Genomic DNA, 57,671 nt, shown 5'->3' on the forward strand with positions numbered 1-57,671 from the left:
TGCAGGTAGAACTGGCCGGTCGCCTCGTCCCACTCCCACGCCGGGCCGCCGAACTCGGACGCCCAGTTGTTCGGAGGAATCGGGTTGCCGTCCTCGTCGAAGCCCTTCGGGTCCTTCCAAATGTAGTAGTCGCGGTAGGGGTTGTCCTTAGAGGAGCGGGACTCCTTGAACCAGGGGTGCTCATCGGAGGTGTGGTTTGCGACCAGGTCCATCAGGATCTTGATGCCGTGCTTGTGAGCGGTCTCAAGCATCTCGTCAAAGTCTTCCATGGTGCCGAAGTCACTCATGATGGCGAAGTAGTCAGAGATGTCGTAGCCGTTATCCACGTTCGGCGAGTCGAACACGGGGGAGAGCCAAATGACGTTGATGCCCAACTTAGCCAGGTAGGGCAGCTTCTCAGTGATGCCCTTCAGGTCACCGATACCGTCGCCGTTAGCGTCGTTGAAGGAGCGGGGGTACACCTGGTACACCACGGCTTCCTTCCACCACTGGCGGCCTTCGTAGGAGGGAACCTCGTATGCCTCGGAGTTGCTCATAATTGCCTTTCTATACCGGCCATCCAGCCGAAAAGAGGAACAAATTTTGTCTGTGATTGAAGTATAGGGCGAAGAGGGACCGGAATGTCTGTATCTGGTCCCCCTTCGCACAGTATGAGTGGGGTACGGCTACTTGGCGTTACCGAAGAGGTACACCTTCGCCTCGTAGGGGCGCAGCAGGGTGCCCTCGTCGGTGAACTCGCGGTTCTCATCGCGATAGTTCGAGCTAATCAGCTTCGGGGTGTTCTCGATTGCCTTCAGCTCAGTCGGAGAGAGTGCCTGCGAGTTGGTCAGCACCACCGAATCCAGGTTGCCGCCCGCGTAGTTCAGCTGAACGGTGTCATCGGTGAAGTTCGCAACGACCAGCAGGGCGCGCTCGCCGGTTGCGGCGGCGTCCTCATCGGAGTTCACGCGCAGGTAGGCGTAAACCTGGTCATCCTCTTCATCCAGCAGGCGGTACTCGCCGGTCAGGACAATCGGGTGCTCGCGGCGCAGGCTAATCAGGTCACGGTAGTGGTAGAACACCGAATCCTGGTCAGCGAGCTCTGCCTCCGCGTTGATTTCGGTGTAGCGCGGGTTCAGCTTCAGCCACGGGGTGCCGGAGGTGAAGCCTGCGTTCTCGCCAGCGGTCCACTGCATGGGGGTGCGGGCGTTATCGCGGCCGGAGGCGCTGATGTAGCGAAGCATGTCCTCCGCGGAGACGCGGCCCGACTCTTCAACGTACTTGCGCCAGGAGTCGTGAATCTCCAGGTCGTTGTAGTCCTTCACATCGTCGAAGAAGACGTTGGTCATGCCCAGCTCTTCACCCTGGTAGATGTAGGGGGTGCCCTGCATCAGGTGTAGCACGGTGCCGAGCATCTTGGCGCTGACGGTGCGGTACTCGGGGGAGTCGTTACCGAAGCGGGAGACGGTGCGCGGCTGGTCGTGGTTGTTCCAGTACAGGGAGTTCCAGCCGCGGCCGTGCAGGCCCTCCTGCCAGTGGGTGAGGACCTTCTTGAGGTCAACCAGGTTGAAGCGGCGGTCGGACCACTTGCCGGTCACGCCACCTTCGGAGGCGTCTACGTCCATGTGCTCGAACTGGAACACCATCTGCAGCTCGTTGCGGTCGAAACCGGTGTAGAGTGCGGCGTCGTCCACGGTCACGCAGGGGGTTTCGCCCACGGTCATGACCGGGTACTTGCTCAGGACCTCGCGGTTCATCTCCTGCAGGAATTCGTGCACGCGCGGGCCGTTCGCTGCGACAGCCAGGCAGTTGTCGAGGCCGCCAGCGAGGACTGCCGGGTCCTCGGGGAAGGAGAGGTCCTTAGAAATTAGGTTGATGACGTCCATGCGGAAGCCGTCCACGCCCTTGTCCAGCCAGAAGCGCATGATGTCGTAGACCTCTTCGCGGACCTTCGGGTTTTCCCAGTTCAGGTCGGGCTGCTTGACGGAGAAGTAGTGCAGGTAGAACTGGCCGGTCGCCTCGTCCCATTCCCACACGGAGGGGCTGAAGCAGGAAATCCAGTTGTTCGGCGGAATCGGCTTGCCGTCCTCATCGAAGCCCTTGGGGTCGCGCCAAATGTAGTAGTCGCGGTAGGGGTTGTCCTTGGAGGAGCGTGCCTGCTTGAACCATTCGTGCTCGTCGGAGGTGTGGTTGACGACCAGGTCCATCATGAGCTTGATGCCGTGCTCGTGCGCGGTTTCGAGCAGCTTGTCGAAGTCTTCCATGGTGCCGAACTCGGTCATGATGGCACGGTAGTCGGAGATGTCGTAGCCGTTATCGTCGTTCGGGGACGCGTAGATGGGGGAGAGCCACAGCACCTGAATGCCCAGGTCGGCGAGGTACGGAATCTTCTCGGTGATACCGGGCAGGTCGCCGATGCCGTCGCCGTTGGAGTCGTTGAAGGAGCGGGGGTAAATCTGGTAGACAACGGGTTCCTGCCACCACTGGGTCTGGGTCGTCATTGTTCTTCCTTCCCTTGGTATGGATGAGTGTTGTGTGGTGCCGCTCTGCGGGCGGCTAACGTCTGATGCCCCTTTAGGACTGGCTGGTGAGGGGCGTAAGGAGGCTCTCCGGCGCCCAGCTGGAGGGGTCAATCTCTAGCAGCAGGCCGCTGTGGTCGGAGATCGCCTCGGGGGAGTTGTCACGGAAGACAACCGCGTGGGATACCACGTCGACCAGGCGGTCAGCGAAGACAAAGTCGATGCGCTTGGCATCCGTGCTACCTTCCCAGCCGGCGATTTCGCGGTGGACGGTGTTCTCGCCGTCGGTGTGCTCCGCTAGGGATCGGGTATCCACCATGCCGCTGGAGGTGACCAGCGCGTAGCCTTCATTGCTCAGATGTGCTGCGGAGTTGAAGTCGCCGCCGAGCAGTACCGGTGCGGTGCGGGCGCACTCGGCAAGCTCCTGCGAGAGGTGTGCGTATTCCTGCGCGAAGAGGGGCTCGCCGTCGAAGTCCCACCAGGACATGTGGGTGGTAGCGCACCAGAAGGTGCCCGTCTCAGTTTCGATGAGCGTTGCCTGTGCTGCGCGGCGCTGCACCTGGTGGTAGCCGTAGCCGGGGGACATATTGATGGGCTTGATGCCGCGAATCGGCAGGCGTGAGAGGATAGCTACGCATTCGTCGTAACGGTCCCAGCCGATGTGGGTTTCGGTGAGGGTCCACTCGTAGGTGGCGCCCATTTCGTTGAGCGCCTGTACGAGCAGCAGGGCGTAGTTGTCTTCGCGGACCGGAATGCCCGCGCCGCCGCGGTAGTTGAGGGGCTCCTTCACCACGGGGGTGGAAGTGAGCTGGTTGACTTCCTGCAACGCAATGACGTCCACCTGCTGTTCAATGATGAACTTGGCGAGGGTACGGATCTTGGCAATCTGGTGGATTTCGCACCAGCTGTGCGTATTGAGGGTGAGGAAGCGCATGTATTAAGTCCGGGGTATGTGTGAGGTTGAAGAATGATATGCGCACCGCGTATTGAGGTGGTGAGTGTTTATGCACTCTGACCTCTATGGGTGCACTGTTTATGCTATCGATTCTGTGCGCTAGGTAATAGGGAAAAAGTCTCATCTGCAGCAAGTATTTTTAACCAGTGCCGGGATATGTTTCAGGTTCTGAAAAACTCTTTCAAAACTCACAGTTTTGGTACCTGTGGGCAGGTATGACCTGGCATTATTGTTTCTGTCTAAAACACATTCGGCATTTAGCGCACGCAGGATATGTGGCACCCGTCTCATATACTTTCGTTTGAGGGTATAAAGATACGGCGTTGCCACCGCAGACCGGCAACGATCGCCGGCACCTGCGTCCGCTCACTCGACAACCCGAAAGGGCGTATAGCCTCATGATGGAAAAAGTACAGAGGTTCGGCTCTGCCATGCTGGCACCCGTTCTTCTCTTCGCATTCGCTGGCCTCGCGGTCGGTATTGCGATCATTGCACAGAACGGCGACCTGATTCCCCTCGCTGCTGACAAGGAAAGCGCGTGGAACCACTTCTGGTCCGTTTGGGAGTCCGGCGCATGGACCGTCTTCAACCAGATGGAACTGCTCTTCGTGATCGGTCTGCCCATTGCACTGGCAAAGACCGCTAACGCACGTGCAGTGATGGAAGCTGCAATGGTCTACCTGACCTTCAACTACTTCGTCGGCGCCATGCTCAAGGTATGGGGCAAGGGCGGCACCGGTTTCTTCGACCTGGACTACACCACCGACATCTCTGAGAGTGCGGCAGGTACCGGTCTGAAGATGATCGCCGGTATCAAGACCATGGACACCGGTATCTTCGGTGCAATCATCATCTCCGCAATCGTGGTGTGGGTACACAACCGCTGGTTCGACAAGAAGCTGCCCGACTTCCTCGGTATCTTCCAGGGTTCCCAGTACGTCTACGGCGTCTGCTTCTTCCTGATGATGCCCGTGGCATTCCTGTTCTCCTGGCTGTGGCCCTACGCTCAGCACGGCATCTCCTCCCTGCAGGGCTTCTTCATCGCATCCGGCGCACTCGGCGTGTGGGTTTACACCTTCCTCGAGCGCTTCCTGATTCCGACCGGTCTGCACCACTTTATCTACTCCCCGTTCGTCTTCGGTAATGTTGTTACCCCGAACGGTATTGCTAAGGACTGGCCGACCCACCTGACCGAGTTCGCAAAGAGCGACAAGCCCCTGAAGGAACTGTTCCCCGGCGGCGGCTTCGCACTGCACGGTAACTCCAAGGTCTTTGCACCCATCGGTATCGCAGCGGCATTCTACACCACTGCTCGTCCCGAGAAGCGCAAGGAAGTTCTCGCTCTGATGATCCCCGTCTGCCTCACCGCGATCCTGATTGGTATCACCGAGCCCCTCGAGTTCACCTTCCTGTTCCTTGCACCCCCGCTGTTCCTGGTCCACGCAATCCTGGCAGCATCCATGGCAGCAATCATGTACCAGCTGGGTCTGGTTGGTTACATGGGTGGCGGTCTGCTCGACTTCCTGTTCCAGAACTGGATCCCGCTGTGGGCAAACCACTCCGGCACCTACCTCATGCAGATTGGTGTGGGCCTGTGCTTCACCGTCCTGTACTTCCTGATCTTCCGCTTCATGATTCTGAAGTTTGACTTCAAGACCCCCGGTCGTGAAGAAGACGGCGGCGAGACCAAGCTCTACAGCAAGGCAGAGTACAAGGCAGCTAAGGCTGCTGAGAAGAACGGCGGCGCAGCTGCTGAGTCCGCTGACGGCGACCTCTACGCACCCCGTGCAGCTGGCTTCCTCGAACTGCTCGGTGGCGCAGAGAACATCACCACCGTGAACAACTGCGCAACCCGCCTGCGTGTCTCCGTTGCTGATGAGTCCCTCGTCAGCCCCTCGGATGCAGACTTCAAGAATGCAGGTGCTCTGGGCCTCGTCCGCAAGGGCAAGGCATTCCAGGTCATCGTCGGCATGGACGTTCCCCAGGTTCGCGAGCGTTTCGAGACCATGGTGAACGAAGCTAAGACCCTCTCCTAAGAGGAATCAGCTTTCAACCGTCTGACGGCATAACGCCTCATAAGGTATAGACTTCGCCGGCGGTATCGGATAACACCGATGCCGCCGGCGAAGCTGTATCCAGGCTCGCACCCGGACTCAAATCTGCACGAGGCACCCACCCAAAGTGAGAGACGACCAACCTCGCCCACCCTGGCCGATGACCCTAGAGCGTGTACTATTTATATATTGCTCACCATCGGATTCAGGAGCTTTGAGTGGATTTACAAGACGTCGTGAATGCGAACCAGCACCGATTCAGTGAAACTGAACGGGAAATTTTGGCATTCATGCTAGAAAATGAAGAGTTCGTTGCGGAGTCAACGATCAACTCTTTGGCACATAAAACTTATACTTCGACCAGCTCAATTATCCGCCTGACGAAGAAGCTGAACTTCTCCGGATTTGCTGAGTTGAAGTACTTCATTAAGTCCTCTCTGAACCGCAGCGAACCCTTCAACCCGCGGTTCATTGAGAGCGGCCGCGAAGACATTCAGCGCACCTATGACTACCTCGAGCACATGGAGCTGAGCGGACTGCTCAAGCGCATCCATGAGGCTCGCACTGTGTACTGCTTCGGTACCGGCTACGCTCAGCGCAATGCTGTGCAGGAATTTACCAAGTCCATGCAGGTCTGCGGTAAGTTCTGCCAGGTCATCCCGGCACGTAATGAGTTCGAAAGCGCCATGAACAATATGACCCAGGACGACGTGGTCATCATTGTGTCCTTCTCCGGTCAGACCGAGAACATGCGCGAACACATTAAGATGCTGGCGCTACGCCGCATCCCCATGATTGCGGTGACCGCCATTGGTGTGAACTACATGTCCTCGCACGCCGAGTACTCCCTGCACTACCAGACGACCCCCACCCAGATCAGCACCCAGCGTAAGCCCTACTACTCTTTTGTTGCGCTGTCGGTGCTGCTGGACTACATCGTGCGCCGTTACATTGAACACGTTGAGAATGAGCGCCGCGAATCCCTACAGGACCAGGTGGATGACGCCCTCAACGCTGGGGATGAAACCGACGCCTGATAAGGCATTACTGTGCCCACCTGCTCCTTCACTCACTCCTCCTGAATCCGACCGAATCCGCCTGAGACCATCTGAAAGAGACACCCAGTGACCGCAATTTTCGCGCTCATCGAAAACACCGAGAAGATGCGTAAGTACCTGTTCTGGTACCTCATGATCATCCCCGCGCTGCTACTGCTGTGGATTGTGCTGGGTGCAGCGAACTCCCAGATGGACTTCCAAGCAGCCCTGAAGATTCCCTTCTTCACCGTGGCATTCCTGAACGCATGCCTCAGCCTGTTGCTGGGCGGCACCCTCAAGCTCGCGGGTGCAGAGAACGAACGCACCGAACGAGCCTACGCCCTGTACCTGACCATTCTGTTGGTCATCATCGGTAACCTGCCCGGCGCGATTCTGAGCTTCTTCCTCTTCCGCTCCCTGCGCTTCGGCAACCTGGAAGGCGAGCTGGCGCCCAAGTACCGCTGGGCGCTTCTGCCCGCCCTGGTCTTCTACGTACTGGTGACCGTAGTGCTGCTCGTCGCCAACATCGCAATGTGGTCGAAGTAAGCACCCGGCGTATTAAGCACATCGGCGCATTAAGCACGCAGGCGCGCACTGACACCCGCCCCGCTTGAAACACAGCATGAGGCACACCGGGCAGAGGACCCCGGAAGAACCACCATCTTCGGTGTGTACGCGCAAACGTACACCGCACTGACCCACAAGGACACTCACGACGTGAACCAGATTCCCGAGCCTACCGACGCGCAACACGCACCCGGCGCCCCGGCTGATACCGCTCAGCCCGCCGCAGCCGCCGCGACCTCAGCAGAGGAAACCCACGAAGTAGCCGACGAAATCAACATCGCCGAGCTGCCCGCACACCTGAACCCCGCCCACGAGGACTTTGACCCCTCGGCGGGGCTTGAGCGCTGGGCGGAACAGATGGACGTCTACACCGGTCCCGACGCGATGCTCGACTTCAACCAGGTCGACTACGTGCACATCGACCTGTCCGAGGCGAACCCCTCCGGCCTGGCACAGCTGCTCGCCGGACGTAAGACCCGCCTCTCCACGATTCTGCGCGACAAGTCGCAGCTGGAGGCGGGCATGCGTTCCGCACGCACCCTGCGCACCAAGATTTACGAACTCGCCACCGACCACGGCCTGGACTCCGGCTACTTCGTGGCGGGTACCGCCTCCTGGCTGTCGCACGACACCCGCGAGGATGCTGCCGCCTACGAGAAGCGCTTCATCGCGCCGATTCTCATGGCGCCGCTGAGCATCACCCCGCACCCGAAGGACGACGACTTCGAGCTGCGCCTCGCCGGTTCTGCACGCCTGAACCCGGCGATGGTCCGACAGATCAAGCAGGAATACGGCATCGACCTGGGCACCATGGATGTGGCGCAGCTGGCGAACTCCATGTCCCGTCTGGACCCCGAGCCGGTCATTGAACGTATGCGCGCCTCAGCAGGCCGTATTCCGGGCATGACCATCGAGTCGAAGTACTTTATCTCCACTTTTGCTGACCTGAAGGAAAGCCTGGGCGAGCTGCCGCACACCGCCATCACCCCGCTGGTTCGTGACCTGGCGGCGCTGAAGGTGCCCGGCGTGAAGCCGCGCGAGCTCAACGCCCACAACCTGCAGCCGCCCCTGGACCAGCGTGACCCGGCAGAGGAAATGCTCCTGCTGGACGCGGATGCGAACGCCCAGGAAATTGTCGACACCGCGGTCAGCGGATTCTCCTTCACCATCACTGCGGCGCCCGGCACCGAGCCGCTGCGTACCGCCGTGAATATTGCATCCGCCCTGATGGGTCGCGGTAAATCCGTGCTCGTGGTGGGCGAGAAGCGCTCCACCCTCGCTGAATTCTCGGCGTTGCTCAAGCGCACCGGTATTGAGAGCCTGCGCTACGACCTGCTTGCCGAGCACGATGCTGAGGCTCAGCGCGCCGAGTTCATTCGCGCAATCGTGCGTAATGAGGGCGCCGAAGAGCCTAACTCTGAGGACCTGAACGAAGAGCTTGTGGCGACCCGTGCCGCGCTGCTCGACCACACTCGTGCCCTGCTGAACAAGGACGCCAACTGGCAGATTTCTGTCTACTCGGCGCTGCAGCGTCTGGCTGAGCTGACCGCCTCCGAGGACGGCCCGGCAACCCGCGTGCGTTTTGACCGCCCTATGCTCGATTCGCTCTTGGAGCGTGAGCAGGTGCGTGCCGAGCTGGTGCGTCTGGGTGAGATTGATGGTTTTGCGGCGGCTTCGCGCACCTCCCCGTGGTACCGTGCCCGCCTGGTCAATGACGAGGAAGCCGCCGAGGCGTACGCCCTGGTCATTACCCTCAAGTCCTCCCTGCTGAACCTGCGTGAGGCGATGAACCAGACCAGCGCCATGCTGGGTCTGCGCCGCGGCCGCACCATCGCTGAGTGGGAGTCGCAGCTGGCGATTCTGATGCGTATCCGTGAGACGCTCAAGCGTTTCCGTGCGGATGTCTACGACCGCCCGGTGACCGACCTGATTGCGGCGACTGCCTCCGGTTCGTGGCGCCGTGAGAACGGCATCGAGATGAGCAGTATGCAGCGTTCCCGCCTGCGCCGTGCGGCGAAGGAATACATCCTGCCCGGCGTGAATATCGGTGACCTGCACGAGCAGCTGAAGGTGGTTCAGGCTGAGCGTGCCGAGTGGATTCGCCACATTGAGGCGCCCCGCACCCCGCAGATTCCGGAGAACCTGGACCAGCTGGCTGCAGCCCTGAACTCTCTGGTGTCTGAGCTGGCGGGTCTGGGTATTGTTCTTGCGGATACCATTGAGGGCACCGACTTCGTGCGCACCGACCTGGATGCTCTGGATGCGCGCCTGGATGCCCTCATGGCGGACCGCGTGCTGCTCATGACCCTGCCGGAGCGTGACGCCCTGACTCAGAAGCTGCGTGAGCGCGGCCTGTCGGAGTTGCTCGATGACCTGTACGCGCGTCAGGTTCCGACTGAGGTTGTTTCCGATGAGCTGGAGCTTGCCTGGTGGCAGTCTGCCCTGGAGTTCTTGCTGCAGCATCACGAGGGTAAGCTGCTGGATGGCGACCGCCTGCGCGATACGGAGTCCCGTTTCCGCCGTGCCGACTACGCCCACATGACCAGCGCCCCGGCGCGTCTGCTGGCGAAGGTTGCGCGCGTGTGGACCGAGCGTATTGAGTCTGAGCACGACCAGGCGGCGTACCTGAAGAGCCAGCTGCGCGGCTACGAGTTCGTGCTCGAAGAGCTGCTGACTCACGCCCCGGTCATGGCGCGTACCCTGTTTCCGCTGTGGACGGCGAGCCCGTTCGCCCTTGCGCGTAAGGTTCCCGCCTCCATGCGTTTTGATACGGTGCTGCTGCTGGACTCCGAGTCGACCCCGCTGGCGGCGAACCTGCCGGCGATTACCCGCGCCGACCAGGTGATTGCCCTGGGCGACCCGCACTCGGGTTACCCCTCGCCGTTCATCGTGTCTGCGCCGACTTTCGGCGCTCCCGAGCCGACCGACGAGCAACTGGACAGCACCTTCGACGTGCTCGCTACCGTACTGCCCAACCGCACCCTGGCGATGCTGCACCGCAGCATGGACCCGGTGATTCTCGACTACCTGAACCGTGAGTTCTACGGTTCGCAGCTGCATGCGACTCCGGTGAGCCGCGCCTCCGCCCAGCCTGCCGGTTCGCTGACCGTTGAGTACATTGATACTCGCGGTAAAGTGAGCGATAACGCGAACCTGGATTCGCCCGGTGTTGAGGTGGAGCGCGTGACAAACCTGGTACTGGAGCACGCCTACCGTACCCCGGACCGTTCGCTGGCGGTTGTGACGGCTAGCCCGAAGCACGCTCAGCGTGTGGCTGAGTCGGTGCGTCATGCCTTGAGCTTGTACCCGCAGCTGGGGCCGTTCTTCGCCGCTGGTGAAGAGTCTTTCCGCGTGGTCGACCTGACCCGCGCCGAGACCCTCGAACGCGATACCGTGATTTTCTCCCTGGGTGTGGGTCGTGCCCGCCTGGGTCAGGCGTCCTACGATTTGGGTCAGCTGTCTGCTGAGCACGGTCGCCAGGGCTTTGTGGTGGCGTTGACTCGTGCACGCCGTGCCCTGCGCATTGTCTCGTGCATTGACCCCTCCGAGCTGGACCCGCAGAAGCTGCATCATGGCGCGGTGGATTTCTACCACCTGCTGCGTGAACACGCGGAACGTCAGGCGCGTGAAGAGGTGGAAGCGAAGGCACAGCGCGTGCCGGAGACCCTGCCGCGTAACGCGTTCTTGGCCGTCGACGACGCGGACACCCCGGATTTGGGCGACTGGCTGCTGAACGATTTGGTGGCGCGTCTGCAGGCTCGCGGTGTGCGTGTGACCCGCGGTGAGGGCGATATCGCTCTGATTGCGCACGCCCCGGAGAAGCTGGCGGCTGAGCCGGTTCCCGCGCTGGGTGTGGCTCCCGTGGTCTCTTCGAACCCGAGTGTTCCGGCGGCTATGCCGCTGGTGGCGTGCTCCGATGGTGAGCCGAATTATGCGCGTGCTTCGGTGCGTGAGCGTACCCGCCTGGTGCCGGAGCGTCTGAGCCGCACGGGCTGGAACTACATTACGCTGGGCACCCTGGAAGTATTTGCTGATCCGGACGCCGTGGTGGCGCGCGTGCTGCACTACCTGGATATGGACGAGGATGCTGAGGTTCGTGGCTAGTTATTCGTCAACGCCGAAGCCTCGCCGTGGACACCGCCGCGTGAGCGGCGGCGGCTCGGTGAGCGGGGCTGAGCCTCTGCTGGTGGGTGTGACGACGCCTCCGGTGGTGGCTTCGGGTACCTCGTCTGCCGCGGGTGCTTCCGCGAAGAAAACCGGTGCTCAGCAACAGAACCCCCAGAAGGCCGGTACCAAGAAGGCGACCGCTTCCGCGCAGCCGCTGGCCCCGGAGGAGCGTGAGCGTCTGGAATGGATGCGTCAGCAGCGTCCTCCGCACTGGGGTAACAATATCGTGTAGCGCATCCGTACCGGGAGTGCTTCTTAAACGCCGAGGGGCGGGGCAACCTGTGTTGCCCCGCCCCTCTTTTGGCTGGTGTGGAACCCCGTTTAGGAGTTGCCCTTGTCGGTGCTGTAGAAGCCGGAACCCTTGAAGGTCACGCCGACGGTGTTGTAGCGCTTGCGCAGGGTTTCTTCGCCGCACTGCGGGCAGACGCGCAGTGCATCGTCGCTAAAGGACTGGCGCTGTTCAAAGACGTGATTGCAATTCTTGCACTGGTAAACGTAGACCGGCATATTGTCCTTCTGTATCGATTTTTCGTTGAGCGGGTTTAATAACAGTGGTTTGAGTGTACCGCTTTTGAAACGCTCTGGGCTATTTGCGGTTTCTTCTCAAAAAGCTATTTTTGGTTTCTTTTTGCCTTTTTCCTGAGCGATTTTGGTCGTGTGTTCCTGCATATCTTTGAGCTTTTGCATGAAGATTTGGGGTGTCAATCAGGAGGTGGGCGGTGCTGGTCAACCGGCTACATCGGTGACTGCTGAGAGGTGCGGAAAACGCCTTCTTCGGTGAGGATGACTGGCAGAATAGCGTCCCACTGGTCGTAGGGAATAGCTTCATAAATTTCATCGGCAAAGACCACGCCGATGCTCTGCTCCTTCAGCTGCTGTGCGCTGAGCAGGGGGATAATGCGGTCATAGTAGCCGCCTCCTTGACCGAGGCGGTGCCCGTCAGCATCAAAGGCGAGAGCGGGGACGAGGCGCACATCGGCGTTCACGAAGGCTCGCTCGTCCTGTTCTTCGCCTTCGGGTTCGGGGATTCCCATGGGGCTGAGCGGGTGCTCGACGGCGGGATCCCAGTGCACCCAGGCGAGTTTGCGGCCGGGACGCACGACGGGCACGAGGATGCGGTGTCCGTCCTTGTGCAGGCGGGTTAGTGCTTCGATGATGGGCGGTTCGGACTTGGTGGGCAGGTATGCCGCAATGGTGCCGGGGGAGTGGAGGCGCTGCGCGACCGCTTCAAGAATGTGGTGGGTGAAAAGGTCAGCTATCTGCTGCTGGTCGTGTTCGCCGCGGTGGCTGCGTGCGGTGAGGCGGCGGGGGCGAATCTGAGAGCGGAGAATGTCTTTATCCAGGGAGATATCTTCTGCGCTGGCACCGGTATCGGAGTTGCTGGTGGCGGCTGCGGTATTGAGAGGCATGGTGTGTCCCATCGTCTTTGCGGGTGAGGTCTTATGCGGGGTGGAGGAGAGTGGCTCTATGGCCTAGTTTGGCTGGTTTGAGTCGTGGTGCCTCCGCGTTGAGAGGCGTTCCGAGGTGGGGTGAAAACATCCTTATGGGCGGCAAAAAGCAACCTACTCTGCTGGGCTATAGAATCTACTTTTTAGTATAGGGATTGCAGAAAATAGCATTGGGTTTCGAGGAACGTATTTTCTCTACAACCCGAAGAATGTACCTTCACCGATATGTAGTTAGTCACGTTGAAGATTTTTTCACGTCATAGTGTCGATAAATCAGCTTAAGTACTTTACAACTTAGGGTATTCTTGTGGCATGGCTACTGAAATTAAGTCTGTTACTAAGGCAGTTATTCCTGCTGCTGGTCTGGGCACCCGATTCCTGCCCGCCACGAAGGCAACCCCCAAGGAAATGCTCCCCGTCGTTGATCGCCCCGCGATTCAGTACGTGGTGGAGGAAGCAATCCGTGCCGGTCTGAATGACGTTCTGATGATTACCGGCCGTAACAAGCGCGCTCTCGAGGATCACTTCGACCGCGTTCCCGTTCTGGAGCAGCAGCTCGCTGAGCAGGGTAAGGACGCTCTGCTCGCTTCTGTGGTAGCTACCAATGAGATGGGCGGCGACCTGCACTACGTGCGTCAGGGCGACCCCAAGGGCCTGGGCCACGCTGTTCTGCGCGCAAAGCGCCACGTTGGCGATGAGGCATTCGCTGTTCTGCTCGGTGATGACCTGATTGATGAGAAGGAAGACCTGCTCTCCCGCATGGTGGAGGTCCAGGAGCGCACCGGCGGTTCCGTCGTTGCTCTGATGGAGGTCCCCCGCGAGGCTATTTCCGCTTACGGTGCAGCTGCTATTGAGGCTGTTGAGGGCGAAGACGGTTTCGTGAAGATCACCGGTCTGGTTGAGAAGCCCGCTGCTGATGAGGCTCCCTCGAACTACGCTGTGATCGGCCGTTACGTTCTGAGCCCGAAGGTCTTCGAGGTTCTGGAGAACACCGCTCCGGGCCGCGGCGGCGAGATTCAGCTGACTGACGCTCTGCAGACCCTGGCTCAGGGTGAGGGCGAAGGCGAAGGCGTCTACGGTGTGGTCTTCTCCGGCCGCCGTTTCGACACCGGTGACAAGCTGTCCTACCTGAAGGCAAACGTTATTCTTGCTGCTGAGCGTCCCGAGTTCGGTGACGACCTGCGCGCATGGCTGAAGGACTTTGTCGCAGAGAACTGCTAATTACTCTGCATTCGCTCTCTGATGAGGGCAACCGATAAATACCAACCACGCTGAGGAAGGCGTTCTTTCTGGTGGGGCGTTAGCCCTGAGGGAGGGCGCCTTCCTTTGCGTCGTTCGTGTCCGTTATGTGCGTGGCGTGCTACTGGGTGAGGGTCCAGAGTGTGTCTTGTGCAGGGACGCAACGACGTCGTAGTGCGCATATTCCTTCTGGGGTATATGCGCATATCCAGCCCGATTCTTGCCGCTTATGGAAAGCATTGGGAATATAAGGGTATGATTAAAGTCTAGGGATAAAGGGACGATAGAGGGCGACCTGAATATGACGCTTTTGAACACCTCCGGTGTGTTGGTAATTCTGACCGTGATTTTGCTGCTGTGGTTTGTGCCCAGGAGCCTCCGTCGCGCGCCCGCTGGTCCCTCCGTGGAGCCCGAGCGTCCCCTGATTAGCGCCGAGCGTACCGCTGAGGACATTCTCGCCTCTGCAGGCGTGCTGCTGAATGAGTCGGAGGCGTACCAGTCTTCCGATCATGCGGTGGCGCCGGGTACCTCCCTACCCTCTTCTGCTCTTCCACAGGCTTCTTCCCGTTCCTCTCACGCCGTAGAGGATGCTGTTCAGCCTGCCCCGGATACGGCTTCTATTTCGCAGATTCGTGATTCTTCCCCGACTGCTCCCTACACCGATGAGATTCCGGTGGTGGAGGAGTCGAAGCCCTCGCCGCTGTCCTACTTTGATACCTCGAGCCTGAGCGGTATCGCCCTGCTGGTTGCGGCTGGTCTGGGCGTGCTTGCCCTGGTGACCGGTCTTCTGGCGCTCTTTGGTGTGCTGGCGTGGGGTTGGGCTGTTCTCTTCCTGATTCTTGCCGGTGGTGCGTGGGCTGTAAGCCGTTTTGGTCTGCTGGAGTCTCTTAGCAACCAGATTAAGGCGAACCGCGATGAGCGCCACGCCAAGGCAGAAGCAGAAGATGCCGAGGATAACAACGCTGAGGCGTATGAAGAGTCTGACGACGAAAAAGCTTACGATGACGCTTCTGAGCCTGTAGAGGATACTGAAGCGCCGGAAGCTGAAGCTGTCGAAGAGCCTGCACATCAGGCTCGCCCCGCAACCCGTGAGACTACTGTCCGCAACGTGAGCCGTGAGACGGCACGCCCGAGCCGTGCGCACATTGCGGTGGAGTCCTCCGATGAGGCTCCCGAGGCGGCTCCTCGTGCGGAAGCGCCTGCTGCGGCACCTGCTCATTCTTCTCGTACCGTACCTGCCCGTTCTGCCCGCCCGGCGGAGGCGCCCGCAGGTCACCGTCAGGAGCGCCGCCAGCAGCGTCCGAGCCGCTTCCAGCCGATTCGCCGCGGTAGCGTGCTCTTTGACCAGGAGAGCGGTTCTGTTGCTTCCTCTGCTAGTGCACCGCGTACTGCTGCACAGCCTCAGGTGGCTCAGGCTCCGGTTGTTCCGAGCCAGCCCGCTCAGCCCCAGCACACTCAGCCCGTGCCGTCTGCTCAGCCTGCACAGCATGCTCAGGCGCCTGTGGCTCCCGCTCAGTCGGTAGCGCCTCAGCCTGCTCAGCCCGTTCAGCCTACTCAGGCTCAGGCACCTGTGCAGCCGGTAGCGGCTCCCGCACAGCAGCCGGTAATTCACCCGGATCAGCCGGTGGCCCGCCAGGCTCTGCGTGACGGTTCGCCCGTCCGTCAGGCACCTGCGGCACCTGCTACTCAGGCTCCCGCTCAGCCGATTCCCGAAGAGATTCCTCTGCCGGATGTCCTGGACGATTCCGAGTTCGATGCGCTGGATATCGCCTCGCTGAACGATTCGGCTCTTTCGACCGGTGCTACGGTAACCGGTGGTGTTCGTTCGACGAACCGTCACCCCGGTGCTGGCTCCTCCTTTGAGGCGGTGAGCAACACCTGGAACCCGGTTCAGTTGCCCAAGCCGCTGAGTGCTCTGCACCGCCAGGACAAGAATCAGGGTAAGAAGTAGACCTTGTCCTAGATATGTGTATAAAACCCCGACAGTTCGTACTGTCGGGGTTTTGTTTTGCTGGGAATGTGCCTCTGGAAAGGAACGAATAAAAAGAAAAGGAACCCCATCAGCGGGGTTCCTTTTCTAGCATCACACACAGGAAGAAAGTCTTCTAGACCGATTAGGAAGGCCTTCCCACAAGACCTGCCTTATTCGGTAATAAAAATATATCCTAATTCCCGTGCGGGTGACAAGCTGAAAATAGCGACAGCCTGTCAATAAACTAAGGTTGTCCTAAGTGAAATCCGCGCCATTGCAGGCGACAAAGGGCAATAACCCCCGGCTGAAAAAATTTAAAAAAATTTTCTGACCCCTCCAAAAGTCGAATAAGAAGCCTCAAAAAACCTTCAATCAGGTCAATATCGCCCACTCATGAGAGAATAGCCGGGTGAAAGAATGGTTTGACGCACTCCCGATTGAGGTTGCCCTAGCTTTCATGTGGGTGGTCGGTATCGTCCGCACCAGCATCGTGTACGCTCTTGGCGCGCTCGCTGCTGAAGGCGGCGCCCGCCTCGACCGCATCCGCAAAGCCATGGACAGCCCCCTCTACCGTAAAGCGCGCCGCTTGATTAACCGGTGGGGCGTTATTGCTGTGCCCCTCTGCTTTCTCACCGTGGGCCTGCAAACCGCGGTCATCATCACGACCGGCTTCACGAAAATGCCTCTGCGCCGCTGGGTTCCCGCGATGCTGGTTGGAACCTTCATGTGGGCGTGTATTTACACCACCATCGGCTTCGCAATTCTTGCGGCCCTCGGCCTGGAGCCGTGGATGTTCCCCCTCGCCCTTGCCATTGTTATTACGGTGATGGTCATTGTGGCTCAGTTGCGCGAACGCCGCATTAATCGCGAAACCGTTGAGAACACTGCGGATAACATCGCCGAGAACTAGTCCTACCTTCAGCGGGGGATAGGTGCACTATCTCGCCGGGTTGAGCCCGCTCACCTGCCCTCAATACCCCCGTCCAAGATGTGCTAGCGTGGAGGGATGAGTTCATCCGCATCCTCCACCGCAGGCACCCCCGAAGAGCAGCCCGTCAACGACTCTGCCCTCACCGCAATCGACCCCGAGCAGAGCGCGCCCGAAAACGCTACCGACCAGGTAGAAAGCGAAGCGCCCACCGAGGCCCCCGCCCGCGTGTACCTGCATCCCGAGCAGCTGGCGATGATCCAGACCCCGGAGGCTCTGCCCATCCCCGTGTTGCAGCGCTCCGTGCTGCGCGTTAGCTACGTGCCGGCGATTATGCCCGGTAAGTGGTTCAACCGCTGGCACGAGCGTTTCGGCGACCGTGTGCAGCTGGCGGAGGTACCCGTGCGTGAGGCGCGCGGCCTGGACTCCCTGCATCAGGACCTGTGCCTGATTGACCCTGCCCTCAACTCTGCGGAAGAAACTGCCTCCGAGGCGCCCGCCGAGGTTAGCGCTGAGGCTACCGAGCACGCCCCCATTGAGCGTAAGGACGTACCCGAGAACCCCTTCGCACACATGAGCATTGTGCGCCCCGACCGCGAACCGGCAAGCACCGACGGCGAAAAGTACCATAGCATCCGCCTCTACGAGGAGCTGCCCGTGGTCATTCTGCCGGTGGACCATGTGCTCACCGTGCTTGATGAGGTGCCCGTGGAGGAGCTTGCTGAAGAGTTCCTGCTGCAGCCCGCCTCCGATATTCCCGCCTATGAGGAAGTCTCCCGCGCATGGCGTGAGAGTGCCGGTCGCATCGTGCCCGAGGGCCTGAACGATAAAGAAACCATCGAGCTGGTTGCCGCCGGTGTGGGCCTGTACATTGTGCCCATGTCCATTGCGCGTTTCTACCACCGCAAGGACCTCACCTACCGCCCCGTTGCGGGCCTGGACCTCTACCCGGTGCACCTGGTTTGGCCGCGTGCTCCCAAGGGTGAGCCGCGCAGCGAAGAGCTCGAAGCGCTCCTGCAGGACTTCATCGGTATTGTGCGTGGCCGCACCGCAACCAGTGACCGCGGTAGCGAAACCCGACAGGCACGCGCCGAACGCATCGCCGCTGAAAAGGCAAAGGAAAAAGCGAAGGCGCGAGCCGCCAACGCCCGCCGCGAAGCACGCGATAAAAAGCGCGCCAACGCCAAGAAAAACGGTAACGCGCGCCAGCACGCTCGACAGTCCGCCAAAGCTGCCAGCGCACGCCGCGGCAAGAAACGCTAAAGAACGATAGACGGTAAAATCAAACCATGGCATTAGCAATGGAAACCCGACCCGCAGCCTACGCAGTCATCATCGAGCAGGGCAAGCTGCTCATGACCCGCTGGGTGCCCGAAGACCGCGCGCTCAGCCCCCTCTGGTCCCTGCCCGGTGGCGGCATGGAACCCGGTGAACAGGCCGACGAAACCGCGCTACGAGAGACCCTCGAAGAGACCGGTTACAGCGTCGCCATTGAAGACATTCTGGGCGTGCACGCCGGACACTTCCCTGTGCGCTCCACCCAGAAAGACCCGCAAGCGCTACCCTTCTGCGCCCTGCGGGTGGTTTTCCGTGCCCACATTGTCACCGGCGAACTGCGCCACGAAATCAACGGCTCCTCCGACACTGCACGCTGGGTACCCATCGCTGAGCTAGACACCATCCGCTACGGCACCCTCATCGACGAGGTAGCCTCCATGATGGGCTACTCCAACGCCGCTAGCTGGGCACGCGAATACCGCGAATTTCTTGCCGATGAAAACGCACGGAAGCTTCCCTAATGAACCGACTAACCCTCACCCGCCGTGCGGCGCTCACCTCCCTGGCGCTCATGCCGCTGCTCGCCGCCTGCGGGAATAATGACGCAACCCCGCAGGTGGACCCTTCCGCATCCAGCTACGGTACTCTGCGCATCGGCTACGGTGCCCTGCGTGAGATGCGCGCCGTGGCGCACGTGTACGCGCGCGCCCTGCGACAGGTTGGCTACTCCGTTGAACTTGTTGACACCGAGAACAGCCGCGCTACCGCCCTGCGCGGGCTCATGGTTCCTTCGGCTAACTCAGCCACCCCTACCGCAACTCTGCCCGACGATGAGGAAAGCAGCACCGCCGCCGCGCTTGAATCGTTGGACCTGGTCATCGACTACAGCGGAGACCTGCTGCTCTACCTGACCGACGACGGCAAAATCAGCCCCGCCGCCGCGCAGAACGAACGCATCGCCGCCTCCGTGAGTGCCTCCGCTCAAGCGGCAGGCGTGACCCTGCCCTCGGCAGCTACCCCCACCGCGGAGGAGAGCACCGCCTCCGCGCATGCTACGGACGCTACCGCAAGCCCCACTGCAAGCTCCACCCGCTCCGCAGACCCCATCAACCTGCGCGCCATGAGCACCACCGACATGACCAACGCCATCTCGCGCATTCTGCCCGAAGAGCTCATGCTCCTCAACGGCGCCCACGCCACCAACAAGGATGTACTGGTTACCACCCGCGCCGTGAGTGCCCGCCACAAGCTCAACTCCCTCGCGCACCTGCGTGAGGTGCAGTCTTCTCTGGCGTTCTCCATTCCGACCGGGTACTCCAGTGGCACCTACGGCGTGGATTCCCTGCGTAGCCTCTACCGCTACCGCGTGCACGACCCGAAGATTCAGGACGACCCCGCCGAGCGCGTCAACGCCCTCACCGCAGACACCGTGCAGGTGACCCTGCTGCACAGCTGCGACTCGGCAATTGACGATAACCGCCTGGTCACCCTGGAAGACCCCTCAACGGCACTTTTGCAGCAGCAGCTGGTGCCCATTATCCGTCGTACCCTGCCAGATAGCGCCCGGACGGCAATTAACCGCGTATCATCTACATTAGACACGGGTAACCTCTCGTTCCTGTTGCGTCTGACTAGCGGTTCCAACCCCATCGCAGATGATGACGCAGCACAATTCATTTTGGATCACCCTAGAAAGTAAATCATCATGACGAAGTACCGTCAGTCCTCAAAGTTGAGCAACGTCCTGTACGACATCCGCGGCCCCATTCTGGATGAAGCCAATCGCATGGAGGCGATGGGCCACCGCATCCTCAAACTGAACATTGGTAACCCCGCCCCCTTCGGCTTTGAGGCGCCGGATGCCATCATGATGGACATCATTCGTCACCTGCCTGAAACCCAGGGCTACTCCGATTCCCGCGGCCTCTACTCGGCACGTACCGCCATTGTGCAGCACTACCAGAACCGCGGCATCATGAACCTCGACACCGACGCCGTCTACCTCGGCAACGGCGTGTCTGAGCTGATCCCGATGACCCTGCAGGCACTGTGCGAGACCGGCGACGAAATCCTGGTTCCCATGCCTGACTACCCGCTGTGGACCGCATCCACCGCGCTGGTTGGCGGCAAGCCCGTGCACTACCTCTGCGATGAGGAAAACAACTGGTACCCGGATATTGAAGACATCAAGTCGAAGATTACCGAGCGCACCAAGGGCATCGTGGTTATTAACCCGAATAACCCCACCGGCGCTGTGTACCCGCGTGCAATCCTGCAGCAGATCGTGGACGTGGCACGCGAACACGGTCTGGTTGTGTTCTCCGACGAAATCTACGAAAAGATTGTGTACGATGGCGCAGAAGCCATCAACATGGCTTCTCTGACCGGCGATGATGTGCTCTGCTTGACCTTCTCCGGCCTGTCCAAGGCATACCGCGTCTGCGGTTACCGCGCAGGCTGGGTCGCTATTACCGGCCCCAAGAAGGACGCAACGAGCTACCTGGAAGGCATCCACCTGCTTGCCTCCATGCGCCTGTGCTCCAACGTCCCGGCACAGCACGCAATCCAGACCGCGCTCGGCGGCTACCAGTCCATTAACGAGCTCATTGTTCCCGGCGGCCGCCTGTACGAGCAGCGCACCCTGGCGCACAAGATGCTCAACGAGATTGACGGCATCAGCTGCACCAATGCGGACGGCGCGCTGTACCTGTTCCCGAAGATTGATGTTGAGCGCTTCGACATTACCGACGATGAGCAGTTCGCCCTGGATCTGCTCAAGAGCCAGAAGATTCTCTTCAGCCACGGCCGCGCGTTCAACTGGAAGGACCCGGACCACTTCCGCCTGGTGTTCCTGCCCGATACGCAGACCCTCACCAGCGCCCTGGAGCGCCTGGGTAACTTCATGGCTGACTACAAGCAGAAGCACTAGCCTTCCCGCCTCTGCCTTGTGACAGATAGAAATAGCCTGCCCCGCAGTTCTGATGAGCTGTGGGGCAGGCTATTTTTAGCGGCTTCGCGGATGTGCCAGAGCGGGTGCTGGAAATGGCTTTAGTTTGCCGGGCTCTCCTGACTGCCCTGCTGTGCGCCGCGTGCCGCGTTCAGGCGCTCCTGCGCGCCCTGCAGCCACGCCTCGCAACGGGCGGCAAGCGCCTCGCCACGCTCCCACAGGGCGATAGAGGTCTCCAGATCGCTGGCGCCGGACTCCAGCTGGCGCACAACCTGCTCCAGCTCGGCACGCGCCTGCTCGTAGCCGAGGGTTTCGACGGGGGCGCCCAGTTCGGCGCTGTTGAAGCTAATGTTCTCGCTCATTGAGGAACCTTTCAGAGGTAAAAACTAGAGATAAAACTAGGGGTAAAACGTTAGGGGTATCGAGGTTTAGGAGATGTTCGAGGGGTCCGTAGAAGTCACGGTTGCCTGCGCCGAACCGGTCGCCGCGCGCACCGTAATCTGCTCGCCCGCACTCAGTGCCGAAGCGTCACGCACAATAGCGCCCGCGGCATCCTGAACGATGGAGTAGCCGCGGTTGAGCGTCTGCGCAGGCGAGAGCGAACGCACCCGCGCCAACGTGTGCGACAGGGTAGCCGACTCACGCTCCAGACGGTGCTGCACCGAACGGTGAGCGCGCTCGCGTAGCTGGCTCAGCTCCTCCACACGCATGAGCAGGGAAGACTCCGGGTGGGTGAGCACCGGGCGGCTACGCAGCTGCGCAATGTAGTTCATCTGCATGCCCACGTAGCCGAGCACCGCGCGGTCCAGGCGGGCGCGCGCCTCGGTGATGCGGGCGGTCTCCTCCGAAATATCGGGCACAATGCGCTTACCCGCATCGGTCGGGGTGGAGGCGCGCAGGTCAGCGACCGCATCGAGGATGGGGGAGTCCGCCTCGTGACCGATTGCCGAGACCACCGGGGTGGTGGCTGCCGCGACGGCGCGGATGAGTGCCTCCTCAGAGAAGGGCAGCAGGTCTTCGAAGGAGCCGCCGCCTCGGGCGATGACGATGACATCCACTTCTGGGTGGGCGTCCAGCTCGGCGAGAGCCGCAATGACCTCAGCCGCCGCACCCTCGCCCTGAACGCGAGTATTGCGCACCTCGAAGACCACGCCGGGCCAGCGCAGGGAGGCGTTACGGATAACGTCCTTCTCCGCGTCAGAATCGCGACCGGTAATCAGACCCACACGGTTCGGTAGCATGGGTAGCGGCTTCTTCCGCGCGTCAGAGAACAGCCCCTCGGCGGCGAGAGCTTCACGCAGACGCTGCAGCTGCTCGTGCAGGTTACCGGTGCCGACCGCGTACACTTCCTTGCCGATGAGGGAGAGCTTGCCGTTCTTCCACAGGCTCGGCTTGGCGCGGGTGACGATGCGAGCGCCTACGGTCACATCAGCCGCCAGGCCGCTACCGGCACGCCCGAAGAGCGCGAGGGTGAAGGAGAAGTCTTCGTTGAGGTCTTTGAGCTCCATGAAGACGTTGCCGCCGCGGCCGTTGAGGGAGGCGACCTGCGCCTCCACCCAGAGCTCGGGAACCTTGTCTACATAGTTTTTGAGGTTCTGCGCGAGCAGGGCGAGGGGCCAGGGGTTGGTGGCGGTGGTTTCCTGAGACTTCCCGGGAAGCTGCCGCTCGTGCACGGGCGGCACGACTAGCGCGGGTGCCGGCTGCGCTGCGGAGGGGTTGTAGAAGTTCATGCCTTCTATTGTCCCTGATTGGTCGGTTATGCGCCTGCGCACAGGTCAGCCTGGCGACTCGGGTAGCTTGCACACAGTGCAGGCAGAACTTAGCTTCTGGCGCATTCTGCGGGTCCGAATCGGCTTTGAACACCGTGAGCGGGTACCCTAGGCTCATGCGCTCACCCGATCAGTCAGCACATCAGAACAACGCCCTCAACACCGCCGCGGCTTCGTCAGCGGCGGGTACTGGCGCGCACAACTACCCGGCGGACGCGACCCGAATCGTCGACACCCGGATTACCCGCACAGACGGCTATTACACGGGCGGCTACTATACGGCGGATGAAGACACGACCCTGCTGCAGCCTACCCGCATGCTCGGTCACACAGCAACCCCCACCAAGGCTGAGTTGCAGGCCGCCCCCGAGCCTCCCTTCGCGGCGGGCTTGCGGAGGTTCCTGACCGTTGTGCTGTGCGCCCTTGCCCTGGTGACCGGTCTGGGTGCAACCGCGGGTGCCTGGGTGAACTCCAAGCTCATGTCAGAGCGTGGTTTCTCGCAGATTTCCTCCAGCCTGGCGGAGGATTCGCAGCTTGCTTCGCGCATCGCGGACGGTGCGGTCGAAGACCTCATGAACTCCGAAGCTATGACAACCTTCCTCGACGGCACCAAACAAAGCGGCTTATACTCCATTCTTGTAAAGCCGACACAAGACGGCATACGTTCCCTGCTCAACCGTTCCGCGGCTGAGCTGTCAAAAACTGAAGAATATCGAAGCCTCTGGAAGGAAGTAGCCGAGGAAACTCGCCGCTACAACCTCGAACACCAGGACGGTCCCGCCGTCATTGTGCTCACCCCCTTTTACCGTGCGTTGGATGCGAAGGTCGGCTCTATCGGCTCCTTCGACCCGGACCTGACGAAGCTCGGCCCTGAAACCCTCAATATTGACCGGTTGAAGGACGGCAACAACCAGCAGGAGTGGTTCCTGCACGCCGGCATTAACCGTGCCGCCGCGCTGGGCAAGTCCACCATGCCACTGACCATCATTGCGGCGCTGAGCCTGCTGCTGGCTACGTTGCTGGCCCCCAGGCACCGCATCCTGGTGCCGGTGGTCACGGCTCTGCTCTACGCCCTGCTGGGCTGGGGCGCCGCAGCCTGGTTTGGCGGCCAGAGCCCTGAAACCCTGGGAATTACCAGCCACAGCACCGCCGGAACGGCGCTGATTACCGGGGCATGGAACCAGCTTGCACCGTCACTGACCGGGCACTTGCAGGCGGCGGCAAGCTACGGGCTGGTCCTGGCGATCCTCGCCCTACTGCTCGGTATTCTGATTCGCCTTATCGCCCTGGGACGTAGCCCTGCGAGCGGTGCCACAGTCATCACACACTAAAAGTCCGAACAACGTAGGATAGTAACCATGTCCACTGAAACTATTGCCCTGGGCCTGCCGCCCGTACCCCGCGAGCGCCGCAGCCGCGCCGACGTTGAAGCCGCCGCACCCGTCACCGGTGAGAAGAAAGTCCTGCTCGCCACCCCGCGCGGTTACTGCGCAGGCGTTGACCGTGCCGTGATTGCTGTTGAGAAGGCGCTGGAGCACTACGGTGCGCCCGTCTACGTGCGCAAGCAGATTGTTCACAACCGCCACGTGGTGGAGACCTTGGAAAAGCAGGGCGCTATCTTCGTTGATGAAGTGGATGAAGTTCCCGAAGGTTCCGTGACCGTGTTCTCGGCGCACGGCGTGTCCCCGGCGGTGGTTTCCGCAGCCGGCGACCGCTCCCTGAACACTATTGACGCGACCTGCCCGCTGGTGAACAAGGTGCACCGCGAGGCTGTGCGCTTCGCCAAGCAGGACTACGACATCCTGCTCATCGGTCACACCGGCCACGAAGAGGTCGAGGGTACCGCCGGTGAGGCGCCCGAGCACATCCAGATCGTGAACTCGCCCGACGAGGTGGATCAGGTGACCGTTCGCAACCCGGAGAAGGTCGTCTGGATTTCTCAGACCACCCTGTCCGTGGATGAGACCCTGGAAACCGTGGCGCGTCTGCGTGAGCGTTTCCCGTCTCTGCAGGATCCGCCTTCGGACGACATCTGCTACGCAACCTCCAACCGCCAGGGCGCCATCAAGGAGATTGCTCCGCGCGCTGACCTGGTCATTGTGGTTGGCTCGGCGAACTCCTCGAACTCCGTGCGCCTGAAGGAAGTAGCACTCGAATACGGCGCTAAGCGTGCCGAGCGTGTGGACTTCGCACACCAGGTGGACGAGTCCTGGTTCGAGGGCGTGGCAACCGTGGGCCTGACCTCCGGCGCGTCCGTGCCCGAGGTTCTGGTTCAGGAGGTACTGGCCCTGCTCGCCGAGTACGGCTACAACACCATCGAAGAGGTGGAGACCGCGAAGGAAGACATTCTCTTCTCCCTGCCGAAGGAACTGCGTTCCGCCCTGAAGAACGATGAGAACGTGGGCCGCCAGCTCGGTGGCCGCGGCGCTAAGCCCACTCGCTAATACTTTTTAGCTTATGACCCCGTGTCCTCTTCCCCCGTGTGGGGAGAAGACACGGGGTCTTTGTATCTGATATGTGGGGAAGCACTGTTTGGGACGGCGGTACGCGCCGGTCTACTTGGTGCGGTGCAGCAGACCGGTGGCCTGCTTAAGGACCTGACGATTCGCGCCACATGAAGTTATTTAAGAATCTCCGTCTCTTTCAATGCCATTGTTGTGTTATAATAAATTGTATTTCTAGCAGAAAGGTCTTAAGGTGACAACTCTTATTGAACATAAACGTGTAGAATTTTCAGAACTATTTTATGACCTAGTGTTTGTTTTTGCAATTTCAAAAGCAACTGCTTTAATTCACCCTCTTCATGACGGTGTTGTGGCTTGGGATTCTTTACTTGATTTCTTCATCTCTGTCATGGTTATCATCAATGCCTGGATGATTCAAACCATTTATACCAATCGCTATGGAACAAACTCGTTATTTAATATGGTAATCATGTTTACCAACATGGGACTTATGCTCTTTATATCCAATATGATTGGATACAATTGGCAACAATGGTTCTATTATACCTGTTGGGCTGTTGGTACATTAACCCTTACCTTATTTTTTCAATATTTGGTTCAGTTTTTTAGAGAATCAACCGATAATACTGATCGGGAAAGCATCAAAGGTTTTCTATGGTTAACAGGTCTACAAAGTTTAGGAGTCTATCTGGCAGCTCTTTTCCCTATTTATGTTGGAGTCTATATCTTTATTGCTAGTATTCTGCTAACATTTATTGTGCCAATTTTCTTGATGACTAAAGATGAGCATTTCCAGGTAAATCTTCCCCATTTAATCGAGCGCGTCTCCCTTCTTGTCATCATTACGTTTGGAGAGATGGTTATTGGGCTAGTTAACTTCTTTACAGTTGAGAATTTCTCTATATATTCGGTTCTTAATTTCGTTATCATGCTTTCTCTGTTCTTGTTTTATTTTGGTGAATTTGACCATGCTATTGACGAAGGATCCAATCAAAAGGGAGTATTTATAATTTATAGTCACTATCCTATTTTCATTGGGCTTATGTTGATGACAGTTTCGATGGGTTATCTCCTGAATCCCGAGGCTAATCTTCTCGTTGCAATCAGCTTCTTTTATATCGGAATTGGCCTCTTCCAAGCTGCTGTCCTAGCAAATGGGCCCTATAACAAAAACTATCTTCGCTATCCGAGAAGTTACTACTGTGTCCAAGCGACACTCTATCTGGTTGCCTTGATTCTCTCTTTGCTTTTCGCTTCTAATGCTATAACAGTGTTGAGTATTGCAACCATTTTTACTCTAGCTATAGCTAGTCATTTTATTTCTTTCTGGGTTACACGTACTAAACAATATTCCGTGTCTTACTGGGGGTTCTTCTAATTAATTTATAAAAACAAAAAAGCCTTGGCTTCCAAGGCTTTTTTGTTTTTATAAACTAAATTTGTCCATCATTTGTTTATCAACTTCCTTTCCAGACATATCTAATCTGATGACACTATCCGCATCATCTCCAATCATATTGAGATACTCTAGATGAGAACGGAAGTTTTCTATCTTCCCTTCCAATAAATAGAGGGCCAGAGTGTCGATGTAGCCGTCTTCATACTGCTCACCTGCATCTACAAAGGACTGATACTTACCGAAACCCTTTTCTATGTCCTCAATAAACTCTTACTAATGAGCTTCAAGTGGTGAGTCTGGTTGTGTGGGCGGCTATCTTCCTGGGCGTTTCTGCCCTGCTGATGCGCCGCGCAACCCGCCGCTAAATGCTTCTTCCCGCCGCAGTCTCAAGAGTTCCGTAGTATCAGGGGCTCCCGAGGCTGCGGCGGAAGCCGTACCCGCTCACACCGCATCTGCTAACACTGCCGCGCCGCGTCCTGGAAACTGGTGCGAGTGAGTTCGTGGTGAAGGATACGGGTTCCCCGTGTGGGGAGAAGACACGGGGTCTTTGTATCTGATGTGCGGGATGCACGGATAGGGACGCTAGCGCAGCTTCACGTTCACGCTACGCGGGGGAATGCCCCCTCTGCGGCGCCCCAACAACGATTGGCACAGGCGCCTTGAGGACGGAGCCCCCGCTTCGCGTAACGGGCCGCGACGCTCGCATATCCTCAACTCATGACATTTGTCATGGGCAGCTCATGACACTCTGTACCGCACCGGTGCGAAAACCGGCGGTGTAATAGAAACATGAACACCGCAGCACTTCAGAATAGCAAGCAAAACACCGCAGAAACCGTTATTTCCGCCCGCTCCCTCCGCCAGGTTTTCTCCACCCGCGCGGCAGGCACCGTGGTCGCCGTCAACTCGATTGACCTGACCGTCAAGCGCGGCGAAATCATCGCACTGCTCGGCCCCAACGGCGCCGGCAAGACCACCCTCATCGACATGATTCTTGGTCTGACCCAGCCCAGCGGCGGCGAGTTGAGCGTCTTCGGTCGCAACGCCTCCGAGGCGGCACGCGCCGGTCTACTCGGTGCGGTTCAGCAGACCGGTGGCCTGCTCAAGGACCTGACGATTCGCGCCACGGTTGAGATGATTGCGGCGCTGTACCCCAAGCCTATTGACGTGGATGAGGTACTCGCCGGCGCCGACCTGGCCGAGATTGCTAAGCGTAAGGTCGGCAAGTGCTCGGGCGGTCAGCAACAGCGTCTGCGTTACGCCCTGGCGACCATGCACTCGCCGGAACTGCTGATCCTGGACGAGCCGACCGCCGGCATGGACGTGAATGCGCGCCGCACCTTCTGGGAGCGCATGGAAGCCATCGCCGAGCGTGGAACGACCATTCTTTTTGCGACGCACTACCTGGAAGAAGCACAGAACTTCGCCCAGCGCATCGTGCTCATGGAATCCGGCTCCATCATCGCTGACGGCTCCTCCGACGAGATCCGCGCCCTGACCGGCCACCGCCACCTTTCCTTCCTCGCACCCGCACCCATCACCGACCTGGATGTGCCGGTCGAGGTGACCGAAGAGTCCGGCGGGTACCGCCACCGCATCTCCGTACTGGAGATTGAGCAGGTACTGCGCACTCTGCTGAACAACTACAGCATCAGCGACCTGGAGGTCACCAAGCCCTCCCTGGACGAGTCCTTCACCCTGCTGACCGAGCAGGCCGCCGCCTCCAAGGCAACTGAAGCCTAAACACTAGACCGCCTCAACACCGCACACTGCCGCTACACACCTCAAGGAAAACATCATGCTCCGCTACGCACTCTACGACATCCGCGCTTCTATCCTCTCGACCGACCGATTCTTCTTCGGCGTGGCACTGCCCATCGTCTTCTTCCTGCTCTTTGGCGCGATGCAGGACTACTCCTCTCAGCCGATGGGCGACGGCAACGTAGCGGCCTACGTCATGATTGGCATGGCGCTGTACGGTGCTGTGCAGAACACCGTGGCGATTAGCGGCAGCACCGTCGCCGAGCTCTCCAGCGGCTGGAACCGCCAGCTGGCGCTGACCCCGCTGACCACCGGCAAGTACCTGGGCGCGAAGGCGCTGACCGCCCTGGTGATTTCTGCGCTGCCGGTGATTGCGGTGAACATTGTGGGCATGTTCACCGGTGTTGAGATCCCTGTGAACCAGCAGCTTGCCGCTGGCGCGCTGACGGTGCTGTGCGGTCTGGTGTTTGCCTTCTACGGCATCATGATGGGTCTGCTGATTCGTAACGAGAACGCCGTGTCTATTGCGAACGGTCTGCTGGTGATTATGAGCTTCTTCGGTACCGTGTTCTCCCCGCTGAGCACCGACCTGCTGAAGTACGCCCGCTTCACCCCGCTGTATGGTGCCGCCGAGATTGCCCGCTACCCCTTCGCCGCAGGTCAGACCATTATTCTGGGTGGTGGTGAGGACTGGTTCGTCACCGAGCCGCTCTGGTACGCCGTGGTGAGCCTGGTCGTGTGGGCGGCTATCTTCCTGGGTGTTTCTGCCCTGCTGATGCGCCGCGCAACCCGCCGCTAAATGATTCTTCCCGCCGCAGTCTCAAGGGTTCCGTAGTATCGGGGGCTCCCGAGGCTGCGGCGGAAGCCGTATCCACTCACGCCGAACTTACTCGCACCGAACCCACGCTGTACCCGTTGAAGCCGCCGCACCGGTGATATCTGCACCCGCGGTATTCGCACGTTAGGCTAGAACCATGACCGAAACCCACACCCACCCGCACAACACTGACCAGACCAGCGTAGCGAACAAGACGGCACCCTCCGCTGCGAAGCGCACCCTGGGCAAGAATCGCTTCCGCTTCCTCTACCGTGAACGCCGCGGCAGCGTGAACTGGCTGGCGCTGGGCTTTAGCGCTCCGTGGCTGGTGTTCCTGCTCATGCCGCTGGACAGCTTCCTCACCACCCCGGAGTTGGGGCCGGTGCGCTGGGCCGGCGTGGCGCTGGTGGCACTGTTTGCGGTGGTGAACTGCTCGGCGTACGCGGTGCCGTGGCTGGTGCCGGTCGCCTCCACGGTGTGCCGAAGCGTCATCTGGACGGCACTGATGATTCTGCCGTTGGTAGGTATGGCGGTGTTGACCCCGAGTGACATACACGTAATTCTGCTGGGCTTCGGCATGTACTTTGTGGCGTTCTGGATTTTTGGGACGATTGCCCCGTACCGTCTGCGACTGACCGTCGCGGCGTCGATGGGCGCAATCTGCTGGTTGACATTCGTTACTGTGAGCGGTTTCGATTTCTCCTCTCACGGCGGAATTGCTCTCTTTATCGGCGCGCCGCTGCTGGGTCTTCTGGGTTTCTCCTACCTGATTGAGCTCGGCGAACGTGCGGATGTAGCGCGTGCCTCCCTGGCGCTCTCGGAGGAACGTGAAGAGATCGCCCGCGACGTGCACGACGTGCTCGGTCACTCCCTGACCGTCATCACCCTCAAGGCGGAGCTGGCGCAGCGCCTGCTGGAGATTGACCCCGCCCGCGCCGGTGCTGAGATGGAGGCGATCGCGCAGCTGTCCCGCGCATCCCTGGCGGAGGTTCGTTCAACCGTGACGCGCCTGCGTGTGCCCGACTTCTCGGGTGAGATTGAGGGTGCGGGTCGTGCCCTGCAGACCGCCGGTATTCGCGCCGAACTGCCCGAGAGCAAGAGTGCGCTCGCGGTGGCTGGCGTGAACGCGAAGCTGTTCTCCTGGGTTCTGCGTGAGGCGGTGACGAACATGGTGCGCCACTCGGGTGCGAACGCGGCGCGGGTGCGTCTGAGCGCAACCGGCCTGGACATCCTCGATAACGGTGTGGGCGCGGGCGATGCGCGCGGTAACGGCCTGACGGGCATGGCTCAGCGCGTGGCGGCGTCCGGCGGTAGCGTGGTGATTGAGCCGGCACCCGAGCAGTGGCTGGCGGAGAACCCCGGCGGCGGGGTGGGTACGCGCATCCGCGTGAGCATGGACGGCGATTCTTCGCTGCTGTAGATTGTGGAACATGGCGCCGTGCCCTGGACGGGGGAGCGGCTCGCCCCTGTATGGTGGTGGTAGGCAACCTCTCACGGTTGTTCCGCCCCGTATTTTTCGCCCCGTATCCGCCCCTGGGAGGCTCCCATGATTCGTGTTCTGCTCGCTGATGATCAGCAGCTTATCCGTGAGGCTCTTGCCGCCCTGCTGGGTCTGGAGGTTGACCTGGAGATCGTGGGCCAGGTTGGTAGCGGTGATGAGGTGTTGGGCGCGGTCGCCCTATTGAAGCCGGATGTGGTGCTGCTGGATGTGCAGATGCCCGGTACTTTGCTGGCTGATGGTATTGAGGCAGCTGCGGCGCTGCGTGATGCGGGTGCTTTGAGTGAGTCGGGTGAGCCGGTGCGCACGCTGATTGTGACGACTTTTGGCCGCCCTGGCTATGTGCGCCGCGCCCTGGAGGCTGGTGCGAGCGGTTTCGTGGTGAAGGATACGGGCGCTCGCCAGTTGGCAGAGGCGATTCGTCGTGTGCACGCGGGGTTGCGTGTGGTGGATCCGTCGTTGGCGGCGGATTCTTTGGTGACGGGTGCTTCTCCGTTGACGGAGCGTGAGGCGCAGGTGCTGCGTGAGGCGGCGTCGGGTGGTACGGCTCAGCAGATTGCGTCGGCGTTGTTTTTGTCGGCGGGTACGGTGCGTAATTATTTGTCGGCGGCGATGGCGAAGACGGGTGCGTCGACTCGTCAGGATGCGGTGCGTATCGCCACGGAGAACGGCTGGCTCTAACCCGCTGCTTCTCATCTCTTTCTCATTGACCCCCGGCGGGGGAGCGGTGGCGCTTCCTCGCCTCATTTTTCGCCTCCACTTTCTCCTTTTCTACGCCCCGGTTAGTGCATGTCATGCACTCAGGGCGGCTCCTGCGCGAACACGGTAGAATGGTAGTGTCTATGCCCGCAGGCGCCCCGCACCCGTTTCTTCTTGAGACTGGCGGTGTCGCGCTTGGAAGCGGGCACCATTTTCGCCCTGTGCCCGCCCGCACCCGCCGCATCACGTACGCGGCGCATCCTGAGTGTTTGGCGGGGTACATGATTCGAAGGAAAACTTGTGGCTCTAACTATCGGCATTGTTGGCCTGCCTAACGTGGGCAAGTCCACCCTGTTCAACGCTCTGACCGGCAACACTGTGCTGGCGGCTAACTACCCGTTCGCGACCATTGACCCGAACGTGGGCGTGGTGAACCTGCCGGATGCGCGTCTGAACCGTCTGGCTGAGATTTTTGGTTCGGAGCGTATTCTGCCTGCGACTGTTTCGTTCGTTGATATTGCGGGTATTGTGAAGGGCGCTTCTGAGGGTGAGGGCCTGGGTAACAAGTTCCTCGCGAACATTCGTGAGGCGCACGCTATCGCCCAGGTGGTGCGTGCGTTTGATGACCCGGACGTCATTCACGTGGACGGCAAGGTTGACCCCGCCTCCGATATGGAGACCATCAATACTGAGCTGATTCTGGCTGACCTGCAGACTCTGGAGAACGCTATTCCGCGTCTGGAGAAGGCTGTGAAGATTAAGAAGGGTGACGCCGCTCAGCTGGAGACTTATAAGGCTGCGCAGAAGATCCTGGAGGATGGTGACACCATCATTTCTCGTGCGAAGGACGCGAAGCTGGAGCTGGCTCACTTGAAGGAGCTGAACCTGCTGACTGCTAAGCCGTTCATTTACGTGTTCAACGCGGATGAGGGCATTCTGGCGTCTGAGGAGAAGCAGCAGGAGCTGCGTGACATGGTGGCGCCGGCTGAGGCTGTGTTCTTGGATGCGAAGTTGGAGGCTGATCTGGTGGAGCTGTCTGAGGAGGAGGCTCGCGAGATGCTGGAGATGAACGGTCAGGATGAGTCCGGCCTGGACCAGCTGGCTCGCGTGGGCTTCTCGACTCTGGGCCTGCAGACTTACCTGACTGCTGGCCCGAAGGAGGCTCGCGCCTGGACTATTTATAAGGGTGATACTGCGCCGCAGGCTGCTGGTGTGATTCACTCTGATTTTGAGCGCGGCTTCATTAAGGCTGAGGTTGTGTCTTTCAAGGATCTGGATGAGGCTGGCTCCATGGCGGAGGCGAAAGCTCGCGGTAAGGTCCGTATGGAGGGCAAGGACTACATCATGCAGGACGGCGACGTGGTGGAGTTCCGCTTCAACGTCTAAATCTGACGGGTCGATAGGACTTTGAAAATCCGGTGACGGAGGGATGACGAAATTCATCTCACTGTCACCGGATTTTTTGTACCCTTAGATCGTAATGTAAACCGCTAATTGAAATTTATGTAGGGATTACTAAAATATCGCCTAGATGAAATTCTTTATTAGCTTGATTCTTTTATTTGGAGGATAAAATGAATGAATCTCCATTTTCTTTTGCTGAAAAGGGCGAATGGGTTGGTCATTGGTGGCTTCCCGAAAATCCTGATAACAAGGTTGCAGGAACCCTTATTTACGATGGTGAAGGGGGACTGAACCTCAAATTGGATAATCATTTTGATGGGTATAATCCTGCGGATGTCGGGGAGGTGCGTGAAGATGAATATGGGAATATAAGTCGAACCGTCAGGAGCAAAGATTTACTAATTTCATATGATGTGATTTATGGTGTCGCTGACGGAGTAGATATTACGATTATGGATGCAAGAGATATGAGTCCCATATGGTTTTGGAGGAGAGCTGGCGTAAGTTATGTGAGTGATTGCAAGATTAATGCGGAGAAGTTGGTTCTAGGGCGGCATGTAGAAAGTAAGGATAATAAAGTATTTGAAGGTCTTAGGATTTCTGTTGATAATTTAGGTTTTTGGCATTCGCTGGAGGAAGAGAAAAAGGAAATTGAATTTGGGGGCAGGCGTATTGAGTTCTGTAATGTGAATAAAGATGAAGTCCCTGATGGGGAAAACTTGTTTTGTCGAGTTCTTGTAGATGGTGGTATCTCGCTGGAAGAGGCACTTGAAGAATCTCGTGTTATCCAGAATTTTGTTTCCTTTGTTGCGAACCAAGATTCCGGTATTGTTTGGCTTCAGCTTGAGGCTACTGGGGATTTTTCAAATTCTGATAATAAATGTGTGAATGTTATTGACTCTGAGATGAATATTGGAGAAGGGTATGGAATGGGCGGTATCTTTAGTGATGCTCAACTTGTCTCCATGGCATTTCCTTTCGCAGAGTCTCTTGCGAAATGGTTTGAGCTAGTAGCTTGTGCCAGGGCTGCGGTGAATATGGTGATGGCTATACAGCTTGAAGATATGACTTTCATTGAGAATGATCTCTTGGCAGTGACTGGGGCGGCTGAAGTATTGCATCGTAACCTTAATATTAGATCTCATATGTATGATGCCGCAGAGTTTAAAAAGATGAAAAAAGAGATAATGAATGTAGTTCCTGATTGGTATAAAGAAACTGCAATGTCAAATCTGCGTAATGACCCGAGCCTTCGAGTTAGACTTATGGATCTTGCAGGATTAGTACATGAGGATAATATTTCATATCTTGTGCCTGATGTTGAATACTGGGCAAAAAAAACGGTAAAAGCTCGGAATGATCTTACCCATAAAGGAGTTGCTCCTAAGCAAAGTGCTGAAGAGCTGCTTGCCATCGTTGATGTCACAAAAGCAATTATCAGGTTGGCTATTATGGAGCGCCTTGGTGTTTCGAAGGAGTATCAAAACGAGATTGTAAAAAATTATCGTCAATACATTAATGCAGCTCGTCGTGCAGGGGAATGGCTCACCCCTCCACCGGAAGAAATAACTGAGGAAAAGCAAAACAATACTGATGCATGATGACGAACTGATGGAGCTCCACTTCAATGTCTAGGAGGTAAAAATGATAATCGAATGGTGGCATTCCCTTTTAAGTAAGTGGTCGTGGGATGACCCGATGCTTCTTTTGGGCTTTGCATCCTTTGTGGCCACTGCAATCATCCCCATTGTGTTATGGAGGATGGGAGCTAAGCAGGCAAAACGTGATAGCGAACAAGCAAAACGTGATAGCGAATTGCAAGCCAAAATCCTCGCTAATCTAACGTCGGTTTCTCAGCTCCAGCGGCGCGATGCGCTACTGGGGATTGTTCCCCAAGCCTCAGACCCCACATATCTGGCGCTACTGTGGAAAGAGATTCGTGAGTATGAGGGGGCGGATTGGGATTTCCTCCTCAATCATCTCCGCGCCAATCCTGCCCTTGCGCTTCCGGGAACGTCCACCGGTGTGAAAGTGCAAGATAACCTGACTGATGCTGCTGTGAGTAATTATGTTGACGGGCTTGAACGTCGTTATGCAGAAAGTGATGGGTACCCGCCCTATCCCGGATTGCTCAAATTCATTGCGGAAGTAAAAAGACAGGAAGCAAAGATTGAAGTCTCACGTATCGTTGAACTTGTTACGGGACCGACTGCAGAAAAGCAACGTCCAGGTCACTCCTTCTACCGGGATCTGGTTAATGCTCTTCCCCAGGCGGCGAGTCCTCTTCTTGACGCGGTTGAGAGGATTGATTCTCGGGCTCCCGGTGGTCTTAAGCTGAATGTTCTGACAGGTGCCCTTCTCGCGGTCAAAGACTTGGAAATGGGGCGCGGAGGTCCGAGGCTGGAAGCGGATGAGATGGATGGGCTGAAAAGAGACATTGCGGATGCTTTCGCTTATCTGCTGCATCGAGATGTCCTGCGCTCGTTTGACCGGTGGGAAATTAAGGGCTCGACCGACAGCGTCACTGCTACAGCTGCCTGGCTCATCAGAGCGGTTGGATGGGTTGCCGATACTGATAGTCATCTAGCGATGCGGATGATTCAAAACCTAGCTCCCGCAATTGAATCAGTACCTGAATCGGAAGGAAACTGGGGAACTGACGATGTCGATGTCCGTCAGGGGTTTGAATGGATCAGTGAAAAGCGTCCTGATTTGTGGGAAATCTATGGGGAGAGGCTGGAAGCGGCTGTCGCGGAAGTCGGGCAGCGGAAGGGGTGGCTCTCCTCGTAGGGTACTGCTTACCCTGAAACATTGATATACGCCGTGACGTGGTGGAGTTCCGCTTCAACGTCTAAGCGATAAAAACATAAAAGCGGAGCCCCGCACTGTACACACAGTGCGGGGCTCCGCCCTATTAACTCTCGCGCGCCACACAAGGCAGCCGCCCGGGTATAAGCCTTATTGACCGGGATTAGTGGTCAGCACCAACCATCACGTTGGACGCCTTAATCACTGCGTAAGCGGTCTCGCCAACCTTCAGGCCCAGTTCCTTAATGGACTCGTTGGTGATGGACGCGGAGATAATAACCTCGGGAGCGATCTCAATCTTAACGATGCCGTTGGTTGCACCCTCGGTGATCTCAACAACCTTGCCAGCGAACTGGTTACGTGCAGAAAGCTTCATGAAGCCGTGCCTTTCACTCAATAAACGTACAAATGCTCTAGATACTTTACACGCCTTATCTTCTGCATAATGAGCAAAAACCCGAATTTTCGTAAATATTACGCACAAACCAGGCAAATTTTATTTTCGGTTTCACCCACGCCCCGCACCCACCCCAAAAGACCGGCAAAAACCAGCCCCGCACATGCGGTTCACACCCGCCAAATGGTATAGTCAGCACGAACGCGAGAACCCTCGCACCCTCCCACCGTCGCACCCCCGCCCTGGCTGACGCGCGCCCACACGCCGCAGCACCACCGCAGTAACACCGCGGAAACAGGGGAGCGGCGCATCCGCACAGATCGAAGAAGGAACCATGAGCGAAAACCTCAACGAAATCGAAGCACCCGCCTGCCCCGAATGTAGCGAAAACTACACCTACGAAATGGGCGAGCTCTGGGCATGCCCCATGTGCGGCCACGAATGGGAACGCACCGCAGCAGGCGAAACCGAAGAAGAAACAGGCGCCAAGGTCCTGGACTCCGTCGGTAACGAGCTCGTCGACGGCGACTCCGTCACCATCGTCAAGGGCCTGAAGGTCAAGGGCGGCGCAGACATCAAGGCAGGCACCAAGGTGCGCGGCATCCGCCTGCTCGAATCCCCCGTGAACGGCCACGACATTGAGGCGAAGGTCCCCGGCGCAGGCCAGATGTACCTGAAGTCCTCCGTCGTCAAGAAGGCATAAAGCGCTTCGCATTAGACGCAGAAAAGGCGGCACCTCCCGCACTAGCTCACGCTAGGGGAGGTGCCGCCTTTTGCTTTATAAAAATTGCTTAGGTTTTAAAAGAAACTGAAAAATATCTCTTTACTTTTTACCGGTCAAGCCCATGTACAGGGAAATGGTCAGCATTGCAGCAATAATTGAGATAATCCAGCGGATCCAGTCAATGCCGCTAGTGTCTGCAACACCCAGCTGGGTCGCTGCCCAGGTACCGATAGCTGCGCCGACAGCACCGCAGATAATGGTCCAAAGAATCGAAATGTTCTGGCGGCCTCGCATAAAGAAGCGTGCAAGTGCACCAATAATTGCGCCGGTAATAATGGTGCCAATAAAAGTACCCATTGTAATCTCCTTGGGTTTATATATCTGCCACTGTGGCAGATAGTATGTTATTTTCAATTATACGTAAATGTGATGTAAGAAGAGCTTATAAGAGCTTTTATTAAGCTAAAAGCACCTTAGTGTTTTATCTCTAAAACGCTAAGGTGCTTTTCTCGTCAATGAGATGAGTGTCGAATGTATCGAATGGTGAATGTATTGACTACTTCGACTTGCGCCAAATCTTCAGAGCGCTACAAATCATCGGCAGCTGCAGGGGCAGACGACCGTACGCAATAGCCTTACGCTGAGTGGACTGGTTACGCGCATCCAGCGCCATCTGAATATTCGCGGGGAACACTGCAACAAACAGCAGAGCCGCAAGCAGACCACCGGCACGGCGGGTCTTGTCATTAGCCAGCAGGGCGGCGGTGCCCAGCTCGGCCGCACCCGACGCGTGAGTGTACGCGTGCGCAGGACCCGGCAGGTACTTCGGCACAATCGAGTCGAAGGGATCCGGGATGATGAAGTGCAGCGCACCCATTACAGCGAGGGCACGAGCCATGCGAGTAGCCGAGCGCTCAGCGCTGTACTCTTTCTTCTTAAAAATACTCATGCTCCCATTATGCGCCTGTCAGAGGCGTATTCCTCGGCTCAATGGTGCGCTAACCGTCGCGTGTTTGACTGTCTAAAATGCGGACTTGGCACGTCAAACAGAAAACGTTGTTCAAAAGCAGGTAAGATAGGGAGCAACGGCACCACGTGCGGATGACACCCCGCCTGCCCTCACCTTCAGGTGAGTCGCCAGACGGAGTAAAACACTGGGTGCCCTTCAGAACAATCAAAGGAGTACATCATGAAGAAGATTCTGTTCATCGCTATCCTGGCAGGCGCCGCATACTTCGGTTACAAGAAGTTCGTTGCCTAAATAGCTAGCCCTCGGGCACTCTACATATCCTTAAGCAACGGAAAACCCGCCGTCTCACATATGCACCATATGCGAGACGGCGGGTTTCTTGTATGCCCAACTTCTTGGGCATCAAACACGTAGCCTATAAGGTGAACCGGCTATTCGCTCGGCGGAACCTCACCGGTCATCACAACCTTGTTCTGCGAAGAGCTCCAGCTGAACTCAGCAGTCGTGCGACCGCTCGCGCTGGCGGAACTCTCATCGCCCTTCACGTAACGGTAGGTCACGCTAATCGAGCTGTCCGAGGTACGGGTAATCACCGGAGAGAACGAGTACGGCTCATAGGTTGCGGTACCAATGAACTTGCCGCGGTGGAACAGCAGAATGTGGTGCGCCATCGAGGAGATGCAGCAATCAGACGGGGAAGAACCCGGAATCGCGTCAATCCACGACAGCTCAGCACAGGGGTCGTAACCCTCGTACGTGCGCGAAACGTTCGTCCACTGATCCCACTTGCTCTTATTCTTCAGCTCGCGCAGAGCCTTAGACACCACGGTCGATGCAGAATCAGACGCGCAGGTGGAATCCTTCTTAGACTCAGACTTAGCCTCAGACTTGGAATCCGACTTCGACTCGGATGCGGTCGGCTCAGCATGAACCGTAATCGTCACCACCGACGGCACCGGAGCAGGCGACGAAGCACTCGGGGTAGCGCTCGCGGATGCACTCGGGCTCGCCGACGGGGTCGGGAACAGTGCCTGAGTGGAGGTCGCGCTCGCGGAGGCAGAAGCGCTACCAGAAGAAGACACCACGGTACCCGAAACAGCAGAATCAGTGCTTGCCGAGCAGGAAGTGACAACAAGAGCTAGAGCGGCGCCCAACGCAGGTAGAGCCAAAGCGGTACGGCCGGTGAAACGGCGGCGATTAGAAGACATGAATACTCCTGAAGATGCGCGGCAACGCGCATCGGTGCTGGTCAAGAAGTGAATAGTGTGAACTCGTCCAGTATAGGGAAAAAGAGGCGAGCACGCGGTGCGTGCAGTCAGTGCCGTTCGTTACCGTAGAGTCACAGACCAGGATTACCGCTAGACAGCCGCTACAGCAGGGCCAGAAGAAGTGAAGCAACGTAGCAGAAAATCAGCTATGCGGAAACTCTGCCCGCTAGTGCCTGTGTCCCCTTGCACACCCGCCCTATCCGGGGGACAATGAAGGCATGGCTGAAGTAACTCTACAGAACGAACTCGTAATCCACACCAACGGCGACCTGCCCGCAGTCGGCGCAAAGCTGCCCGAATTCTCGGTTCTCGCGGCTGATCTCTCCGAGATTTCCTCCGCAGACTTCGCAGGTAAGAACCTGGTGCTGAACATCTTCCCCTCCGTCGACACCAGTGTTTGCGCAACCAGCGTCCGCACTTTCAACAAGCAGGCTGCAGGCCTGGAGAACACCGTCGTGCTGTGCGTCTCCAACGACCTGCCCTTCGCAATCGGCCGCTTCTGCGCAGCCGAGGGCATTGAAAACGTCGTCACCTCCTCCGCTTTCCGCTCCTCCTTCGGTGAGGACTTCGGCGTGAAGCTCGTGGACGGCCCCCTGGCTGGTCTGCTGGCACGCTCCGTGGTCGTCGTGAACCCCGCCGGTGAGGTTGTCTACACCGAGCTGGTTCCCGAAACCACCAACGAGCCCAACTACGAAGCAGCCCTGGCAGCTATCAAGTAAGCTAAGCTTGGTACGGGAGCTGGATACAATCCCGGCACCCGCACATACTTCCGTCAGGGTTACCTGGCGGTACACAGCACAGCAGATACTGAACGTCTACAGCGCATGGGTTCACCCACACATGCGGCTGGCGACAGCATAACGCCCCGCCCACCCGGTATTTCGGGTGGGCGGGGCGCTTTACTATATCCAGACTTAGTGTTCGGAGGCGCCGGGATGACCGGGAGCGTCGGCTTCGACAGGCTCCTCATCGGCGACCAGCATATGCTCCGGCAGGGTGCCGCGGCGCTTAGCCACCACAAAACGAGAGATAAGTAGCAGCATATACACCACCATCGAAATCAGTAGCATCGACTGCGGCGCCAACACCAAACCAACCACTGCAGATACACCTGCAATAGCTGCGGTGGTACGGTCCTTTGAGCTCTGATAAGCATCGATGGCGAGCACCGCAAAGAGTGCCGTCATCACAAAATCCACGCCCTTGAGCTCACTCAAGAAACTTGCACCCAGCACGTAGCCGAGCGTAGCGCTCGCTAGGACGCTCAGGTGCAGACCCGCATGAATCCACAGGATGCGGGAACCACGCAGCTTATGGCGGTCCGGGCCCGTATTCAGTGCATACGCCTCATCGATGAGGGTGTACACGGTGTAGAACTTCGCCAAACCACCACGCACACGCTCAATCGGGTACGACAGACCGTACATGAGGTGGCGGGAATTAATGAGCAGAGTCATCACGGCGATAGAGAACAGTGACGCATGATTCGACATCATGTCAATCAGCACGAACTCTACCGAACCGGCAAACACCAGTACCGGCAGCAGGGGAGCCACCCAGAACGGCAGATGGTAGCTGTGGACAAGCACACCCAAACCAATACCGACAAAGAACAAACCCAGCATAATCACACCGGCAACGCGCATCGCCTCTGCGAAGCCGCTCTCTCGCGGTTGCTGAGAGCCTTGTGCATCGGGGGAGGTAGGCGCCTCCACCACGGGAAGCATGCCGGTCAGCGGAAGAGCGGAGGCAATAACCTGCTCAACCTGCTGCTGGGTTGCCTGCTGAGGCGCGGGCTGAGAAGAAGCAGAATTCTTAGAGATGCTCATCATGACCCCCTAGAAAACCCAGTTAGCCAGCACAACACAGGTGACGGTACCCGCCACCATGCTCAGCACCATGTTCTTACGCCACAGGTGCACGCCCACGGTCACCACCAGGCCCGCCAGATAGGGTGCCGCCGTAGCGAACGTGGAGTAATTAATCTTCGCCACCGCATAGATGGCAAGCAGCGCGACCGCGCCGAGGGGAATCCAGTGGCTGAGCGCATCCAAAAGTTCGGAGCCAGCCAGAGCCTTTTTCAGACCGAAGGGGAGCAGGCGCAACAGAAAAGTAATGCCAGCAGCAACGAACACCGCAGCAAGAATATATCCGGTGGTTACTTCACTGTTCATGAAGATTTTCTCTTTCTGCACATACTCAGCGAAAGACCCTGAAAGAGTGAAAGAACCCTGAACGGAGGCGTGCGGGTGAAGCCGTGAAAACATCCGCGAAAGAAAAGGGTAGGGAGAGCCCACTCATAGAGAAGGCGCTAAGTAGTGCGGTAGGTACGTGAGTTGATGAAAGCCGCGAAACATAGAGGCGGAGGGTCGTTCCTCCTACACGAGTTTTCTGCGTGGATAGTTGCGCGCGTCAGTAGTTCTCGTGTGTGGCCTCGGGTGATGCCGCTCCCGGTGCGGTGTTACTCCGGGGCGGCACAGCGTTCTGCGTCGCTAGTTTCCTTAGCGGTGTCTTTCATCTGAGTCATGGGGTACCTTCACCTCTGGGAGCCTCCGCGCAGGTTCGCGCGGGAGGCATCGTAGTAATCCTAGAAATAGAAAGAGGGGAGAGCGAAGCTCCACTCATCTATCCTAACCGGTTTCGAACACGTATGTAACGTTCTTATCGCTGTGTGGAAGCGGGAGCATCAGCGGATGCGGTGGTGCCTGAGCTCTCTGCGGCAGTGCCTGGGGTCTCCGCGGCGCTTTCAGCCTCAGCCGCTACCTCATGCACAGCACGATGCGGCAGGGTGCTGCGGCGCTTCGCTACCGGGAAGCGCACCAACAGTAGCACCACATACGAACCCAACGCCATCACCAGGAAAGAGGACGGCGCAAAAATTAGGGCTACCGTGGCAGAAATTGCCATAAATAGTACTGCCACACGATCCGGGTTGGCGCGGTAGCCGTCCATCGCAAGAACCGTGAAGATGGCTACCATCACGAAGTCCACGCCCTTCAGGCTGCTGAGGAAGCTTGCGCCCAGCACATACCCGAGGACTACGCTCAGAACCCACGACACGTAAATCAGCGCGTTCACCCACAGAATGCGCACCCCCGAACGCTCATTGCGGTCAGGGCCGGAGTTAAGAGCAAACGCCTCATCGCAAAGAGTGTGAATCGTCAGAGCCTTAGCCCAGAAACCCTTCACATTGTGCAACGGGTATGAAAGACCGTACACCAGATGGCGCGCATTCACCAGGAACACCGTCAACGCAATCGACGCTAGGGGCGCGCCACCGCTGACCATACCCACCATCAAAAACTCCACCGAACCGGCAAAAACTAGGGCAGATAGCAGCGGCGCAGTCCAGATCGGCAGGCCGTGCGCGTTGAGGATAATACCCAAACCCAAACCCAGCACAGCGATACCGAGCATCACCACGGAAGAATCGGCAACAGCCAAGCGGAAATCACTCTGCGTGCTCGTACGCCCAGTGTCGGGACGCTCAGCGCCGGGGGTCTGTGCCATCAAAGAGTTCCTTGTGTATGTTGTGCTCTTCAAAAAATCTACTGTGTGCGTGAGGGACTTCGAAGCTCCGCCGCGGTTTTCCAGTGTATAGGAGCGCTTAGATGGCCGTCGAGAAAAAGAGTCCGGGAATAAAATATGAGAAACACGCTTATAGTGAATGACGCTAAACAACGCGGCGCTGAATAACCTAGTGACCGTGCAGACAACCCGAAAGGAACCTCAATGGCTGAACAGAACAACGCTGAGCAGAACAACACCGTGCAGACCGCAGAAGAGCAGAAGAAGGTGTACTCGCGCCAGCAGGAACGCCGCGAACTCGAAAACTACCGTCAGACCAAAATCGAGCGCATCGACCGCCTGCGCTACCGTGCCTACGGTGCCAACGGCGCAACCCTCGACTTCGGTGTGGGTGAGGGCCTGCTGACCCCCGTCGAGCTGCTACTCGCCGCTATTGCCGGTTGCTCCTCCGTGGATGTGGACGCGGGTACCTCCCGCCGCTCCACCCCGGAGGTGTTCGAGGTTCTCGCCTCGGCGCTGAAGCAGACCGAAGACGGCGCGGTGCGCCTCGACGACGTTGAGGTGGACTTTGATGTGCGATTCCCCGCCGATGAGCAGGGCGCCAAGGCGCAGAAGATGGTGGACCGTCTGATTCAGCTCAGCGAGCAGAAGGACTGCACTGTTTCTCGTACCGTGGAGCACCCCACGAACGTTTCGTTCCACAACCTGGCTGACTAAAGCCGGGTGAGCTGAATAAATCGGGTGAATTAGCCTGATAGGGAACCCTCCCGTACCGCATATACATGAGCGGTGCGGGAGGGTTTTTCTGTGTTTTTGTGGTTTTGGGTGGAAAAGAGCCTCAAAAGCGGGTAGGATTGACCCTCAGATTAGGAAAACTTACGGTACGTAAGAAATCCTTAAGATTGAAGAATTTCTTGACCCAGGCACAAACCTTCGGCGGCACCACCCGCAGCAAGACTAGACTGGACACCAGACTAGACCGCTAGCAAACGCACGAAGCAATAGCCTCAGAAAGAAGACCTGACATGGCACAGCCTACAGAGACTTCCGGCGCTGCATCGGAAGCCACCCCCGCAGAGGGTGAACTGAAGCGAGGCCTCTCCGCCCGCCACATGCAGATGATCGCAATCGGCGGCGCAATCGGCACCGGCCTCTTCGTCGCCTCCGGTAAGACCATCTCCACCGCAGGCCCCGGCGGCGCAATCCTCGCCTACGCCCTCATCGGCATCATGGTGCTCTTCCTCATGCAGTCCCTCGGCGAGATGGCTGCGCACCTGCCCGTCCCCGGCGCATTCCAGACCTACGCGGCACGCTACGTGTCCCCGTCCTTCGGCTTCGCCATGGGTTGGAACTACTGGTTCAACTGGGCGATTACCGTCGCCGCCGAACTCGTCGCTGTCGGCGAGGTGATGAGGTACTGGTTCCCGGACATCCCATCCTGGGTGTGGGCGGCAGGATTCCTCGTGCTGCTGACCGGCATCAACGCCCTCTCGGCACGCTCCTACGGTGAAAGCGAATTCTGGCTCGCCACCATCAAGGTCGTTACGGTGGTCGTCTTCCTCATCGCGGGTATCGCCATGATTTTCGGCATCCTGGGCGGTAGCTCCCCGGGCGTCTCCAACTGGACTGTCGGTGAGGCACCCTTTGTCGGCGGCGCACCCGCCGTACTCGCCATCTTCATGGTGGCAGGCTTCTCCTTCCAGGGCACCGAAATGATCGGTGTGGCTGCCGGCGAATCTGAGAACCCCCGCCGCGACGTGCCCCGTGCGCTGACCAGCGTGTTCTGGCGCATCATGCTCTTCTACATCGGCGCGATGGTCGTCATCGGCTTCCTGATTCCTTACTCCGACCCGAACCTGCTCACCGCAGCGGACGGCAACATCAACATCTCCCCGTTCACCCTCATCTTCGAGCGTGCGGGCATCGCCTTCGCGGCAGCCATCATGAACGCCGTGATCCTCTCCGCAGTGCTCTCAGCAGGTAACTCGGGCCTGTACGTTTCGGCTCGTATGCTCTTCGCGCTCGCCCAGGAGGGTAAGGCACCGAAGATGTTCACCCGCATCAACTCCGGCGGCGTGCCCATGAACGCGCTGCTGGCAACCGCAGCTATCGGCGCGGTCGGCTTCATCGCCGCACTGCTCTCGCCCGATGGTGCGTACCTGTGGCTGGTGAACGTGTCCGGTCTGGCTGGCTTCATCACCTGGGTGGGTATCGCCGTGGCGCACTACCGTTTCCGCCGCGCATACCTGAAGCAGGGTAACAGCCTGAAGGACCTGCCCTACGTGGCGCCGTTCTTCCCTGCAGGCCCGATTATCGCCTTCCTCATGTGCCTGGTTGTTATTGGTGGCCAGAACTACGAGGCGTTCCTGAGCGGTGACTGGGCTGGTGTGCTCAGCTCCTACATTGGTCTGCCCGTGATTATCGCGGTCTGGCTGGTGCACCGCGTGGTCACTCGTGACCGCCTGATTCCGCTGGATCAGATTGACGTGAGCGGCATTGATGTTAAGGCCTCGAAGTAACACGAACGCCAGCTGATTGAATGAGCTGATACGTGAAGAGCCGCCGGTTCCCCTAACTGAGGAGAGCCGGCGGCTCTTTGCTATCTGCAGTTTATTCCGCACGGGAGAGCTAGGCTGTGCGCCCTGTAGCTCTTAGGAGTGGCGGCGCGAGCGCAGAACGCTCAGACCAAGACCCGCACAGATTGCAACAACACCAATGCCAACAATCACACCAACGCTGGATGCACCGGTGCTCGCCAGGGTAGCCTTCTTGCGGTTGCTCTCCTTAGCAAGGCTGTCCTTTGCCAGCGTGTCCTGAGCCGAGCGGGCGGCGGTCACCGGAGCCTCCTGAGCTGGCTTACTCTGAGCTGGCTTACTCTTGGGATGCGCCACGGTTGCGTCCTCCAGCTTGTCAGCGTTGGGGGTCTTATCGGCAACCGGCGCCTGATCTGCCGCGGGAACCTTGTCAGCAGGTGCCTTATCTGCAGGCATCGGAGCTTCAGGCAGTGCCGGGACGGTCGGCGCATCGGTGGGGTTCACGCCCACGGTTGCTTCCGGCAGAGCGGGAACCGTCGGGGCATCAGTGGGATTCACGCCTACGGTTGCTTCCGGCAGGGGCGCTACGGTCGGTGCGTCGGTGGGGTTCACACCCACGGTTGCTTCGGGCAGGGGTGCCACGGTGGGTGCGTCAGTGGGGTTCACTCCGACGGTTGCTTCCGGCAGGGGCGCTACGGTCGGTGCGTCGGTCGGGTTTACGCCAATGGTTGCTTCGGGCAGGGGTGCCACGGTGGGCGCATCGGTCGGGTTCACTCCGACGGTTGCCTCGGGCAGGGGAGCCACAGTCGGTGCGTCGGTCGGGTTTACGCCCACGGTTGCCTCGGGCAGGGGCGCTACGGTGGGTGCGTCAGTGGGGTTCACACCGACGGTTGCCTCGGGCAGGGGCGCCACAGTCGGGGCGTAGGTCGGAACCGCCGACACCACGGGCTCCTGCGCGAAAAGCTCAAGAGGCTTCTGGGCATCAAACGAACCGTACTCGGCACCCTCAACGCCAGCAGCCATGGTGCCCGCAATGTACTTGTGGGAGGTATTCAGTGTCGCCGCAACATCCGCCGGAACCTTCACCTCCGTCTCAAAGACACCGTTGTGAATCTGCGAAGCAGGTACGGTCACCTCAGCCACGAAACGCATACCCGTCTGGGGAAAACGACCGGGAACCCACACATTCGTATCAGACACCACCACGCGCACACCGTGCGGGGTCGCCTCACCGGTGTAGCCGGTACCGCGCACCTTCAACACAGTCTCACCCTTGGTGTTCAGACGCGGCGAATCCACGTGCAGAACCGGTGCGGCGCTATCCTTCACAACGTCCATGCGCAGAACCTGACCGCCACCGTAACCATCAACGATGATATTGGCGACGAAGCTGTAGTTCTTCGCCGGGTCAATCAGGCTACCCGGAACGTAATGGGTCGCAGTCGCCGTGCCGTCCTTGAACGGGCCCTCAACGCGCACCGTCTGAATCGGGTTCAGAAACGGGAAACCCCTATGGTTTGCCTCGTGCAATGCCGGGGCGAAAGCAGTAGTTTTCGCGGGCAGTTTCGACGCCTTGAACGTAATCTTGTTCAGACGCAGGGCGGTTTTCAGCTCACGGGTATTGGTCTCAACCTTGTAGTTGTAGACCGTAATAACCGGCGGGTTATCCGGATTCGGGGTATCAGCCGCTGCAACAGAAGGCAGAGCGCACAAGCTCAAGGAAGCGGCAAGAAGAACAGAAGCGCCGGCGCTACCGTAGCGGCGGGAACGAGAAGAGTTAGCCATCATGAAGTTCCTTCTACATGGGTGATTGAGTGATCCGCACTCTTCCTGTATCACGCCAAGTCGAGTGCGTATACGGTACCGCGACATCGCGGTTAATTACACCGTAACACGCACCTAAACGCATGAACCGGACATAACATAACTCGCCGAAATATTACGTAAAACCAATGCCTACAGGGCGCACAATAGGGCGGATGAATAAGACAAACACGCACAGCGCCGGGTGGAGGATACGGAAATGCTAGGGTAGAAAGATGCCCACGCAGAAGAACCCGCAGAACCGAGTAGAAGCAGCCCAACCCACCGAGCACAGCGCTACTGAACACAGCGCCATCGACAGCACGCACCGCGTCGTAAACGTGTGCGCTGTAGCAATCCGCAACTGGGACGGGCTCGTACTCACCGTGCGCAAACGGGGCAGTGACGGGTTCATGATGCCCGGCGGCAAACCCGAACCGGGGGAGACCCCGCTACAGACCGCCTGCCGCGAAGTGAACGAAGAAATCGGGCTCATCCCCGACCCCGACCGGATGCACCACCGCGGACTCCTGGAAGCGGCGGCACTGAACGAGGCAGGCTTTACGGTACGCGCCGAAACCTACGAATACGCACCCACCGACGAACAACACGAGCTATTGGCTTCGCTGGTGCCGCAGGCAGAAATCGCTGAGTTGCGCTGGGTCAACCCCGCCATGAGCAGCCCCTCCGATAGCGCCGCGCAGGCACCTCTCAATACCGAGCAGATCTTCCCGCTGCTGGCACGCACCCCGCTACCGTAACCACCGCGCCCATGCCCCCCTGAACTGGCGGGCGGCACACATGAGGTACACAGGTACATCCGGTACCCTCAACAACAGACAACCCATAGAGGGCGGGGCGCAACGCCGCGCACCCGCTGCACAACCCAAGGAGAACCATGAAGAAGACTGACTACAACCTCGCCGTCTACTGCGGCGCACGCTCCGGCAACGACCCGCTCTTCACCGAGCGCGCCCGCGAGCTCGGCACCCTCTGCGCTCGGAACAATATTGGCGTGGTCTACGGCGGCGGCCGCACCGGCCTGATGGGCACCGTCGCGGGCGCGACCCTGGATGCCGGCGGCGTGGTCTACGGCGTGGTCACCCACAAGCTGGTCGGTCTGGAGGGCGTCTACCCCGGCCAGACCACCCTCGACATCGTGGACACCATGCACCAGCGCAAAATCGCCATGATTGAGAAGGCCGACGCTTTCGTCGCCATGCCCGGCGGCCCCGGCACCCTGGAAGAGTTCTTCGAGGTGTTCAGCTGGCAGTTCCTCGACATCCACTCCAAGCCGGTTGCGCTGCTGAACGTGAGCGGCTACTGGGATAAGCTCATCGACGCGATGCACTACATGGCCTCCACCGGCCTGCTGAACGAGCGCTACCTGGACGAACTCATTATCGCGACCACTCCCGAGGAGCTGCTGGATGCGCTCGCCAAGGACCTAGAGCGCCGCGCCGCCGAAAAGAACGCCGCCGAAAAGAACACTGCCGAATAAAACCAACGCAGAAAACGAGAACGACTATGGCAACCACCCCCAATCAGGCACGCACCCTGCTGCTGACCTACTTCGGCCCGTTCCCCGGCGTGCCGGTGAACCCTACCGTAGCGCTCGCCGAAGGTGCTCAGCGTCTGCTGACCCGGATGCGCCCGGATTTGAATGTCATCACCCGCGAGCTGCCCGTTAGCTACGACGGTTCCAGCACCGCCCTGCGCGCCGCCCTGCAGGATGTGCAGCCCGACGCGCTCATCAGCCTGGGTGTGGCGGTTGGCCGCGACGTGGTCAGCCTCGAGCAGGTCGCTATCAACCTGGACTCCGCCGGTATTGAAGATAACGACGGCGACCAGCGCTGCGATGAGCCGATCGCTCCGGGCGGTCAGGAGGCGTACTTCTCCTCCCTGCCGGTGCGCGCCAGCTTTGAGCGCCTGCGTGTGGCGGGGGAGCCGGTCGAGATTTCGTACACCGCCGGAACCTACGTGTGCAACCACGTGTTCTATGAGGGCCAGCGCATCAGCCGTGAGCTGGGGCTGAGCATCCCCGCCGGGTTCGTGCACGTGCCCGCAACCCGAGCCGACGGTGACGAGGCGACCGAAGGTGTAGAACTGACCGCCCACCGTGACGCCGGTGGCGTGGTACGCGACGAGCAGGGCATCCCGCAGCTGCCCGAATCCACCGTGGTGCGCATTATTGCGGAGGTCGCCTCCGACACCCTGCCCGCGCTGGACTAACAGCACGGGGTATTAGCTAGAACCCATATAGCAAAACCGCCGGATAGCCTCCCGAACTGGGAGCCTATCCGGCGGTTTGTGCATCCTATACCCGCAGGCCATAAAACCCTCGGGGCTATGTTTGAGCTACTACTTGGTGCGGTTCTTCAGGTAGTAGTCAATCAGCGAAGCGGTCGAAGAATCCTGACGCTCCAGAACCTCGCGGTCACCCTCAATAGCGGGAACCAGGTCCAGCGCCAGCTTCTTACCGAGCTCAACGCCCCACTGGTCGAAGGAGTCAATGCCCCAAACAACACCCTGAACGAAAGTGATGTGCTCGTACAGGGCAATCAGGGAGCCCAGAACGCGCGGGGTCAGGCGCGGTGCCATGATGGAGGTGGAGGGGCGGTTGCCGCTGAAGATACGTGCGTTGACCACGTGCTCCGCGGTGCCCTCTGCGCGAACCTCTTCCTCGGTCTTGCCGAACGCCAGAGCCTGAGACTGTGCGAAGAAGTTAGCCAGGAACAGCTCGTGAACGTCCTGCTCGCCGTCCTTGGTCGGGTGGACCGGGTTGGCGAAGGCCAGGAAGTCCGCGGGAATCAGGCGGGTGCCCTGGTGAATCAGCTGGTAGAAGGCGTGCTGGCCGTTGGTGCCGGGCTCGCCCCAGAACACTTCACCGGTTGCGTAGTTGACGAAGGAGCCGTCTGCGCGAACGGACTTGCCGTTGGACTCCATGGTCAGCTGCTGCAGGTATGCGGGGAAGCGGTGCAGGTACTGGTCGTAGGGCAGAACCGCGTGGGTCTCCGCGCCGAGGAAGTTTACGTTCCAGATGTTCAGCAGACCCATCAGAACGGGCACGTTCTGCGCCAGGGGAGCGGTGCGGAAGTGCTCATCCATTGCGTGGAAGCCAGCGAGGAATTCAGCGAAAACCTTCGGGCCGAAAACAATAGCCAGGGAGGTGCCGATTGCGGAGTCTACGGAGTAGCGGCCGCCAACCCAGTCCCAGAAGCCGAAGGCGTTCTCGGGGTCAATGCCGAATGCTGCAACCTTGTCGAGTGCGGTGGAGACAGCCACGAAGTGCTTAGCCACAGCTTCGGATGCTTCCTTACCTTCCAGCGCGCCAGCCTCACGCAGGGAGGAGAGCAGCCACTCGCGTGCCACGCGTGCGTTGGTCAGGGTCTCGAGGGTGCCGAAGGTCTTGGATGCGACGATGAACAGGGTGGTCTCGGGGTCCAGGTCGGAGACCTTCTCAGCCACATCGGTCGGGTCAATGTTGGAGATGAAACGTGCGGTGATACCTGCATCTGCGTAGGGCTTGAGAGCCTCGTACACCATGACCGGGCCCAGGTCAGAGCCACCGATACCGATGTTCACGACGGTCTCGATGCGCTTGCCGGTGATGCCGGTCCACTCGCCGTTGCGCACGCGCTCAGCGAATGCGTAAATCTTCTTCAGCACGGCGTGAACGTCTGCGTCTACGTCCTGGCCGTCAACGATCAGTGCCGGGGTGTAACCCTCGGGGCGGCGCAGCGCGGTGTGCAGTACGGCGCGGTCCTCGGTGACGTTAATGTGCTCACCGGAGAACATTGCCTCGCGAGCCTGCTCCAGCTTGACCTCTTCAGCGAGCTTGAGCAGCAGCTCAACGGTTTCGGAGGTAATCAGGTTCTTGGACAGGTCGACGTGCAGTTCGTCGGCGGTGAAGCTGAACTTCTGCGCGCGTTCCGGGTCAGCGGCAAACCATTCGCTCAGGTTCGGAGTGAGGGACTTGTGATGAGCAGACAGAGCGGACCATGCGGAGGTGGTCGTAGGGTCAATAGAAGTAGTCATGGTTCCATTCTCTTATTTTCGGGTGCCTCTGTCATCTCTTTCGAAGGTGATATGGAACGATACGGCGAAAAAATCGAAACCTGGCACGTCATTGTGGGCCTTGCAGTATCAAGATGTAGAGTAAACCCCATGACTTCTTCATCTGAACACACTCCCGCTGATACTCATGCACCGCGCCACCTGCTCATCTCCCGCGAAGGGGAAACCCTGCTCAGCGATGACGGAACCCTGCACTACCTGACCGGTATCGGTACTGCCGAGCCGCTGACCGAAGACGCTATCCTTGCGCGCAGCGTGATTCGCCCCGCCGCCTACGGTGCTGACGCCCAGAAGAATAGTGAGGCAGAGGTGCACGTGCTCTACTGCGAGGACGAAACCCTCGCGCAGGTCGCCGCCGACCTGAACAACCCTCGGGTGCACGCCTCCGCCAGTGGCTTCCGCTACTACCCGGTCCATGATGACCCGGAAGGCCGCGCCCACTACGCCACCGCCCTGGCACGCCGCGACTACCTCATCGACATGCGCTACTCCGCATACAGCGGCGAGGAAGCGCCCCTCGGCTCCAAGGGCATCCGCCGCACCGCCTCCGGCGAGCTGGTGTTCCCCCGTATCGAACCCGCCGTGATGGCGCTGGTGACCAGCCGTGACGGCGAGCGCGTACTGCTGGCAAACAACCGCCAGTGGCACCCCAACCGTTTTGCGCTCATCGCCGGATTCGTTGACCCCGGCGAAAACCTCGAAGAGGCAATCGCCCGCGAAGTCTACGAAGAAACCGGCCTGCACGCCCTCAGCACCGAGTACCGTATGAGCGATGTGTGGCCTTTCCCGCGTTCGCTCATGATTTGCTACCGGGCGCGCGTGGATGAGAACGAACCCATCATCCACCACGACGGTGAGATTCGCGCCGCCCGCTGGTTTACCGCCGCTGAGTTGCGTGAGGCGATTGCTATTTCGGAGGAGCGCGGCAACAGCGACGAGGATGACCCCGCCAAGCTGGAGCTGCCTGGCACGAATGCGGTCGCCCGCCGCATGCTTGATGAGTGGCTCGCAGAAAAGCCCTAGTGATACACTGGTAGCTAAGCCCAACGGAGGGGGGTCCGTTTTGGCGTGCCCGGAAACGTTCTCATCGCAGAGCGGGTCCATCGGCAAACACCCAAACCGGCAACGACCACCAGATACCTATCTGTGGGTACTGCCCTGTGACCCCCTGCGCTGTCTAGAGCGCACCCGTTGGCAAGACTATCCCCTAGATTTAAGCGAGAAACTTAACGCATGTCTGAAAACACCGCTTCGCGCCCCGACCTTCGCAATGTGGCTATCGTGGCACACGTTGACCACGGCAAGACCACCATCGTCGACGCGATGCTGCAGCAGACCCACGCCTTCTCTGCCCACGCAGATGTTGAAGACCGAGTCATGGACTCCGGCGACCTCGAAAAGGAAAAGGGCATCACCATTCTGGCGAAGAACACCACCGTGTTCTACAACGGCCCTTCCGCCAACGGTGAGACCATCACCATTAACGTTATTGACACCCCCGGCCACGCCGACTTCGGTGGCGAGGTGGAGCGCGGCCTGTCCATGGTTGACGGCGTTGTGCTGCTCGTGGACGCATCCGAAGGTCCGCTGCCCCAGACCCGCTTCGTGCTGCGTAAGGCACTGGCTGCTAAGCTGCCCGTGATCCTCGTGGTGAACAAGGTTGACCGCCCCGACTCCCGTATCGACGAGGTTGTTGGCGAGTCCATGGACCTGCTGCTTGGCCTGGCATCCGACCTGGCGGACGAGGTTCCCGACCTGGACCTGGACGCTGTGCTGAACGTTCCGGTGGTGTACGCATCCGGTAAGGCTGGCGCTGCATCCCTGAACCAGCCCGCAGACGGCCAGCTGCCCGACAACGACGACCTTGAGCCGCTGTTCAAGACCATCATCGAGCACGTGCCCGCCCCCACCTACGATCCCAACGAGGTTCTGCAGGCACACGTGACCAACCTGGACTCCTCTCCGTTCCTGGGTCGTCTGGCACTGGTCCGTATCTTCAACGGCACCCTGAAGAAGGGCCAGACCGTTGCGTGGGCACGTCACGACGGTGAAATCAAGAACGTCCGCATCTCCGAGCTGCTGGCTACCAAGGCTCTTGAGCGTGTTCCCGCAGAGTCCGCTGGCCCCGGCGAGATCGTCGCAGTGGCAGGTATTGAGGACATCACCATTGGTGAAACCCTGACCGACGCTGAGAACCCCAAGCCCCTGCCGCTGATTAAGGTGGACGATCCCGCGATCTCCATGACCATCGGTATTAACACCTCCCCGCTGGCTGGCCGCGTCAAGGGCGCAAAGGTCACCGCACGTCAGGTGAAGGACCGCCTGGACCGCGAGCTGATCGGTAACGTGTCCATCAAGGTTCTGCCCACCCAGCGTCCGGACGCGTGGGAAGTTCAGGGCCGTGGCGAGCTCGCCCTGGCTATCCTCGTGGAGCAGATGCGCCGCGAAGGCTTCGAGCTGACCGTGGGTAAGCCCCAGGTGGTTACCAAGACCATCGACGGCAAGGTCTACGAGCCCATGGAGCACATGATCATTGACGTGCCCGAGGAGCATCTGGGTGCTGTCACCCAGCTGATGGCTGCACGTAAGGGCCGCATGGAGAACATGTCGAACCACGGTACCGGTTGGGTCCGCATGGAGTTCGCTGTTCCCGCACGTGGTCTGATTGGTTTCCGTACTCAGTTCCTGACTGAGACCCGCGGTGCCGGTATTTCTTCCTCCTACTCGATTGAGCACGAGCCGTGGGCTGGCGAGATTGAGTACCGCACCAACGGTTCGCTGATTGCTGACCGTGCCGGCGTGGTGACCCCCTACGCGATGATTAACCTGCAGGAGCGTGGCACCTTCTTCGTGGAGCCCACCTCTGAGGTGTACGAGGGCATGATCGTTGGTATGAACTCCCGTGCAGACGACATGGAAGTTAACATCACCAAGGAAAAGAAGCTGACCAACATGCGTTCTTCGACTGCGGACAACTTCGAAAACCTGACCCCGCCGAAGAAGCTGACCCTGGAAGAGTGCCTGGAGTTCGCTCGCGAAGACGAGTGCGTTGAGGTGACCCCCGAGGCGATTCGTATCCGTAAGGTCATCCTGGATTCCAACGAGCGTGTCCGCGAGTTCCGCCGCCGCGCCCGCGCGAACTAATACAGCGCGAATGACTGTTAGCGTTAGCGACTAACCTGCTGTAGCGGGTGTCGTTGCCCGAGCGCTGTCGTTGCGTAGGAGCCGCCGCTACCTTTCATGTGGAAGGTGGCGGCGGTTCTGTTTAAATCTCAGGCGCGTTCGGGAAGTACCGGCGGGGTAGGGCGGAGAGAAGAACAAGGAGAGCGGAGTGCTTCTGCTTTCTGCTGAAAACCGCCTCCAAAAATCGCTCCTGAAAAGCCTGAACACCCCGCGCTGTGCATGCGAGTGTGTAAGATAAAATAATGCGCCTGCACGGTGGTGGCACCCGTCAGCTACTCAACGTCTGCTGATTAACGATGTAAATTGCCGGCGCGCTTTGACCGTCTAAGAGACCCAACCCTGCGTATGAGAGGGAAAGCCTGTGTCTGAAACCGAGAACACTCAGCCTGATTCTGCGACCCCTAGCTATCCCACGCAGGGTGAGCGCATCGCCCCCGGATCGCGCCGTGACCTGCTGCCGAATAACTACGATGCGAAGAAGGCACGCATCCTGTTTGTGCATGCACACCCGGACGACGAAACCTCCTCGACCGGCGCAACCATGGCGTACTACGCGCAGAAGGGTGCTGAGGTGTATCTGCTGACCGCGACCCGTGGCGAGCTGGGCGAGGTCATCCCCGAGGAACTGCACCACCTGGAGGTTGGTAAGCCCGGCTGCCGTGATAATGGTGAGGCGCTGGGCGAGTACCGTACCGGTGAGCTTGCCGGCGCTATCAAGGCGCTGGGCGTGAAGAAGCAGTTCTTCCTGGGCCAGGAACCCGCCGTCGCTGAGGGCGCGCTGCCCCTGTACCGTGACTCCGGCATGGCGTGGGGCCCGGAGGGTAAGCCCGTCGCCAACCCGGTGGCGGCGGAGGACTCGTTGACGGCGCAGCCGCTGGAACCGCAGGCTCAGGCGCTGGTTGCCGCTATCCGCGCCCTCACCCCGGATGTTCTGGTCACCTACGATTCGGACGGCGGCTACGGCCACCCCGACCACGTGCGCGTGTACGAGATTGTGCACCGTGCCCTGCAGATTCTTGAAGATGACGAGGACCGCCCGATTCTTACCTGGGGTATTGAGGGTGAGTTCGACGCGGCTGATCAGCGCCTGCAGGCTGCTATTTACGGTGACGGCACCGCCAAGCGCAAGGCAATGGAGGCGCACCGCACCCAGATTACGGTGGTGGACGAGAAGACTTTTGAGTACTCGAATAAGGTGCCGCAGAAGATTTCTTCCGTAGAGACTTTCCGTGTGCTCGACGGTGACCCGACGGCGACCGTGCACCCGAAGCCGCAGGAGGCTGGTCTGGTGGCGGGCGTTCTGACCGGCTCGATTCTGGGTATTTTTGCCGGTATTGCCGGGTCGATTTACCACGCTTGGGTCGTTTATGCGGGTGATACCGCCCTGCCCCTCGGCTTGCTGGTGGCGTACCTGACGGTTTTCTTTACCGCCCTGTGGTGCGCCCTGTCGCTGCGCCGCGGCTACGCGGCGGCGGTTGTGGCTGTTGCCGTGTTCGTGACCGTGTACGTGCTCGGATACGGTCGCCCCGATTCGCCGTTTGTTTTGGTGAACCCGGGTCATTCGGCGATTGGCTTCTACGGTGCCCTGTGGTGGTTTGGTGCCCCGGTTGCGGCGATGCTGGGTATGCTCGTGTACACGCGTGCTCGTGTGAAGGACGCGCAGTATTTCTCGCCGCGTGCGGCGCATCAGCGTGCGCGCGCTAAGAAGTAGTCTGAAGTCATCACTACGTCATATCGTGGGGGAGGGGCGTTCCGGTGTGCCGGGGCGCCCCTCCTGCTGTTTTTGGGCGCTACACCGCTGCTGTCTTCTGTACCCGCCGGATAGAGGCTCAGGTAGAGGACAATAGGGAAGAAAATTTATGCGTTATTCGGTGAATTTAGCGGAGGTGGAAATAGTGGCGACTTCATCAAAAAATTCATGTGACGAAGATTTCATTTTTGGCTTAATCTATTTTTAAAAGCCAGCCGACTAGTTGTAATGCAAATAAATACCAGGTCAGCCTAGCCTAAAAAATACCCCCACAAACCCAATGACCCACTGTCTGATACACCACGAAAATACTGTTAAACAGTCAGCGCGCGATAGACTATACACAGACTTCCCCGCCGGGTACCAACCACTCGGCGGTTTACTCTGTAGATTCTGCCCTGCAGCAGACGACCCGCAGAACGGCGGGCACGGGGCGAACAGCTTCTAGAAAGGCACACCAATGACCTACGTAATCGCGCTTCCCTGCGTGGATGTCAAAGACCGCGCATGCGTTGAAGAATGCCCCGTCGACTGCATCTACGAAGGTGAACGCACCCTGTACATCCACCCCGATGAGTGCGTGGACTGCGGCGCCTGCGAGCCCGTCTGCCCCGTAGAAGCAATCTACTACGAAGACGACGTCCCCGAAGAGTGGACCGAATACGTCAGCGCCAACGCAGACTTCTTCGACGACCTGGGTTCCCCCGGTGGCGCAGCAAAGCTCGGCCCCACCGGCAAGGACGTGCCCTTCATTGCGGCGCTGCCCCCTCGTGGCGAGTAGTAGCTGCGACGAGTAGTAGCCTGCGGCGAATAATAGCGACAACCGCATAGACTGACCGCACCCGCTAATGGGTGCCAAGAGCCTCCATCACAGCACCCGGTGCCCACGCACCGTCTAGGCGCTGGAATGGAGGCTCTTGCTGTAGGCACGCCAGCGCCCGGACGCTAGACTAAAATGACGAAAACTATTCCCAAGCAACCAGGTGACACAATGACTTACGGCCTGAACCTGCCCGAATACCCCTGGGAGGCGCTCGCCCCCTACCGCGCAACCGCGGCCGCCCACCCGGACGGTTCGGTGGACCTATCCATCGGCACCCCGGTCGACCCGACCCCGCAGAACATTCGTGAGGCGCTGGCGGCTGCCTCCGATGCACCCGGTTACCCGACCACCCACGGCACCCCCGCCCTGCGTGAGGCTATTGCCGAGTGGTTTGCGCGCCGCCGCGGTGTGACCGGTCTGAGCCCGGACGCGATCATGCCCACGGTCGGTTCGAAGGAGCTCGTGGCGTGGCTGCCGTTCCTGCTGGGTCTGGGCCCGGGCGATGTGGTCGTGTACCCGCGCGTTGCGTACCCCACCTACGATATGGGTGCCCGCTTCGCCCACGCCGAGTCTGTGCCCGCCGATAGCCTGGACGAGCTGGACGCTGACACCCGCAGCCGTGTGAAGCTGATTTGGGTGAACTCCCCTGCGAACCCGAACGGTGTGGTGCGTACCGTGGAGCAGCTGCGTGAGATTGTGGCGCAGGCGCGTGAAATCGGTGCCGTGGTGGCATCTGACGAGTGCTACGCGGAGCTCGGTTGGGGTGCCTGGGATGAGGCGCGCGGCGGTCAGCCGGTGCCGTCCATTCTGGATCCGCGCGTATGCGATGGTGACCTTACCGGCCTGTTTGCGGTGTACTCGCTGTCGAAGCAGTCGAACCTCGCCGGTTACCGTGCCGCGTTCA

50 protein-coding genes (1 of these 50 only partly in view) are annotated in these 57,671 nt (G+C 59.1%); 34 read left to right on the top strand and 16 right to left on the bottom strand.

The window, feature by feature from the left end; all coding sequences use genetic code 11:
* From HMPREF2710_RS01130 to HMPREF2710_RS01140, 3 genes are all read right to left on the bottom strand, one after another.
* On the bottom strand, nucleotides 1–536 hold a 536-nt coding region (locus HMPREF2710_RS01130), incomplete at its 3' end, for an alpha-amylase family glycosyl hydrolase (RefSeq protein ID WP_246822839.1).
* Nucleotides 537–665: 129 nt separating this feature from the next.
* Complete coding sequence (locus HMPREF2710_RS01135) at nucleotides 666–2,480, bottom strand: alpha-glucosidase (RefSeq protein ID WP_070599073.1); 1,815 nt, start codon at nucleotides 2,478–2,480, stop codon at nucleotides 666–668.
* A gap of 73 nt (nucleotides 2,481–2,553) precedes the next feature.
* Nucleotides 2,554–3,432: an endonuclease/exonuclease/phosphatase family protein gene (locus HMPREF2710_RS01140; protein ID WP_070599076.1), complete on the bottom strand. Its 879-nt coding sequence runs from the start codon at nucleotides 3,430–3,432 to the stop codon at nucleotides 2,554–2,556.
* Nucleotides 3,433–3,851: 419 nt separating this feature from the next.
* Between HMPREF2710_RS01140 and HMPREF2710_RS01145 the strand changes: the two genes are divergently transcribed.
* The 5 genes from HMPREF2710_RS01145 to HMPREF2710_RS01165 all read left to right on the top strand — a co-directional run bounded on the left by HMPREF2710_RS01145 (nucleotide 3,852) and on the right by HMPREF2710_RS01165 (nucleotide 11,510).
* Nucleotides 3,852–5,489, top strand: a complete 1,638-nt coding sequence (locus HMPREF2710_RS01145; RefSeq protein WP_070599077.1) for an alpha-glucoside-specific PTS transporter subunit IIBC — start codon at nucleotides 3,852–3,854, stop codon at nucleotides 5,487–5,489.
* A 254-nt stretch (nucleotides 5,490–5,743) separates the two neighbouring features.
* On the top strand, nucleotides 5,744–6,544 hold the full coding sequence (locus tag HMPREF2710_RS01150) for a MurR/RpiR family transcriptional regulator (RefSeq protein WP_231840311.1): 801 nt from the start codon (nucleotides 5,744–5,746) through the stop codon (nucleotides 6,542–6,544).
* An 87-nt stretch (nucleotides 6,545–6,631) separates the two neighbouring features.
* A complete protein-coding gene (locus tag HMPREF2710_RS01155; RefSeq protein ID WP_012903100.1) occupies nucleotides 6,632–7,090 on the top strand; it encodes a hypothetical protein in 459 nt (152 codons plus the stop codon).
* Nucleotides 7,091–7,213: 123 nt separating this feature from the next.
* Nucleotides 7,214–11,215 (top strand): DEAD/DEAH box helicase, encoded by a 4,002-nt coding sequence (locus HMPREF2710_RS01160; protein ID WP_070599080.1) that lies wholly within the window; start codon nucleotides 7,214–7,216, stop codon nucleotides 11,213–11,215.
* Nucleotides 11,208–11,510, top strand: coding sequence for a hypothetical protein (locus tag HMPREF2710_RS01165; RefSeq protein ID WP_096741047.1), 303 nt, complete (start codon nucleotides 11,208–11,210; stop codon nucleotides 11,508–11,510). Before HMPREF2710_RS01160 ends, HMPREF2710_RS01165 begins: the two co-directional genes overlap by 8 nt.
* An 89-nt stretch (nucleotides 11,511–11,599) precedes the next feature.
* On the opposite strand, the gene HMPREF2710_RS01170 is transcribed toward HMPREF2710_RS01165, so the two are convergent.
* The gene (locus tag HMPREF2710_RS01170; RefSeq protein WP_005505091.1) at nucleotides 11,600–11,785 is read right to left on the bottom strand and encodes an FmdB family zinc ribbon protein; all 186 of its coding nucleotides are present in this window, start codon (nucleotides 11,783–11,785) and stop codon (nucleotides 11,600–11,602) included.
* Nucleotides 11,786–12,012: 227 nt separating this feature from the next.
* Nucleotides 12,013–12,687: a 5-formyltetrahydrofolate cyclo-ligase gene (locus HMPREF2710_RS01175; protein ID WP_138187167.1), complete on the bottom strand. Its 675-nt coding sequence runs from the start codon at nucleotides 12,685–12,687 to the stop codon at nucleotides 12,013–12,015.
* 351 nt (nucleotides 12,688–13,038) lie between these two features.
* Between HMPREF2710_RS01175 and galU the strand changes: the two genes are divergently transcribed.
* The 7 genes from galU to HMPREF2710_RS01210 all read left to right on the top strand — a co-directional run bounded on the left by galU (nucleotide 13,039) and on the right by HMPREF2710_RS01210 (nucleotide 21,072).
* A complete protein-coding gene (galU, locus tag HMPREF2710_RS01180) occupies nucleotides 13,039–13,947 on the top strand; it encodes a UTP--glucose-1-phosphate uridylyltransferase GalU (RefSeq protein ID WP_012903104.1) in 909 nt (302 codons plus the stop codon).
* Between the two features lie 319 nt (nucleotides 13,948–14,266).
* Nucleotides 14,267–15,916, top strand: a complete 1,650-nt coding sequence (locus HMPREF2710_RS01185) for a hypothetical protein (protein ID WP_070599084.1) — start codon at nucleotides 14,267–14,269, stop codon at nucleotides 15,914–15,916.
* A 430-nt stretch (nucleotides 15,917–16,346) separates the two neighbouring features.
* Complete coding sequence (locus HMPREF2710_RS01190; protein ID WP_049363258.1) at nucleotides 16,347–16,847, top strand: DedA family protein; 501 nt, start codon at nucleotides 16,347–16,349, stop codon at nucleotides 16,845–16,847.
* Between the two features lie 96 nt (nucleotides 16,848–16,943).
* Complete coding sequence (locus HMPREF2710_RS01195) at nucleotides 16,944–18,128, top strand: LysR substrate-binding domain-containing protein (RefSeq protein ID WP_096741048.1); 1,185 nt, start codon at nucleotides 16,944–16,946, stop codon at nucleotides 18,126–18,128.
* A 38-nt stretch (nucleotides 18,129–18,166) separates the two neighbouring features.
* Nucleotides 18,167–18,664, top strand: a complete 498-nt coding sequence (locus HMPREF2710_RS01200) for an NUDIX domain-containing protein (protein ID WP_005505097.1) — start codon at nucleotides 18,167–18,169, stop codon at nucleotides 18,662–18,664.
* Complete coding sequence (locus HMPREF2710_RS01205) at nucleotides 18,664–19,842, top strand: glycine betaine ABC transporter substrate-binding protein (RefSeq protein ID WP_070599086.1); 1,179 nt, start codon at nucleotides 18,664–18,666, stop codon at nucleotides 19,840–19,842. The genes HMPREF2710_RS01200 and HMPREF2710_RS01205 overlap by 1 nt, the downstream gene beginning before the upstream one ends.
* Nucleotides 19,843–19,848: 6 nt before the next feature.
* Entirely contained in the window at nucleotides 19,849–21,072 is a 1,224-nt protein-coding gene (locus HMPREF2710_RS01210; protein ID WP_070599089.1) for a pyridoxal phosphate-dependent aminotransferase, read from the top strand.
* A gap of 119 nt (nucleotides 21,073–21,191) precedes the next feature.
* Here the strand turns inward: HMPREF2710_RS01210 and HMPREF2710_RS01215 are convergent, their stop codons facing one another.
* Both HMPREF2710_RS01215 and xseA read right to left on the bottom strand, forming a co-directional pair.
* Nucleotides 21,192–21,452 (bottom strand): exodeoxyribonuclease VII small subunit, encoded by a 261-nt coding sequence (locus tag HMPREF2710_RS01215; protein WP_070599091.1) that lies wholly within the window; start codon nucleotides 21,450–21,452, stop codon nucleotides 21,192–21,194.
* A 66-nt stretch (nucleotides 21,453–21,518) separates the two neighbouring features.
* Nucleotides 21,519–22,820 (bottom strand): exodeoxyribonuclease VII large subunit, encoded by a 1,302-nt coding sequence (xseA, locus tag HMPREF2710_RS01220; RefSeq protein ID WP_070599092.1) that lies wholly within the window; start codon nucleotides 22,818–22,820, stop codon nucleotides 21,519–21,521.
* A gap of 155 nt (nucleotides 22,821–22,975) precedes the next feature.
* Here xseA and HMPREF2710_RS01225 point away from each other — a divergent pair, with 155 nt between their 5' ends.
* From HMPREF2710_RS01225 to HMPREF2710_RS01270, 10 genes are all read left to right on the top strand, one after another.
* Nucleotides 22,976–24,190 (top strand): dehydrogenase, encoded by a 1,215-nt coding sequence (locus HMPREF2710_RS01225; protein WP_070599094.1) that lies wholly within the window; start codon nucleotides 22,976–22,978, stop codon nucleotides 24,188–24,190.
* Nucleotides 24,191–24,217: 27 nt separating this feature from the next.
* A complete protein-coding gene (locus HMPREF2710_RS01230; RefSeq protein ID WP_012903115.1) occupies nucleotides 24,218–25,303 on the top strand; it encodes a 4-hydroxy-3-methylbut-2-enyl diphosphate reductase in 1,086 nt (361 codons plus the stop codon).
* 253 nt (nucleotides 25,304–25,556) lie between these two features.
* The gene (locus HMPREF2710_RS01235) at nucleotides 25,557–26,702 is read left to right on the top strand and encodes a low temperature requirement protein A (RefSeq protein ID WP_070506857.1); all 1,146 of its coding nucleotides are present in this window, start codon (nucleotides 25,557–25,559) and stop codon (nucleotides 26,700–26,702) included.
* A gap of 810 nt (nucleotides 26,703–27,512) precedes the next feature.
* Nucleotides 27,513–28,466: an ABC transporter ATP-binding protein gene (locus tag HMPREF2710_RS01240; protein ID WP_070506855.1), complete on the top strand. Its 954-nt coding sequence runs from the start codon at nucleotides 27,513–27,515 to the stop codon at nucleotides 28,464–28,466.
* Nucleotides 28,467–28,521: 55 nt separating this feature from the next.
* Nucleotides 28,522–29,283, top strand: coding sequence for an ABC transporter permease (locus HMPREF2710_RS01245; RefSeq protein ID WP_070599096.1), 762 nt, complete (start codon nucleotides 28,522–28,524; stop codon nucleotides 29,281–29,283).
* Between the two features lie 175 nt (nucleotides 29,284–29,458).
* A complete protein-coding gene (locus tag HMPREF2710_RS01250) occupies nucleotides 29,459–30,721 on the top strand; it encodes a sensor histidine kinase (RefSeq protein WP_070599098.1) in 1,263 nt (420 codons plus the stop codon).
* A gap of 126 nt (nucleotides 30,722–30,847) precedes the next feature.
* The gene (locus tag HMPREF2710_RS01255) at nucleotides 30,848–31,480 is read left to right on the top strand and encodes a response regulator transcription factor (protein WP_049346956.1); all 633 of its coding nucleotides are present in this window, start codon (nucleotides 30,848–30,850) and stop codon (nucleotides 31,478–31,480) included.
* A 318-nt stretch (nucleotides 31,481–31,798) separates the two neighbouring features.
* Nucleotides 31,799–32,884, top strand: coding sequence for a redox-regulated ATPase YchF (ychF, locus tag HMPREF2710_RS01260; RefSeq protein WP_005505132.1), 1,086 nt, complete (start codon nucleotides 31,799–31,801; stop codon nucleotides 32,882–32,884).
* Between the two features lie 188 nt (nucleotides 32,885–33,072).
* Nucleotides 33,073–34,503: an ApeA N-terminal domain 1-containing protein gene (locus HMPREF2710_RS01265; protein ID WP_141746577.1), complete on the top strand. Its 1,431-nt coding sequence runs from the start codon at nucleotides 33,073–33,075 to the stop codon at nucleotides 34,501–34,503.
* Nucleotides 34,504–34,546: 43 nt separating this feature from the next.
* Nucleotides 34,547–35,692, top strand: a complete 1,146-nt coding sequence (locus HMPREF2710_RS01270) for a hypothetical protein (protein WP_246824509.1) — start codon at nucleotides 34,547–34,549, stop codon at nucleotides 35,690–35,692.
* Nucleotides 35,693–35,873: 181 nt separating this feature from the next.
* Here HMPREF2710_RS01270 and HMPREF2710_RS01275 read toward each other — a convergent pair whose 3' ends face one another.
* A complete protein-coding gene (locus HMPREF2710_RS01275; protein ID WP_044150246.1) occupies nucleotides 35,874–36,086 on the bottom strand; it encodes a TOBE domain-containing protein in 213 nt (70 codons plus the stop codon).
* 355 nt (nucleotides 36,087–36,441) lie between these two features.
* On the opposite strand from HMPREF2710_RS01275, the gene HMPREF2710_RS01280 reads away from it, so the two are divergent.
* Nucleotides 36,442–36,810 carry a zinc ribbon domain-containing protein YjdM gene (locus HMPREF2710_RS01280; RefSeq protein WP_070599103.1) on the top strand — a complete coding sequence of 123 codons (369 nt, stop codon included), beginning with the start codon at nucleotides 36,442–36,444 and terminating at the stop codon, nucleotides 36,808–36,810.
* Nucleotides 36,811–36,930: 120 nt separating this feature from the next.
* On the opposite strand, the gene HMPREF2710_RS01285 is transcribed toward HMPREF2710_RS01280, so the two are convergent.
* The 3 genes from HMPREF2710_RS01285 to HMPREF2710_RS01295 all read right to left on the bottom strand — a co-directional run bounded on the left by HMPREF2710_RS01285 (nucleotide 36,931) and on the right by HMPREF2710_RS01295 (nucleotide 39,009).
* Entirely contained in the window at nucleotides 36,931–37,188 is a 258-nt protein-coding gene (locus tag HMPREF2710_RS01285; RefSeq protein WP_044150247.1) for a GlsB/YeaQ/YmgE family stress response membrane protein, read from the bottom strand.
* 199 nt (nucleotides 37,189–37,387) lie between these two features.
* On the bottom strand, nucleotides 37,388–37,780 hold the full coding sequence (locus HMPREF2710_RS01290; RefSeq protein ID WP_049358632.1) for a DoxX family protein: 393 nt from the start codon (nucleotides 37,778–37,780) through the stop codon (nucleotides 37,388–37,390).
* Between the two features lie 452 nt (nucleotides 37,781–38,232).
* A complete protein-coding gene (locus HMPREF2710_RS01295; protein WP_005508470.1) occupies nucleotides 38,233–39,009 on the bottom strand; it encodes an LppP/LprE family lipoprotein in 777 nt (258 codons plus the stop codon).
* 278 nt (nucleotides 39,010–39,287) lie between these two features.
* Here HMPREF2710_RS01295 and tpx point away from each other — a divergent pair, with 278 nt between their 5' ends.
* A complete protein-coding gene (tpx, locus tag HMPREF2710_RS01300; RefSeq protein ID WP_049346965.1) occupies nucleotides 39,288–39,788 on the top strand; it encodes a thiol peroxidase in 501 nt (166 codons plus the stop codon).
* A 195-nt stretch (nucleotides 39,789–39,983) separates the two neighbouring features.
* On the opposite strand, the gene HMPREF2710_RS01305 is transcribed toward tpx, so the two are convergent.
* From HMPREF2710_RS01305 to HMPREF2710_RS01315, 3 genes are all read right to left on the bottom strand, one after another.
* A complete protein-coding gene (locus tag HMPREF2710_RS01305; protein WP_070599105.1) occupies nucleotides 39,984–40,898 on the bottom strand; it encodes an AzlC family ABC transporter permease in 915 nt (304 codons plus the stop codon).
* Between the two features lie 9 nt (nucleotides 40,899–40,907).
* Nucleotides 40,908–41,243 (bottom strand): branched-chain amino acid transporter permease, encoded by a 336-nt coding sequence (locus tag HMPREF2710_RS01310; RefSeq protein WP_049356425.1) that lies wholly within the window; start codon nucleotides 41,241–41,243, stop codon nucleotides 40,908–40,910.
* A 487-nt stretch (nucleotides 41,244–41,730) separates the two neighbouring features.
* Nucleotides 41,731–42,579 carry an AzlC family ABC transporter permease gene (locus tag HMPREF2710_RS01315; protein ID WP_070599107.1) on the bottom strand — a complete coding sequence of 283 codons (849 nt, stop codon included), beginning with the start codon at nucleotides 42,577–42,579 and terminating at the stop codon, nucleotides 41,731–41,733.
* A gap of 222 nt (nucleotides 42,580–42,801) precedes the next feature.
* Here HMPREF2710_RS01315 and HMPREF2710_RS01320 point away from each other — a divergent pair, with 222 nt between their 5' ends.
* On the top strand, nucleotides 42,802–43,314 hold the full coding sequence (locus HMPREF2710_RS01320; protein WP_012903133.1) for an OsmC family protein: 513 nt from the start codon (nucleotides 42,802–42,804) through the stop codon (nucleotides 43,312–43,314).
* 308 nt (nucleotides 43,315–43,622) lie between these two features.
* Nucleotides 43,623–45,116 carry an amino acid permease gene (locus HMPREF2710_RS01325; RefSeq protein ID WP_070599110.1) on the top strand — a complete coding sequence of 498 codons (1,494 nt, stop codon included), beginning with the start codon at nucleotides 43,623–43,625 and terminating at the stop codon, nucleotides 45,114–45,116.
* Between the two features lie 132 nt (nucleotides 45,117–45,248).
* Here HMPREF2710_RS01325 and HMPREF2710_RS01330 read toward each other — a convergent pair whose 3' ends face one another.
* A complete protein-coding gene (locus tag HMPREF2710_RS01330; protein WP_070599114.1) occupies nucleotides 45,249–46,919 on the bottom strand; it encodes a hypothetical protein in 1,671 nt (556 codons plus the stop codon).
* 251 nt (nucleotides 46,920–47,170) lie between these two features.
* Between HMPREF2710_RS01330 and HMPREF2710_RS01335 the strand changes: the two genes are divergently transcribed.
* The 3 genes from HMPREF2710_RS01335 (at nucleotide 47,171) to HMPREF2710_RS01345 (ending at nucleotide 49,166) form a co-directional block, all read left to right on the top strand.
* Entirely contained in the window at nucleotides 47,171–47,695 is a 525-nt protein-coding gene (locus HMPREF2710_RS01335; RefSeq protein WP_083303472.1) for an NUDIX hydrolase, read from the top strand.
* A 137-nt stretch (nucleotides 47,696–47,832) separates the two neighbouring features.
* Nucleotides 47,833–48,435, top strand: coding sequence for an LOG family protein (locus HMPREF2710_RS01340; protein WP_070599116.1), 603 nt, complete (start codon nucleotides 47,833–47,835; stop codon nucleotides 48,433–48,435).
* 26 nt (nucleotides 48,436–48,461) lie between these two features.
* Entirely contained in the window at nucleotides 48,462–49,166 is a 705-nt protein-coding gene (locus HMPREF2710_RS01345; protein ID WP_070599118.1) for a pyroglutamyl-peptidase I, read from the top strand.
* 129 nt (nucleotides 49,167–49,295) lie between these two features.
* Here the strand turns inward: HMPREF2710_RS01345 and pgi are convergent, their stop codons facing one another.
* Nucleotides 49,296–50,972 carry a glucose-6-phosphate isomerase gene (gene pgi, locus HMPREF2710_RS01350; protein WP_049359040.1) on the bottom strand — a complete coding sequence of 559 codons (1,677 nt, stop codon included), beginning with the start codon at nucleotides 50,970–50,972 and terminating at the stop codon, nucleotides 49,296–49,298.
* Between the two features lie 129 nt (nucleotides 50,973–51,101).
* On the opposite strand from pgi, the gene HMPREF2710_RS01355 reads away from it, so the two are divergent.
* The 5 genes from HMPREF2710_RS01355 to dapC form a co-directional block, all read left to right on the top strand.
* Entirely contained in the window at nucleotides 51,102–52,034 is a 933-nt protein-coding gene (locus tag HMPREF2710_RS01355; protein WP_070541550.1) for an NAD(+) diphosphatase, read from the top strand.
* 210 nt (nucleotides 52,035–52,244) lie between these two features.
* A complete protein-coding gene (gene typA / locus HMPREF2710_RS01360; protein ID WP_070599120.1) occupies nucleotides 52,245–54,155 on the top strand; it encodes a translational GTPase TypA in 1,911 nt (636 codons plus the stop codon).
* A 400-nt stretch (nucleotides 54,156–54,555) separates the two neighbouring features.
* Nucleotides 54,556–55,905: a PIG-L family deacetylase gene (locus HMPREF2710_RS01365; RefSeq protein ID WP_049347063.1), complete on the top strand. Its 1,350-nt coding sequence runs from the start codon at nucleotides 54,556–54,558 to the stop codon at nucleotides 55,903–55,905.
* Nucleotides 55,906–56,404: 499 nt separating this feature from the next.
* On the top strand, nucleotides 56,405–56,725 hold the full coding sequence (gene fdxA / locus HMPREF2710_RS01370; protein WP_049354209.1) for a ferredoxin: 321 nt from the start codon (nucleotides 56,405–56,407) through the stop codon (nucleotides 56,723–56,725).
* Nucleotides 56,726–56,935: 210 nt separating this feature from the next.
* Nucleotides 56,936–57,671: the 5' portion of a succinyldiaminopimelate transaminase gene (gene dapC, locus HMPREF2710_RS01375; protein WP_070599122.1), read on the top strand. The gene runs 404 nt beyond the window's last position; only the first 736 of its 1,140 coding nucleotides appear in the window; it begins with the start codon at nucleotides 56,936–56,938; its stop codon lies off the right edge, out of view.

It is taken from the genome of Rothia sp. HMSC069D01, assembly GCF_001810135.1.
GTDB lineage: Bacteria > Actinomycetota > Actinomycetes > Actinomycetales > Micrococcaceae > Rothia.

Coding starts and splice junctions, on each gene's coding strand:
- HMPREF2710_RS01135 (WP_070599073.1), bottom strand. CDS start 2,480: ATGACGACCCAGACCCAGTGGTGGCAGGAACCCGTTGTCTACCAGATT.
- HMPREF2710_RS01140 (WP_070599076.1), bottom strand. CDS start 3,432: ATGCGCTTCCTCACCCTCAATACGCACAGCTGGTGCGAAATCCACCAG.
- HMPREF2710_RS01145 (WP_070599077.1), top strand. CDS start 3,852: ATGATGGAAAAAGTACAGAGGTTCGGCTCTGCCATGCTGGCACCCGTT.
- HMPREF2710_RS01170 (WP_005505091.1), bottom strand. CDS start 11,785: ATGCCGGTCTACGTTTACCAGTGCAAGAATTGCAATCACGTCTTTGAA.
- HMPREF2710_RS01175 (WP_138187167.1), bottom strand. CDS start 12,687: ATGCCTCTCAATACCGCAGCCGCCACCAGCAACTCCGATACCGGTGCC.
- galU (WP_012903104.1), top strand. CDS start 13,039: ATGGCTACTGAAATTAAGTCTGTTACTAAGGCAGTTATTCCTGCTGCT.
- HMPREF2710_RS01185 (WP_070599084.1), top strand. CDS start 14,267: ATGACGCTTTTGAACACCTCCGGTGTGTTGGTAATTCTGACCGTGATT.
- HMPREF2710_RS01195 (WP_096741048.1), top strand. CDS start 16,944: ATGAGTTCATCCGCATCCTCCACCGCAGGCACCCCCGAAGAGCAGCCC.
- HMPREF2710_RS01200 (WP_005505097.1), top strand. CDS start 18,167: ATGGAAACCCGACCCGCAGCCTACGCAGTCATCATCGAGCAGGGCAAG.
- HMPREF2710_RS01205 (WP_070599086.1), top strand. CDS start 18,664: ATGAACCGACTAACCCTCACCCGCCGTGCGGCGCTCACCTCCCTGGCG.
- HMPREF2710_RS01210 (WP_070599089.1), top strand. CDS start 19,849: ATGACGAAGTACCGTCAGTCCTCAAAGTTGAGCAACGTCCTGTACGAC.
- HMPREF2710_RS01215 (WP_070599091.1), bottom strand. CDS start 21,452: ATGAGCGAGAACATTAGCTTCAACAGCGCCGAACTGGGCGCCCCCGTC.
- xseA (WP_070599092.1), bottom strand. CDS start 22,820: ATGAACTTCTACAACCCCTCCGCAGCGCAGCCGGCACCCGCGCTAGTC.
- HMPREF2710_RS01225 (WP_070599094.1), top strand. CDS start 22,976: ATGCGCTCACCCGATCAGTCAGCACATCAGAACAACGCCCTCAACACC.
- HMPREF2710_RS01230 (WP_012903115.1), top strand. CDS start 24,218: ATGTCCACTGAAACTATTGCCCTGGGCCTGCCGCCCGTACCCCGCGAG.
- HMPREF2710_RS01240 (WP_070506855.1), top strand. CDS start 27,513: ATGAACACCGCAGCACTTCAGAATAGCAAGCAAAACACCGCAGAAACC.
- HMPREF2710_RS01245 (WP_070599096.1), top strand. CDS start 28,522: ATGCTCCGCTACGCACTCTACGACATCCGCGCTTCTATCCTCTCGACC.
- HMPREF2710_RS01250 (WP_070599098.1), top strand. CDS start 29,459: ATGACCGAAACCCACACCCACCCGCACAACACTGACCAGACCAGCGTA.
- HMPREF2710_RS01255 (WP_049346956.1), top strand. CDS start 30,848: ATGATTCGTGTTCTGCTCGCTGATGATCAGCAGCTTATCCGTGAGGCT.
- HMPREF2710_RS01265 (WP_141746577.1), top strand. CDS start 33,073: ATGAATGAATCTCCATTTTCTTTTGCTGAAAAGGGCGAATGGGTTGGT.
- HMPREF2710_RS01270 (WP_246824509.1), top strand. CDS start 34,547: ATGATAATCGAATGGTGGCATTCCCTTTTAAGTAAGTGGTCGTGGGAT.
- HMPREF2710_RS01275 (WP_044150246.1), bottom strand. CDS start 36,086: ATGAAGCTTTCTGCACGTAACCAGTTCGCTGGCAAGGTTGTTGAGATC.
- HMPREF2710_RS01280 (WP_070599103.1), top strand. CDS start 36,442: ATGAGCGAAAACCTCAACGAAATCGAAGCACCCGCCTGCCCCGAATGT.
- HMPREF2710_RS01285 (WP_044150247.1), bottom strand. CDS start 37,188: ATGGGTACTTTTATTGGCACCATTATTACCGGCGCAATTATTGGTGCA.
- HMPREF2710_RS01290 (WP_049358632.1), bottom strand. CDS start 37,780: ATGAGTATTTTTAAGAAGAAAGAGTACAGCGCTGAGCGCTCGGCTACT.
- HMPREF2710_RS01295 (WP_005508470.1), bottom strand. CDS start 39,009: ATGTCTTCTAATCGCCGCCGTTTCACCGGCCGTACCGCTTTGGCTCTA.
- tpx (WP_049346965.1), top strand. CDS start 39,288: ATGGCTGAAGTAACTCTACAGAACGAACTCGTAATCCACACCAACGGC.
- HMPREF2710_RS01305 (WP_070599105.1), bottom strand. CDS start 40,898: ATGAGCATCTCTAAGAATTCTGCTTCTTCTCAGCCCGCGCCTCAGCAG.
- HMPREF2710_RS01310 (WP_049356425.1), bottom strand. CDS start 41,243: ATGAACAGTGAAGTAACCACCGGATATATTCTTGCTGCGGTGTTCGTT.
- HMPREF2710_RS01315 (WP_070599107.1), bottom strand. CDS start 42,579: ATGGCACAGACCCCCGGCGCTGAGCGTCCCGACACTGGGCGTACGAGC.
- HMPREF2710_RS01320 (WP_012903133.1), top strand. CDS start 42,802: ATGGCTGAACAGAACAACGCTGAGCAGAACAACACCGTGCAGACCGCA.
- HMPREF2710_RS01325 (WP_070599110.1), top strand. CDS start 43,623: ATGGCACAGCCTACAGAGACTTCCGGCGCTGCATCGGAAGCCACCCCC.
- HMPREF2710_RS01330 (WP_070599114.1), bottom strand. CDS start 46,919: ATGATGGCTAACTCTTCTCGTTCCCGCCGCTACGGTAGCGCCGGCGCT.
- HMPREF2710_RS01335 (WP_083303472.1), top strand. CDS start 47,171: ATGCCCACGCAGAAGAACCCGCAGAACCGAGTAGAAGCAGCCCAACCC.
- HMPREF2710_RS01340 (WP_070599116.1), top strand. CDS start 47,833: ATGAAGAAGACTGACTACAACCTCGCCGTCTACTGCGGCGCACGCTCC.
- HMPREF2710_RS01345 (WP_070599118.1), top strand. CDS start 48,462: ATGGCAACCACCCCCAATCAGGCACGCACCCTGCTGCTGACCTACTTC.
- pgi (WP_049359040.1), bottom strand. CDS start 50,972: ATGACTACTTCTATTGACCCTACGACCACCTCCGCATGGTCCGCTCTG.
- HMPREF2710_RS01355 (WP_070541550.1), top strand. CDS start 51,102: ATGACTTCTTCATCTGAACACACTCCCGCTGATACTCATGCACCGCGC.
- typA (WP_070599120.1), top strand. CDS start 52,245: ATGTCTGAAAACACCGCTTCGCGCCCCGACCTTCGCAATGTGGCTATC.
- fdxA (WP_049354209.1), top strand. CDS start 56,405: ATGACCTACGTAATCGCGCTTCCCTGCGTGGATGTCAAAGACCGCGCA.